This window comes from Deinococcus depolymerans (assembly GCF_039522025.1).
GTDB classification, from domain to species: domain Bacteria; phylum Deinococcota; class Deinococci; order Deinococcales; family Deinococcaceae; genus Deinococcus; species Deinococcus depolymerans.
On sequence record NZ_BAAADB010000030.1, the window covers coordinates 56336 to 112255 of the forward strand.

The following is a 55920-nucleotide window of genomic DNA, read 5'->3' on the forward strand; positions in this document are numbered from 1 at the left end:
GCGGCGGCCCATCTTCAGGCCGTTCGGGCGCGTGCGGTCGTGTTCACCCAGGAAGCGGGTGATCAGGGTGGGGGTCCAGCCGCGCTCCTTGAGGTCCTGGGTGGCCAGGAAGCCCGGCGGGTTGGAGGGGGCCGCTTCCCGGCCCTCGCGGGCGGGGGGGCTCATGGTCGGGGCGTCCACTCGCGGCGCAGCAGGTCCAGTTTCACGCTGTCGAAACGCCGGCCGCCCACCAGCCGCGCCTCGCGGATGCGGCCGGCCTCGCGGAACCCCAGGCGGTGGGCGGCGCGGAGCATGCGTTCGTTGCCGCTCCAGGTGCTGAAGGTCAGGACGTGCGCGTCGGTCTCGTTCAGCGTCGCCTCGACCCACAGGGCCAGGGCGCGGCTGCCGACGCCCCGCCCCCAGTGTTGCGGGTCGAAGATGATCACGCCCAGGTCCCACACGTCACTGGCGTCCTCGGCGCGGTTGAGCATGCCGATGCACGCGCCGCCCAGGTCCACGACCCGCTCGTTCGGGGTGGGCGGCGCCGTTTCCAGGTGGCGGACGTAGGTGCCCAGCGAGGCGGTCGTGTCGGCCGGGTTCAGGTACGGGGCGTCCCACTGACGCCACTGCGCCGTGGGGTCCGTGAACCAGCGGCGCAGGACGGGCAGGTCGCGGGGTCGGCGGCCCCGCAGGGTCACGGCCGCCGCGTCCGGCCCGCCGGGAGGGGCCGTGGGGGAGGGTCGAGGCTCGGTCACGCCGGGTATCCTGCCACGTTCCGGCCGGCCCACACCGTCAGCGGATGGACCATGTGCGCCGGCCCCCGGCCCTGAACGCTCAGGTGAGGCCCAGGCGGGTCAGCAGCGGCGGCAGCAGCACGCTCAGGCCCACGATCAGCGCCCCGGCGCTGCCGAGCAGCACGGCCGCCGCCGCCGCGTCCTTCGCCACGCCGGCCAGCGCGTGCCACTCGGGGCTCACGAGGTCCACCACGGCTTCCAGCGCCGTGTTCAGCAGTTCCAGGCTCAGGACCAGCGCGCAGGCCAGCGCGACCGGCGCGACCGGGGCCCGCAGCCACACGGTCAGGCCCAGGGCGCCCAGGGCCGCCCAGCATTCCAGGCGGAAGTTCGCCTGCGTGCGGTAGGTGCGGGTCACGCCGGTCCAGGCGAAGCGGGCCGAACGCCACCAGCGGCGCGGACTGCGGGCCGACGGACGCCGGGCCGCGCCCGGTTCGGGCGTGCTCACGCGCCGTCAGGCAGCGCCGACTGCGCCGCGCGCCACGCCGCGTGGAACACCTCCCACTCGGGTCCCTGCGCGCCCTCCTCGAACCCCAGCCCTTCCGCGTGCGGGTGGTCGTTCCCGACGAGGTGGGTCAGGCCGTGACTGGCGAGCAGCGCCACCTCACGCGTCAGGGAGTGGCCCCGCGCGTCTGCCTGCCGCTGCGCGGTGTCCAGGCTGATCACGATGTCCCCCAGGTGCGGCGGCACGAACGGATCACCCGGCTCCCAGGTGGGGAAGCTCAGCACGTCCGTCACGGCGTCCTCGCCCCAGTGCTCGCGCTTCAAAGCGCGGATGGTGCGGTCGCCGACCAGCACGACCGTCACCTCGCGGTCCGGCACCTCGAAATGCGCCATGACGGCCTCCAGACTGGCCCGCAGCGCAGGCCGCAGACCGGCGGGCGGGGTTTTACGGACGATCAGGTCAATCACTCCGTAGAGGATAGTGGATGGCAGATGGCAGATGGCAGATGGCAGATGGCAGATGGCGAAAGGCCCGGCTTACCTGCTCGCCGGGCCTCTGCTGCCATCAACCGTCAACCGTCAACCTTCAACTGTCAACGGCGTTGTCCCCGTCGCCCTCGGGGATGCTGGCGAACTCGCCGCGCCGGGCGGCGCGTTTGTCCTGCTCGGCGTTCTCGGCCGTCTCGTACGCCTTGATGATGCGGCCCACCAGCGGGTGCCGGACGACGTCCACCTCGGTGAACTCGTGCCAGGCGATGCCGTCGATGGAACTCAGGACGCGCTTGGCGACCGCCAGACCACTCGTGATGTGGCGCGGCAGGTCGATCTGCGTCACGTCGCCCGTGATCACGACCTTGCTGGAAAAGCCCATGCGGGTCAGGAACATCTTCATCTGCTCGCCCGTGGTGTTCTGCGCCTCGTCCAGGATGATGAACGCGTCGTTCAGGGTGCGGCCGCGCATGAACGCCAGGGGCGCGATCTCGATCACGCCGCTCGTCAGGTACGACTCGAACTTCTCCTGGTCCAGCATGTCCTGCAGCGCGTCGTACAGCGGGCGCAGGTACGGGTCGATCTTGGCCTGCAGGTCGCCGGGCAGGAAGCCGAGTTTCTCGCCCGCCTCGACGGCCGGGCGGGTCAGGATGATCCGCTTGACCCGCTTGGCCTTCAGGGCCTGCACGGCCATGGCGACCGCCATGTACGTCTTGCCGGTCCCGGCCGGTCCCACCCCGAAGGTGATGTCGCTGCGCTCGATGCTCTCCAGGTACAGTTTCTGCCCCGGCGTCTTGGGTTTCAGGCCGCGCGGCAGGCTCAGGCCCGTCACCTGCGTCTCGGCGGCCAGGCTGCGGCCCTCGCCGCTCAGGCGTGCGGAGCGCAGCAGGCTGTCGGGCGTGAGTTCCCCGCCGCCGCGCACCACGTCCAGGGCGTCGCGGACCATCCGCTCGGCGCTCCGCACGTCGGCCTCGTCGCCCGTGATGGTGATGGTCTCGCCGCGCGCGATCAGCTTCGCTTTCGTCAGTTCGCGCATGCGGCGCAGGTTGGCGTCCCCGGCACCCAGCAGGGCGAAGGCCTCACGCTGGTTTTCCAGGGTGACGGCGGCCGTGCTGAGGGGCTGGCCGGATGTCTGGGTGCCGCTGGTCTGGGCGGTCGCGGCCGGAACAGGCTGGCCGGACTCGTTGTTGGGCTGTGTCAAGTGTTCTCCAGTCGCGCGGCGTGGCGCACCCTCCCCCCGGTACGGGCGGGGGAGGGAAGGGGTCGAGGGGTCATCTGGATGCCTCCATTCTGTGCAGGAACGCCGACCCCCGGCGTGTCCCGCAGCACATTCTGCCCCGAACGTGAAGGCCGGGGGCGGGGCCCGGCCCGCAGCCTGCCCCGGTCCCGGCCGGAGCGATGCACTAAACTGACCGGGTGAGTCTGCCGGACGGAACCCCTGCCCCCCGCGCCTTCCTGTTCGCCGATCCGGCCGCGCATTCCCTGTCGCCGCAGATGCACCGCGCGGCCTTCGCGCACGCCGGCCAGCCCGGAACGTACGAGGCGCGGCGCGTCCCGCCGGCCGATCTGGCGGCGGCCATCGCGGGGTTGCGGGCGCCCGGCGTGCTGGGCGCGAACCTGAGCCTGCCGCACAAGGAGGCCGCCCTGCCGCTGCTCGACAGCCTGAGCGGCGCGGCGCGGGCAGTCGGGGCCGTGAACACCGTCGTTCACCGCGACGGCCGGTTGCACGGCGACAACACCGACTCGCCGGGCCTGCGCGACGCCCTGTCCGACGCCGGGTACATCTGGGAGCAGGGGGCCGGGGTGATCGTCCTGGGTGCCGGGGGGGCCGCCCGCGCCGCCGTGCACGCCCTGATCCGCGCCCAGCAGAACGTGACGGTCGTGAACCGCACCCTGGAACGCGCGCAGGCCATCGCCGCCGACTGGCACGACCCGGACGCCGACGTTCAGGTGACGGCCCTGCCCGCCCACGCGGCCCCGTGGGAGTCGGCGGCGCTCGTCGTGAACGCCAGCAGCGCCGGCCTGAACGACCCGGACCAGACGCCGCTGGACGCCGCGTTCCTGACCCGCCTGCCCGCCGGGACGCTCGTGTACGACATGGTCTATAAACCCGCCGAGACCCGCCTGATGCGCGAGGCCCGCGCCGCCGGCCTGAGCGCCCACAACGGCCTGGGCATGCTGGCCCACCAGGCCCGGCTGGCCTTCCACGCCTGGACCGGCGCGGACGTCCCCGTGCGCGTGTTCCTCGACGCGCTGACCCGCGCCGGCGCCCCGGCCGCCGCGCAGGGGCAGGACACTTGATTCCCCGGCGCGTCCTGGGCCAGCGGGCGCCCGTCACGGTCCTGATCCTGGTCGCAGCGCTCGCCCTGGCCGCCGCGCTGGTCATCAACGCCTTCGTGCACGCGCAGCAGCGGAGCCGCTTCGAGCGAGAGGCGACCGTGTACGCGCAGGCCCTGCGTGACCGACTGTCCGTGTACGAGCGGCTGCTGTACACCGTCCGCGCTTCCTGGGAAGCGCAGGGCCCTGCGCGGGACGAGGCGGCCTTCGCGCGCTTCGTGGACGGCATCGACCTCGCGCGCCGCTACCCCGGCGTTCAGGCGGTCGGGTTCGGACAGCGGATCACGCCGGACCGCAGCGCCGCGCTCGAAGCGCAGCTGCGCAGCAGCGTCGGGCGGCCCGTCACGGTGCGCCCGGCGACGACCCGGCAGCCCGAGCGGGTCGTCATCTCGCTGATCGCGCCGCTGAACAGCATGAACGTGGACGCGCTGGGCTTCGACCTGAACAGCGAACCCATCCGCCGCGCCGCCCTGCAGAACGCCCGCCAGCGCGGGAGTGCCCAGGCGACCGCCCTGCTGCGCCTGTTGCAGCGCGGCGACAGTGGCGAGCTGCTGCCCGGCTTCCTGATGACCCTGCCGGTCTGGCGAGACGGGGGCACCGGCGACCTGCTGGGTTACCTGTACCTCGCCGTGCGGGCGGATCAGTTTGTGGAGGACCTGGCGCCCCTGCAGGGCGTCCTGCCCCTGCGCGCCCAGGTGCTGCTGGGAGACGCGCCGCTGCAGCCCGGCGCCCCGGACCTGCAGGGCCTGAGTTTCCGTTACACCACCCGCCTCGACACGGCCGGGCAGCAGTGGACCATGCACTTCGGCGCGGACAGCTCCTTCGCCCGCGACCTGGGCGCCCTGATCCCCCTGCTGGTGGTGCTGCTGGGCCTCGGCACGGCCGGCATGGCCTTCTTGCTGGTCAAGGCGCAGGTGGACGCCCGCACCCGCGCCGAACGCCTGAACGTCTCGCTGGCCGAAGCCCGCGTCCGGCAGGAACAGGCCCGCGCGGAATTCGAGGCGATCTTCCAGTCCATGCAGGACGCCGCCGCCTTCACCGACGACAGCGGCCGCATCCGCATGGTGAACCGCGCCCTGACCGAGCAGTTCCGCGCCGACCCGAACGACCTGAACGGCCGCCTGCTGGGCACCCTGCACCTCGACCGGCGGCTGGACAACCGCCTGACCTTCCAGACGCTGACCACCACCCTGGAACGCCTGGACGGCAGCGTCTTCCAGGGCGAGGCGCAGCGCGGCGAGGTGCGCGGCCAGAGCGGCGAACTGCTGGGCCTGCTGGAGGTCGTGCGGGACGTCACGGACCGCGTGCGGGCCGAGCGGGCCGTGCAGGCCGGGGAACGCCGCTCCCGCGGGGTGCTCGACGCCATCCCGCACATGATCAGCGTGGGCCGTCCGGACGGCACCGTCACCTTCACGAACGGGCAGTTCAGCGCCCGCCTGGGCAGCGCGGGCCTGAGCGGCTTCCTCGACCCGGTCGGCCGGGCCACGTACGGGCAGATGTGGCGCGAGGCGACCGCCGGGGGCGAGGGCGCCCAGTGCGAGGTGCAGCTGCACCTGCCCGGCGGACCGCGCTGGGTGGTCGTGAAGGTCGTGCCGCTGCGCGACGAGCGCGGCGAGATCAGCGAGTGGGTCACGAGCGCCACCGACATTCACGACCGCGTGACCGCCGAGCGGCTCGCGCAGCGCAACGAGGAACGCTACCGCGGCGTGATCGAGGGCATGCCGCAGATCGTGTGGCTGACCGACCCGAAAGGCCAGCCCGTGTACTTCAACCGCCGCTGGAGCGAGTTCGTCGGAGCGGAACACGCCCAGAGCGGCTTCCTGAACCTGCTGCACCCGGAAGACCGCGACGACTACCAGCGCCGCTGGGCCGACGCCCTGCGCTCGGCGCGGCCCTTCGAGTCCGAACATCGCCTGCGCCGCGAGGACGGCCAGTACCGCACCTTCGTCACGCGCGGCCTGCCGGTCCGGGACGCCACGGGCCGCGTGCTGGAATGGGTGGGCACCAGCACCGACGTGGACGATTCCGTGTACGCCGAGAACGCCGCGCGCCTGCTGGCCGACGTGACCGAGCAGCTCACCGCCCGCAGCGCCGACGCCGCCCCGCTGCGCCACGACCGCTACCGCGCCGCGCTGGCCCTGCTGCCCAGCCGTTTCGCGGACAGCGCCGCGCTCTGGAGCGTGCAGCCCACCAGCCTGCTCGCGGTGTCCTCCCCGGCCGCCACCTGGCACGCCGCGGCCTTCCAGGTCGTGGCCGGTCAGGCCATCGAGCGGGTCCTGGCCACCGAGGACCCGGTGTTCATCGACTCGGACCCGGCGCTGCACCGCGTGAACGCCACCGGCGCGCTCTTCTATCCGCTCGTCGGGCGGGACGGGGCGCTCGTGGGCGTGCTGGGCCTGCTGTACCGGCAGGCGCTCACGAACCGCGACCAGGACCTCGCGCAGGACCTCGCGCAGCGCTTCGCCTCCGCGCTCGGCAACGACCTGCTGCAGGAGCGGGTGAATGCCGCGCAGGCGGACCTGCAGGCCCTGAACCAGTCGCTGGAGGACCGCGTGCAGCGCCGCACCCTGGAACTCGAGGCGGCCAACCGGGAACTGGAGGCCTTCAGTTACAGCGTCAGCCACGACCTGCGCACGCCGCTGCGGCACATCGTGGGGTTCGGCGAACTGCTGCACAAGGAAACCGGCGAGCACCTCAGCGGCAAGGGGCAGCGCTACCTGAAGGTCATCACCGACTCGGCCGGGCGCATGAGCCAGCTGATCGACGACCTGCTGGCCTTCTCCCGCATGGGACGCCAGGAACTCAGGCGCGTGCCCGTGAACCTGCGCGCGCTGGCGGAGTCAAGCTGGCGCGGCCTGGAACCCGACCGGGCCGGGCGGCACATCACGCTGCACCTGCCCGACGACCTGCCGACCGTCCCGGCCGACGAGGGACTCCTTGGCCTGGTCTTCACGAACCTGCTGAGTAACGCCATCAAGTACTCGCGCGGCCGCGCCGACGCTGACGTGTGGATCAGCGCCGAACAGCATGAGGACTCGGTGACGGTCACCGTCCGCGACAACGGCGTGGGCTTCGATCCGCGTTACGTGGATAAACTGTTCGGTGTGTTTCAGCGTCTCCACCGCGCCGATGAGTTCGAGGGCATCGGCATAGGCCTCGCCAACGTGCGAAGAATCGTCACGCGTCACGGGGGACAGGTGAGTGCCGACGCCGTTCCCGGCCAGGGCGCCACCTTCACCGTCACGCTGCCCACCACCCCGGAGGACCTGTGACCCACCCCGCCACCCAGGGCGTCCCCGGCGAGGGCGAAGCCCTGCGAATCCTGCACCTGGAAGACAGCGAACTCGACCACGAGCTCGTCACCATGCACGTCGAGACCGACCTGCCCTGGCCGGTCGAGATCACCCGGGTCGAGGACGAACCGGGCTTCCTGGACGCCCTGAGCAGCTCGCCCCCGCACCTGATCCTCAGCGACTTCGCGCTTCCCAGCTACGACGGCCTGAGCGCCTACCGCGCCGCGCACCAGCGCCTGCCGAAGGTGCCGTTCATCATCGTGACCGGCGCGATGGGCGAGGAGACCGCCGTGGACACCCTGCGCGAGGGCGTCACCGACTACATCCTCAAGCAGCGCCTCGAGCGGCTGGCGCCCAGCATCCGCCGCGCCATCGCCGAGGTCGAGTCCCGCATCCGCCGTGAACGCGCCGAGCAGGAAATCCGGCAGCTGAACCTCTCGCTGCAGGCCCGCCTGGAGGAAGTCGAGCGGCTACGCAACACCGCCGAACGCCAGAGCCAGCGCCTGGAAATCCAGGCCAAACAGCTCGAGGAAGCCCTGAACCTCCAGAAGACCTTCCTGGCCGAAACCAGCCACGAACTCCGCACCCCGCTGACCGCCCTGCACGGCTACCTGCGCCGCGCCGAACGCGAGGCCGGGGGCAGCCAGACCCTGCTCGACGCGCAGCGCGTCGCGGAGAACATGACCCGCCTCGTGAACGACCTGCTGCAACTCTCACGCGGCGAACTCGTGCAGAGCATCGAGATGCACTTCATGAACCTCGGGCAGCTGCTACGGCAGGTGGGTCGCGACTACGGCGTGAAAGCCCCGGACGGGGTCTTCGAGATCGTCGGCGACCCCGGCCGCCTGAACCAGGTGTTCATCAACCTCGTCACGAACGCCATCCGCGTGACCGGCAGTCCCGACAAGGTCGCCCTGGAGATCTCCCCACGCCCCGGCGAACTGGAAGTCCGGGTGGTCGACCACGGGCCCGGCGTGCCGGACGCCGTCAAGCCGCGCATCTTCGACAAGTTCTACCGCGGCAAGGAGGCCGGGTCCGCCGGCCTGGGCCTGACCATCGCGCAGCAGGTCGTGACCGCGCACGGCGGCACCATCGACGTGGTCGACACGCCCGGCGGCGGCGCCACCTTCCGCGTGCGCCTGCCGCTGCCCGAGGAGGACGACGAGACCGGCGGGGACCTCGAACCGTCTGTCGATCCGGACGACGCGGCAGATGCCCGGACAGGGAACACTCCGGACGCCCCGGGCGCGCTAGCGTGAGCGGCATGAAGAAGACCCTGAACGTCACCTGGCTCGGAGAACAGCGGTACCTGGGCGTCAGCGAGAGCGGCCACCAGCTGCTGATCGACAACAGCCCCACCAAGGTGGGCGTCTCGCCCATGGAGGCCCTGCTGGGCGCGCTCGCCACCTGCACCGCCTACGACGTGGTCGAGATCATGAAAAAGCGCCGCACGCCGCTGGCCTCGTACCGCATCGAGGTCGAGGGCGAGCGGGCCGACACCGACCCGAAACGCTACACGCACATCACGGTGCGTCACATCGCCAGCGGTGAGGGCGTCACCGACGAGGCGCTCGGCAAGGCCGCGCACCTCAGCCACGAGAAGTACTGCTCGGTCGCCGCGACCCTGAACAGCGAGATCACCGTCGAAACCCGCGTGGAGTGATACGGACTCCGATTGAATGGCTTTGTAAGCCATTCAATCGGAGTCCGTATCAGGGTTGCTGGGCGTCGCTGCCGGCCGCCCTGGCCGCCGCAGCCGCCCGCTGCGCCCGGACCTTGTACACCCGGTGCATCTCCTCGAGTTCCCCGGTGCAGGGTTGCTGCGCGCTGAGCGGCAGGGCGCTGCCCTTCTCGTCCAGGGTCACGCACCAGCGGGCGGCGAACATCTTCTTCACGGCCTTCAGCGCCGGCCCGGAACCCTCGCCGCCGTTCTGGAAGAACGCCACGACCGCGAAGTTCGGACTGGACAGCGGCCCGTACCCCTCGTACCACGCGTGCGTGTACGCGTACCCGCCCCGGCGGCTCAGGCCGTTCTCGGCGGTGCCGGTCTTCCCGCCGGTCCGCACCGGGAACAGCAGCGGGCCGATCTCGTGGCGTGCCGTGCCGGTCGGGATGCTGGTCGTCCAGGTCATGCCTTCCTTGACCAGATCGAAGGCGGCGGTGTTCCCGTTGTGGACCACGTCCACGGCTGGTTTGCGCGGGACTGGCGTGCCGTTCACGGCCTTCAGGACCGTCAGTGGGCGCTTCTGCCCGCCGCTGATGATGGTGGACATCACGGATACCACCTGCGCGGGCGTGACCAGCACGTCTCCCTGACCGATGCTCATGTTCAGGCCGAAGCCCGGGTACCACGGTGCCTGCGGATTGGTGTAGTCGTCGGCGTCGACGAGCAGGCCGGTCTTTTCACCGACCAGTTCCACGCCCGTCTCGCTGTTGTACCCCAGTTCCGTCAGGCGGGACTTGAGCTGCCGCGCGTACGCCACCGGACCGACCCGCGCCGCCGAATCGTAGTACCAGGGGTTGCAGGAGAACGCGATGGCCTTGCGCCCGTCCACCGGCCCCAGGTTGTAGTGCGCCCAGTTGTTGAAGCGCGCCCGCCCGTAGAAGTACGACGGCACGCAACTGGTCGTGAAGTTGCCCCACTTCTCCACGTACATCAGGGTCGTGGCGATCTTGAACACGCTGCCCGGGTTGTATGCCTGCACCACGCGGTTGGTGGTGACGGCGTCCAGCTCGGCCAGTGGCCGGTTCGGGTCGAACGCCCAGTTCTTGGCCTTCGGGTCCGGGCTGGGCACCCGCGAGAACCAGTTCGGGTCGTACGCGGGACTGCTGGCCATGGCCAGCACCTCGTTCGTGCGCGGGTCAATGGCGATCACCGCGCCGCGCGTGTACGGCTCGGCGGGTTTGCCGTACTTCGCGCGGCCCCGGTTCACGTCGGCCAGCCCCTCGCGCAGCGCCCGTTCGGCCGTCCGCTGCAGGGTGGAATCGATGGTCAGGGTCAGGTCCTGGCCCTTCTGTCCGGGCGTGATGATCCGCTCGGTCTGCGGTTTGCCGCCCGCCGTGACCTCCCGGCGTTTCAGGCCGTTCCTGCCCTGCAGGGTCTTCTGCTGGCTGTACTCCAGGCCGCTGCGGCCCACCAGGTCGCCCAGGGTGTAGCCGTCCTCCTCGACCTGTTTCTGGCTGGCTTCCTGCACGTACCCCAGCAGGTGCGCGGCCATCTTGCCCTGCGGGTACACCCGTTCGAGCCGTTCGCGCAGTTCCAGGCTGGGGACCAGCACGGTGTACTCGTAGATCGCGGAGAGCTTCTCCTGCGGAATGTTCCGCGCCAGGACCGTCTCGGCCTCGCGCTGCCGGTCCGGTTCGCGCGGCTGCCCGTCGTCCAGCACGTCCGCCTTGATGCCCGCGAGGTACACGATCTTGTCCCAGGAGGGAATCGCCTGCGCCGGATCGCTGGGATCGCGCCGGCCCGTGTACACCAGGTCCACTGCCAGGCGGTTGGTGGCGAGCAGCACGCCGTCACGCGTGCGGATCTCGCCGCGCAGCGCCGGGATGACCTCATCACGCTGGTAGTTGCTGGCCGAGCGCACCGCGTACTGGTCGTACTGCACGACCTGCAACTGGTACAGCCGGCCCCCCAGTGCCAGCAGTCCCACGCTGAAGGCCAGCGCCGACCACTTCACGCGGGTGGCGCCCTCGTGCGTGGCGCGGGCGCCCCGGCCGCGCGCCCCGGCCCGTCGACGCAGCCGGTCCCGGCGGTCCATGGCCGCTCCGGCGCGGCTCACGCGAGGTGCTCCTCGGGTCCGCTGCGCGACCCGAAGGTCCACGACACCAGCCGGTCCCACAGCGGGTACAGCAGCAGCGTCCCCGCGAAGACCAGCGGGACCGTGGTGCGCAGCAGGTCGGCGGTGATCAGGTCCGCGCGCAGCCAGTAGTTCAGGATCAGGAACGTGAACCACTCGCCCAGCACGGCCATCAGGACCGTCAGCAGCGACTGGAACAGCCCGGAATCTGCCACGTAGCGGCGCACCAGCAGCGTGAACAGCGCCCCTCCCGCCACACCTGCCGCGTGCAGACCCAGCGTGCCGCTGCCCAGCAGGTCCTGGCCCAGGCCCACGCCGTACGCGGCCAGCACCGCCCAGGGAGGCGGGAGGCGCCAGACCAGCGCGGCGCCGGTCAGCAGGAACAGGTCCGGTGCGGGAATCCCGGCAGCGTCCGACAGGCGCGACAGGATTCCCTGCGCGGCGGTCAGCAGGGCCGCGTACACGATCAGTTTCACCCAGCGCAGCGGGCCGCGCGGGGCAGGGTAGATGCTTCTCATACGGTCTCCGGAGCGGGACGGGACGCCCCCGCAGGTGGCGGCCCCCGGCGCCCGCCGCACTCATGGCCGCCGGCACGCGTGGACGGCGGCCGCGTCACAGGCCCTCCAGCAGCGTGACGTCCTCGATCACGCCGACGTCCACGCTGGGTTTCACGATCACGGTGCGGCTGATGTCGTTCGGGCCGAGCGGCATGACCTTCTCGACCGTTCCCACCCGGATCCCGACCGGGAACACCCCGCCCAGACTGTTCGTGACCAGCACGTCCCCCACCCTGATCGGCACGCTGCGCGAGAACTCGGCGCGCAGCCGGTCCGGCGGCACACCCCGCGCCAGGCCCCGTCCGCCGCGGTTGCCCTGCAGCGTGACCCCGACGCTGCTTTCCGGATCGACCAGCGCCACGACCGTCGAGCGGTGCTCGGAGACCTCCGCGATCTGACCGACCAGGCCGCCCGGCACCGTGACCGGCATGCGCAGCCGCACGCCGTCCGCCGAGCCGCGGTTCAGGTCCAGTCGCGCCAGCAGCGGACTGGGGTCCACCGCGATGACCTGCGCGATCCCCAGGGCGTTCGGGGCCTGCGTGGTCGTGATGTTCATCACCTGCCTCAGGCGCGACACCTCGCGCTGCAGCAGTTCGTTCTGCTGGCGCAGCAGGTCGTTCTGCTTCCCGAGGGCTCCCACCTCGCGCGAGAGTTCCCGTTCGTGCACCAGGGTCACGTAGGCCCGGCGGACGTTGTCGGCGGTCACGACCGACGCCCGCGTGATGGGCGCCGTCCACGCCCGCCACGCCGAAGGCGCCACCACCTGAAAGCGGGTGGTGACCATGCTCAGCCCCAGCAGGCCCAGCGTGACCAGCAGGAGTCTGCGGCCCTCGCTCACGCCCCGGCGGCCCCCGCGGCGCTGCCCAGGCTGCCCCAGACCGGCACGCCGCAGCCGCGCAGCAGCCGGATCACGACCGACAGCGGAAAGCCCACCACGTTCGAGTACTCGCCGTCCAGCCGCTCGACCAGCGCCATGCCCAGGCCCTGGACGCCGTACCCGCCGGCCTTGTCCAGGCCCTCGCCCGTCGCGGCGTAATGCGCGATCTCGGCGTCGTCCAGCGTGCGGAAGGTCACGCGGGTGCGGGCCACCTCGACCGATTCGGCCGCGCCGCGCAGGGCCGCCACGCCGGTGTACACGTCGTGCGTGCGGCCCGACAGCCGGCGCAGGAACGCCTCGTTCTCGGCGGCCGTGGCGGGCTTGGCCAGCAGGTCCGCGCCCACCGCGACCACCGTGTCGGCCGCCAGCACCACCGCGTCCGGGTGCGCGCGCGCCACCGAGCGGCCCTTCAGGAGCGCGAGCTCCGCCGCCAGCGCGTGCGGGTCGCTCTGGCTGCTGTCCTCGTCCTCGCCGCTGACGATCACCTCGAAGGTCACGCCCAGGCCGCCCAGCAGCTCACGCCGCCGGGGACTGCCGGACGCCAGCACCACCCGCGGCGCGGTCACTGCCGCGCCGTGTGCACTGCCGGCCACCTAGTACCCCTCGCCGCTCTGTTCGCCTGCCACGAGTGCCACGCCGCCCGACGTGCCCAGGCGCGTCGCGCCGGCCTCGATCATGTCCAGCGCGTCCTGGGCGCTGCGCACGCCGCCCGCCGCCTTGATCTGCGCGCGGCCCGCGATGACCTGCGCCATCAGGCGCACGTCGTCCAGGGTCGCGCCGCCCGTGCCGAAGCCCGTGCTGGTCTTCACGAAGTCCGCGCCGCCCAGCACGGCCGCCTCGGTCGCGCCGCGCTTCTGCTCCTCGTTCAGGTAGCAGGTCTCGATGATCACCTTCAGCACCGAGTCCGGAATGGCGCGGCGCACCGCGCGCACGTCGGCCTGCACGGCGTCCCAGTCGTTCGCCAGGGCCGCGCCGATGTGGATCACCATGTCCACCTCGTCCGCGCCGGCCTCGACGCTCAGGCGGGCCTCCACGGCCTTCTGGTCCGGGCTGACCGCCCCCAGCGGGAAGCCGCACACGGTCGCGACCTTCACGCCGCTGCCTTCCAGCTCGGCCTTCGCCAGCGGGATGAACACCGGGTTGATGCACACGGCGTAGAACGAATGCTCACGGGCCTCGGCGCACAATTTCTGAATATCGCCAGCGGTGGCGGTGGGTTTAAGCAGGGTATGGTCAATGTACGGCGCAAGCTTCACGCCCCTAGCATACGCAGTGAAGGCTAAGAAGATTGAACGCCGTGCGCCGCCCCCGCCTCCCGACAGCGCCGCGCTGCCGCCGGCCGCCCGCTCCGGCGCCGCACACGCTACCCTGTGAACGCCATGACCGAACCCAACACCCCGCCGCAGGTCGGCCAGCCGTTCCCCACCTTCGCCCTGCCCGACGCCCAGGGCCACACCCACACCCTGAGCGACTACGCCGGGAAGTACGTCGTGCTGTACGTGTACCCCAAGGACGACACGCCCGGCTGCACGAAGGAAGCCTGCGACTTCCGGGACAACGCCACCCTGAAGGCGCACGGGGCCGCCATTCTGGGCGTCAGCGCCGACGACGCCGGCAGCCACGCCCGCTTCGCGGAGAAGTACTCGCTGCCCTTCCCGCTCCTGAGTGACGACGGCGCCGCCTTCCTGCGCCAGGTCGGGTCGTACGGCACCAAGAACATGTACGGCAAGGTCACCGAGGGCATCAAACGCCAGACCTTCCTGATCGCCCCGGACGGCACCCTGGTGAAATCCTGGCTGGCCGTGAAGGTCGACGGGCACGCCGACCACGTGGCCGCCGCCATCGAGAAACACCGCGCGCAGGGGGCCGCATGACCACCGACCTGGAAGCCCTGAAAAAGGAGGCCGCCATCCGCGCCGTCGCCCTGGTCGGCAGCGGCATGCGCGTGGGCCTGGGCACCGGCAGCACCGCGAAGTACGCCATCGAGGAGATCGGCCGCCGCCTGGGCAGCGGTGAACTGAGCGGCGTGACCGGCGTCGCCACCAGCGAGGCCAGCGACGCCCTGGCCCGGCAGGTCGGCATTCCCGTCGAGCCGCTCGACCCGCGCCCGCTGGACATCGCCATCGACGGCGCCGACGAGATCGACCCGGCCCTGAACCTGATCAAGGGCCTGGGCGGGGCGCTGCTGCGCGAGAAACTCACCGAGGTGCAGGCCCGGCAGCTCGTGATCATCGCGGACCACACCAAACTCGTGACCCGCATCGGCGAGAAGGCCCCGCTGCCCATCGAGATCGCCCGCTTCGGCTTCCTGAGCACCATCGAACGCCTGCGTGCCGTGCTGCCCGCCGGCCGCCTGCGCCAGAACGGCGCGCAACCCTACGTGACCGACAACGGCAACCTGATCTTCGACGCGCAGATCCCCGAGGGGCACGACATCCACGCGCTGGAACGGCAGCTGAAAGGCACCCTGGGCGTGATCGACACCGGCCTGTTCCTGGGCATGGCACAGGTGGCGTTCGTCGCCGCGCCGGACGGCGTGCAGGAACTCCGCCCCCAGTAACGGCCTACAGGCAGGAGACAGGAAGGGAGGCCCCGGCGACCGAAGTCCGGGGCCTCCCTTCCTGCGATGTGTCCCTGCCGCGAACAGGGGAGAGCCGCGCCCCCCCGACGCCCCGGATCATACGGATTCCGTTTGTTTCGCCAACAATCCGGAACTTCACCGGATTGCCGGCTCCACGTCCGGAACCCGTTTCTCTCCTACTCGCATCCGCTCGGATTGAACGGCTTTGTAAGCCATTCAATCGGAGTCCGTATCAGTCCAGGCGGGCCAGCTGCGCGTCGAACGCCGCCTCCTCGCGGGTGGGCAGGTCACAGGTGCGGTTCACGCACACGAAGCCCAGGCCCCCGCCGGGCCGGGCCTCCAGCACCGGCAGGTCACCGCCCGCTACCGTGAAGGCCAGCGCCGTGAACGGCAGCGCGTGACGGGCCGCGACCGCCTCCAGCGGCGCCCGCTCCGGCGGCGTGCCGATGATGGCGACCTCGGTGTGCGGCGCGTGCAGGAACGCGGCGGCCTGCCACAGCCCCCCGAAGCCGCCGGGGGCGGCCAGCATGTCGTCACGGAAGCTCTGCACGGCACGCCGCGCCGTGTCCTCGGCGCCGGGCAGCGCGAAGTAACGGTCCATCCACAGGGCCAGCAGCGCCCCGGCGGCGTTGTCGCTGATCACGGCGCTGTCGAAGCCCTGCGCCTGCCGGGTCAGCAGCGCCTCGGCCCGGCCGCCGGACGCCATGAACACGCCCGCCTCCGCGTTCCAGAAGTCCCGCTGCACGATCTGCCACAGCTCGCGCGCCCGGTGCAGGTCGGCGGGATCGCCGCCCGCCTGGAACAGCGCGACCAGTCCCAGCGCGTACAGCGCGTGGTCCTCCATCAGGCCCTCCACCCGCGCCTGGGCGCCACTCCAGGTGTGGCGCAGCGTGCCGTCCGGCAGTTGCAGGTGCGTGCGCACGAAGTCGGCGTTGCGGCGCGCGATGTGCAGGTACGCGGGCTCGCGCAGGATGCGGGCCGCGTCCGCGAAGGCCGCCAGCGCCAGCCCATTCCAGGAGGTCAGGACCTTGTCGTCCGTGCCGGGCTGCGTCCGCGCCTGCCGCGCCGCCAGCAGCCGCGCCTTCAGGCCGTCCAGGCGGGCCTGCACCTCCGCCTCCGGCTGGCCCAGTTCGGCCGCCAGGTCCGGCACGGGCGCAGCCACGAACGGCACGGAGCGCCGCCCGAACGAGCGCTGGTGCGGGTCCTCGAAGTTCCCGGGGTCCGTGATGCCCAGGTACCGCGCGATCAGCGCCGCGTCCTCGTGGTCCGGCCCGCCCACCAGCGCGGCCTGCACCTCGGCGGGCGTCCAGGTGAAGGTCAGGCCCTCCACGCCGCCGTCCGGGGTGGGCGTGTCGGCGTCCTGCGCGCTGTAGAACCCGCCGTCCGGTGACAGCATCTCGCGGCGCAGGTACGCCAGCGTGCCGCGCGCCGCCCGCGCGAACGTCCCGTCGCCGCTCACCTGATACGCGCGCAGCAGCGTGCGCGTCAGCTGCGCGTTGTCGTACAGCATCTTCTCGAAGTGCGGCACCCGCCACGCATCATCCACGCTGTAGCGGTGAAAGCCGCCGCCCAGCTGATCGTGCAGGCCGCCCGCCAGCATCCGCCGCAGCGTGTGCAGCGCCATCAGTCGCCCGTCCGGGCGGGTCAGCAGGAAATCCAGCGTGGTCGGCGCCGGGAATTTCGGCGCCCCGCCGAAGCCCCCCCGGTCCGCGTCGAAGGTGCGGCGCAGGTTCGCCACTCCCCGCTCCAGCAACTCCGGCCCGAACGATCCCACGGACGGGCGGGGCTGGGCGGCCTCGCGCACGTGCGCGGTCAGCGCCTGCGCGTTCCCCAGCAGCTTGTCGCGTTCCTCACGCCAGGCGCGTTCCACGCTGCCCATGACCCGCATGAAACTCGGCAGGCCGTGCCCGTCCTGCGGCGGGAAGTACGTCCCGGCGTAGAACGGTTCGCCCGACGCGGTCAGGAACACCGTCATGGGCCACCCACCCTGCCCGGTCAGCGCCTGCGTGGCCGCCATGTACACCGCGTCCACGTCCGGGCGTTCCTCGCGGTCCACCTTCACGTTCACGAAGTGCCGGTTCATGAACGCCGCCGTCGCCTCGTCCTCGAAACTCTCGTGCGCCATCACGTGACACCAGTGGCAGGTCGAGTACCCCACCGACAGCAGCACCGGCACCCCGCGCCGCGCCGCCTCCGCGAACGCCTCCTCGCCCCACGGCCACCAGTCCACCGGGTTGCCGGCATGCTGAGCGAGGTACGGACTGCTTTCCCGGGCAAGTCGGTTCATGCCCCCACCCTAGAGCACCGGCCCCGGCCCGCACCGCAACCGGCGGACGACCCGCCGGGCAGGGCCGGAAACGGCGACCCGGCGGCGGAACAACATGAATGCCGCGCCGCGTAGACCTCAGCCGTCACAGGCGGCACACTGGGGCGCATGGCCCAGCCCCCCAGCGCGACCCTCCCCGACCCTGACCGGTTCCAGACCCCCATCCGGATTCGCGCCGGGTTCCGCCTGACCTTCGACGTGCCGTACCCCACCCCCATGCTGTTCGTCGTGCAGCCCAGCGACCGCCTGCAGCCCACCGGCACCCGCCAGCGCATCCTCGACCAGCGGTCCCTCGGTGCCACTGGCCTGCACACCTACACCGACACGCACGGCAACACCGTCTGGCGCGCCCTGGCGCCCGCCGGGACCTTCACGGTCGGGCACGACCTGATCGCCCGCATCACCCGCCACGCCGACCCCATCCTGCCGGCCCTGCCGAAAACGCCGGTCGAGGCCCTGCCGGACGACACCATCACGTACCTGCTGCCCAGCCGCTACGTGGACAGCGACCTGATCAGCGACGACGCCTGGGCACGTTTCGGGCACATCCAGGGCGGCTGGGCGACCGTGCAGGCCATCTGCGACCACCTGCACAGCGAATGCGTGTACGGCGCCGGCAGCACCAGCAGCACCACCGCCAGTCAGGCGCTCGGCAGCGGCCGCGCCGTGTGCCGGGACTTCGCGCACATGGGCGTCGCGTACTGCCGCGCCCTGAACATCCCCGCCCGCTACGTCTGCGGGTATCTGCCCGACATCGACATCAAGCCCGACCCGGTCCCCATGGACTTCCACGCGTGGTTCGAGGCGTTCCTGGACGGCCAGTGGCGCACCTTCGACGCGCGGCACAACCGCCCACGCGCGGGCCGCGTGGTGATCGCGCAGGGCCGCGACGCCTCGGACGTGGCCTTCACCACCACCTTCGGCAACGCCCGCCTGACCAGCATGACCGTCTGGGCCGACGAGGCCCCGGACAGCATGACCCTGGACGACCCGCCCAACCCGCGCGTGTTCTGAACCCTGGCCGCCGACCGGACCGCAGGGGGGCCGCCCACTGGTAAACTCCCAGGTTATGGACCTCAAGGCTCAACTCAAACAGGCGGTCGAGACGGCCGCCGCTGCCCTCGGCGCGCCGCTCGACGTGGCGATCCAGGAGACACCCGCCACCAAACCCGGCGATTACGGCACGCCCGCCGCGTTCCAGATCGCCAAGGCGATCGGCGGCAACCCCGCGCAGGTCGCGCAGCAGCTCGCGCAGACGGTCGTGCTGCCCGCCGGGATCAGCCGCGTGGAGGCCGCCGGGCCGTTCCTGAACTTCTTCGTGGACGTGGGCGCCTTCGTGCGCGGCGTGGTCGAGCAGCCCTTCGCCATGCCCGCCCTGGGCGGCAAGGTCGTGATCGAGCACACCAGCGTCAACCCGAACAAGGAACTGCACGTGGGGCACCTGCGCAACGTGGTGCTGGGCGACTCCATGGCCCGCATCTTCCGCGCGGCCGGCCACACGGTCGAGGTGCAGAATTACATCGACGACACCGGCCGTCAGGCCGCCGAGAGCCTGTTCGCCGCCGCGCACTACGGCCTGACCTGGGACGGCATCCAGAAGTACGACCACTGGATGGGCGAAGGCTACGTGCGCCTGAACGCCGACCCCGCCAAGGCCGAACTGGAAAGCGGCATCACGGCCATCATGCACCGCCTGGAAGCCGGTGAGCTGCGCGGCGAGGTCGAGAAGATCGTCCACGCGCACCTCCAGACCTGCTTCCGCCTGGGCGCCCGCTACGACCTGCTCGCCTGGGAGTCCGACGTGGTCGGCAGCGGCTTCCTCGGGCACGGCCTGAACATCCTGGAGGGCAGCCCCTACACCAGCCACCCCACCGAGGGCAAGTTCGCCGGGGCGTTCGTGATGGACGTCTCCGCCTTCATGCCCAACCTGGAGGAATCGAACGTCGTGCTGCGCCGCAGCGACGGCACCGCCATGTACGTCGCCAAGGACGTGGGCTACCAGTTCTGGAAGTTCGGGCTGTTCGAGGGCATGAAATTCAAGCCCTTCACCACCGACCCCGAGGGAAACACCATCTGGACCAGCGCCCCCGACGGCCAGCCCGACACGGAAGGCCGCTTCGGGCACGCGCAGGAAGTCATCAACGTGATCGACTCCCGCCAGGAACACCCGCAGAAGATCGTCAAGGCGTCCCTGGGCGTGGCGGGCGAGACCGAGAAGGAAGCCCGCTCCATTCACCTGTCGTACGCCTTCGTGACCCTCGAAGGGCAGACCATCAGCGGCCGCAAGGGCGTGACCGTCAGCGCCGACGCCGCCATGGACGAGGCGCAGACCCGCGCCCTGGCGGCCCTCGCGGAACTCAACCCGGCCCTCGCCGCCCGCGACGACGCCGCCGAGATCGCCCGCCGCATCGGCATCGGCGCCATCCGCTTCGCGATGCTGAAGGCCGAACCCACCCGCAAGATCGACTTCCGCTGGGAGCAGGCCCTCGCCCTGAACGGCGACACCGCCCCCTACGTGCAGTACGCCGCCGTCCGCGCCGCGAACATCCTGCGCAAGGGCGCCGAGGCCGGATACGCCACCGACGGCACCGGCGCCGCCTGGGACGCCCTGCCCGACATCGACCTCGCGCTCGCCAAGACGGTCGCGAAACTCCCGGAAATCGTCGCGCAGAGTGTCCGCGCGCACTCCCCGCACGTGGTCGCGCAGTACGCGCTGGACCTCGCCACCGCCTTCAACGCCTGGTACAACGCCAGGGACAAGCAGGGCAAGCCCGCCACGAACGTCCTCGCCAGCCCCGAGGGCCTGCGTGAAGCCCGCCTCGCCCTGGTCGCCCGCCTGCGCGTGGCCTTCGAGGAAACCCTGGCCCTGATCGGCATCGAGATTCCCGCCGCGATGTGATCCGGACTCCGGTTGAACGGCCTGCAAAAGCCGTTCAATCCGAGCGGACTCGGGCGGGATGGTTTTCAGGGACCACGCCACCCTGCAGAGATGAGCTGGGCGGCCCCGCGCAGAACCGGGGCCGCCCAGCTGCTTTCAGGCCGGGTTCATACGGACTCCGATTGAATGGGCTGCAAAGCCCGCTGGGTCCGAGCGAAGCGAGTGGGAGCTGGGCGGGTTCCGGACGTGGAGTCGGCAATCCGGTGAAGTTCCGGATTGTAGGCGAAACAAACGGCAGTCCGTATCAGTTCACGCGGACGCTGTTGGCGAGATTGCGCACGATCGCCTCGTTGCGGCTGTAGTCCTTGACGTTCCCGGCGATGGTCATGACCAGCATGCGGCCGCCGACGCTGGTGACCATCAGTTCGCGGCGCAGCTCGTCGCCCTGGCTGGGGGTGGTGAACACGAACTGCGCCCACGGAGAGCCGCCGAGCGTGACGAGGCTGGCCTTGAGGCTCTTGACGTTCGGCACCTGGGCGCGGATCACGCCGGGGAACTGTTCGACGAGTTTGGAGACCTCGTTCGCGGCGAGCTTGCTGGCGCGCCACTCGAAGGCGACGCTGACCTTGCGGTCCTCGGTGAGGAACACCGCGTCGGGGCGGCCGGCGGCGCTGGGGAAGGCGCTGCGGATGCCGGCGGCGCTGAGGGTCAGCAGTTTCGCGTTGGGTTCGACGGTCACGGGGACGTTGCCGAGCTTCACGGGCACGGCGACTGCGGCGCCGGCGGTGAGCAGGCTGGCGGCGAGCGTCAGGGTCAGGGAGCGGGGCTTCATGTCGTTGTCACCCTACGCGGTCCCCCACTGGACCTCATGAACTGAACATGAGGAACGTGCGGGTGGCGTCACCTGCCGGTCAGGCCAGGTCGGCGGGCGCACGGCCGTCACGTCCGCTCCAGGCCGGCCAGCAGGAACTGCGCGGCGCGCCCGCCGATCATCATGCTCGTGGCGTTGGTGTTCGCGTGAATGATGCGCGGCATGACGCTCGCGTCCCCCACCCACAGGCCCCGCGTGCCGTGCACAGCCAGCGTCCGGCTGACCACCGCGCCGTCACCGTCGCCCAGCGCGGCCGTCCCGACCGGGTGGTACAGCGTGGCGCACTCCTGCTGCACGTGGCGGCGCAGGCCCGCGTCGGTGCGCACGCCCTCGCCGGGCAGGACCTCCGCGCCGCGCAGGCCCGACAGGGGAGAGGCGGCCGCCACCTCGCGCGCCTGCCGCACCCCCGCGAGCAGGCTCTGCATGTCCCGCTCGTCCGACAGGTACGCCGGGTCGATCACCGGCGCGGCCAGCGGATCGGCGGACGCCAGCGTGATCCGCCCGCGGCTGTGCGGGTCGACCAGGACCGGCCCGACCGAGAAGTGATTGCCGGGTTCGGTCGTGTCTCCGTGATTCCGGAAGTACGCCGGGCCGAAATGAAACTGGATGTCCGGGTCGTCCGTGCGCGGGTCCAGGCCGGGCCGCGCGTGCGAGAAGGCGCTCGCCTCGGCCACGTTGCTGCTCAGGGGACCGCTGCGGTTCCAGAGGTAGCGGGCCAGCGCCTCGGCCTGTGGCACGCGGTCCAGCGAGGTCAGGCGCGAGCGGGTGATGACCGGCACCGCCAGGTGATCCTGCAGGCCGCCACCCACGCCGGGCAGGTTCACGTGCGTCTCGAGGCCGTGCCGGTCCAGTTCGGCGCGCGGCCCGACGCCCGAGAGCATCAGCAGGTGCGGGGTCTGCACCGCGCCCGCCGCGAGCAGGACCGCGCCCGCCGGGGCGTCCAGCGTGCGCCCCTGCCAGCGCAGCCGCACGCCCGCCGCGCGCCGCGTGCCGCCGCTGCCCGACCACAGGATGCGCAGCGCGTGGGCGCCGGTCAGCACCGTCAGGTTCGGGTGGTTCAGGACGGGTTTCAGGAACGCCCGGAACGCGCTGTACCGTTCGCCGCGCAGGTGGTTGCTCTCCAGCAGCGCCGCGCCCTCCAGCACTCCGTCGTTGAAGGAACTGACCAGGGGCACGCCCAGCCCCAGCGCCGCCGAGCGCACGAACGCCTCGCTCAGCGCGTGCGACCCGGCCCGCGCGCCCGCCGGCATGGGGCCGTCCGTGCCGCGCGCCGCCGACGCCTCGCCCCGGTAGGATTCCTGCGCCCGGAATTCCGGCAGCACGTCCTCCCAGGTCCAGCCCTCGCCCCAGCTGTCGAAATCCCGCCTGGAACCGCGAATCCAGATGGTCGCGTTGATGGCGCTGCTGCCGCCCAGCACCTTCCCGCGCGGCCAGTAGAACGCCCGGCCGCCCGCGTGCGCCTGCGGGGTGGTCGTCAGGTTCCAGTCCACGGCGCTGCGGAACAGTTTCGGGAACGCGCCCGGCGCGCGGATCAGCGGGTTGGTGTCCGGCCCGCCCGCCTCCAGCAGCAGCACCCGCGCTCCCGCGTCCAGCAGCCGCCGCGCCGCGACGCACCCGCCCGACCCGGCCCCCACAATGACGACATCCGCGCGCCCGCGCGACTCCAGCGAATTCGGTTTCATTTGCACCGAGTATAGACCCGCCCCCGACCCGCGCCGCCCGCCGCCCGCTACACTCCCCTGCATGAGTGGCCTGACGTTCCCCACCGGCTTCACCGCCGCCGCCATGGCGGCCGGTATCAAACCCAGCGGCAAGACCGACCTGAGCGGCGTGACCAGCCGCCGCGACTGCACCTGGGCCTTCGCGGGCACCCGCAGCACCACCGCCGCCGCGTGCGTCACCCGCAACCGCGACCTGTACGCGCACGGAGCCCCCGTCCGCGCCCTGCTGGTCAACGCCGGAAACGCGAACGCCGCCACCGGCACGCGTGGCGCCAACGACAACGCCGACATGGCCGACGCCTTCGGCAGTGTGCTGAACGTGCAACCCCAGGCAGTCCTGACCGCCAGCACCGGCATCATCGGGCACCTGCTGCCCATGGATAAGGTCCTGAGCGGCATCGAGCACCTGCCGGACGAACTCGGCAGCGCCGCCGACCCCTTCGCCGCCGCGATCATGACCACCGACACGCACCCCAAGACCGCCAGCGTCACCCTCAGCAGCGGCGCGCGTATCGTCGGCACCGCCAAGGGCAGCGGCATGATCCACCCGGACATGGCCACCATGTTCGCCTTCGCCTTCACCGACGCAGCCATCGACCAGACGGCGCTGCGTGAGGCGTTCCCCGCCATCGTGAACCGCACCTTCAACGCCGTCACCGTCGACGGCGACACCAGCACCAACGACATGGCCGTCGTCCTGTGCAACGGCGAGGCCGGCCCCGCCGACCTGACCGAATTCCTGACCGCCCTGGAAGGCGTCATGCGCGACCTCGCCCGCCAGATCGCCGCCGACGGCGAGGGCGCCACCAAACTCCTGACCGTGCAGGTCAGCGGCGCCCGCACCGAGGCCGAGGCCCTCGCCGCCGCCCGCACCTGCTGCGTCAGCCCCCTGCTGAAAAGCGCCGTGCACGGCAACGATCCCAACTGGGGCCGCGTGATCATGGCGGTGGGCCGCAGCGGCGCCGGCGTGAACATCGAGAAACTGCGCGTCAGCGTGCAGGGCCACCCCGTCTTCGGCGGCAAACCGCTCCCGTACGACGACGCGCAGGTCAGCGCCAGCATGAAAGCCGAGGAGGTCGTCTTCACCATCGACCTCGGCGTCGGCGACGCCCACGGCGAGGCCTGGGGCTGCGACCTCAGCGCCGAATACGTCAGCATCAACGCCGACTACACGACCTGAACGGAAGGCGTTCACGGTTTCTTACCCGTCACGCGGCCGGCACGGCCGCGCGGCGTAGGGTGCAGGCATGTCAGGTTCCGCTGCTCCCCTCGTCCGTGGCTCGGCGCTGGCGCGTCCGCTGGATTTCTCGTACCCGTCGAACCGCGTCGCGGCGGCCGGGAGTGCCGGGGCGGCGCTGCTGGCCCTGGCGCTCGGGCGCCCCTGGGCGCAGGCGGCAGGCGTGGGAGGAGCGGCGTTCCTGGCGTGGGCGACCGCGCGGGAACTCGACCCGGACCACCCGGTCACGGCGAACGCGGCGCTGCCGGTCGCGGCGGCCGTGGCCCTGCTGGGCGGCGCGGGTAACCCCCTGGCGGGACTGGCAGTCCTGAGCGGGCTACGCCTGATCGCAGGCACCACCGGCGAACCCGCCACGCCGGGCGATCACGCGGGCCTGCTGCTGCAGAGCCTGCTGGCCGGAGCGTCGGGTGAGCGGGCGGCGGCGCTGCTGGTCGGGGCCGCGCCGCTCCTCACGCCGGAGGCGCACAGCACCCTCCCGGCCGCCGGGGCGCTGATGCCCACCCTGCACCGACCGCCGGGGTTCTCGTGGGGGTCGGCGCTGCTGGCCGTGGCCGTCCTGCCGCTGGCCCGCACCCTGACCATGCCAGAGGAAGTCACCAGCGTCTGCGACCGCGCCTCCCGGCCCGTACGCGCCGCCGAGGTGCAACTGGCCCGCCACGCGGCCGTCATCACGTTGGGCGCCGGCCTGCTGACCCGCCGCACGCGGGGACTCGTGCCGCTGGCCGCCGCGTTGCTGACCGTCGCGGCGCGGCGCGCGGGCCAGCAGCCCTGACCCGGACGGCCGTCTGTTCCGTTCATCACCCGGCACGGCACCGGTTGGTGAACTGCACGCCCGGAATCCTCCGTACTCCCAGGTGCCTCTCTCCAAGTCGCATCTGCCTGGAGTGATACGGACTCCGATTGAATGGGCTGCAAAGACCATTCAATCCGAGCGGATGCGAGTGGGAGCTGGGCGGGTTCCGGACGTGGAGTTGGCAACCCGGTGCTGTTCCGGGTTGTTAACGAAACAAACGGAACCCGTATGAACGGTCTTTCTGACCCCCTCAATCGGAGTCCGTATGAGCAGCGCACCTTGATCCGATCTTCATGTGGCCCGCGACGTTCACGAAACGGTCAGCGTTCTGACACCCTGTCCCGGCCGTCCACTCCTACGCTGAACGCATGACCGGACTTCCCAGGCAAGTCACGCTGCTGCTCGTCACGATCCTCACGCTCGTGATGAACTACCTCAGCAACGCCCTCCCGCTCTTCGGCAACTCCAACAAGGAGGTCAGCGACGCCCTCCCGAACGCCTTCACGCCCGCCGGACTCACGTTCGCCGTGTGGGGCCCCATCTTCCTGGGCCTGCTGGTCTTCGCCGTGTACCAGGCGCTGCCCGCCCAGCGCGGCCCCCGCCATGACCGGCTGTTCTGGCCATTCCTGCTGGCCAACCTGCTGAACGTCTCGTGGCTGCTGGCCTTCCAGAGCCTCAACTTCGGCCCCAGCGTGATCATCATGCTGGCCCTGCTCGCCAGCCTCGTGTGGCTGTACCTCACGGTGCGCGGCCTGCCGCCCCGGGGTGCGGAACGCTGGACGCTCGCGCTGCCCACCTCGCTGTACCTGGGCTGGATCAGCGTCGCCACCATCGCCAACATCACGGCGTTCCTCGTGAGCGTTGGCGTGACGGGCGGCGCGCTGGGCCTCAGCGCCCCGGTCTGGTCCGCGCTGCTCGTCGTGATCGCCGCGGCCATCGGGGTGTTCTTCCTGGCGCGTTTCCATGATTACGCCTTCGCGGCCGTGCTGCTGTGGGCCTTCTACGGCGTGTACGTCGCCCGCCCGGACGCCGGCACCGTCGCCACGGGCGTCGCGGTGGCGGCCGTGACCGTTGTCCTCGGCGCACTCCTGAGCCTGCGCGGACGCCGACCCCTGATGTGACCCGGGCAGGGGGTGGGGGGGCGCGCCGGTTTCCGGTCCGCCCCCCACCTCCTGCCGGCGCAGCCGGTAGACTGCGCGTCAATGCCTGCGTCCGACACGCCCCTCGCCCTGATCGGCTACCCTGCTCCGGCCGCCCGCGCCCTGCGGGACCTGGGCCTGATCGCCGTGAACGTCCCCACCGACGACCCGCGCGCCGTGATGGACGCCTGCCGCACCCTGCACTTCACGGGCGCACTTGTCCACGACGACCAGCAGACCCACCTGCTGGACGCGGTCACGCCCGACACCACCGCCCGGCGCGTGGGCCGGGTGGACGCCGTGTCGTTCGCCGGGACCCTGCACGGCACCTTCACGCTGAGCGACGCCCTGACCGACACGCTCGAAGCCAGCGGGTACGCCACGCGCGGCGCGAGCGCCCTGATGATCGGCCTGGACGCCCATGATCTCGCGCTGGCGCTGCCACTGGCCCGGCTGGGATTCACCGAGATCGGCGTGGCAGCCGAGAGCCTCCCGGAAGCGGAAGCCGCCGCCCGCAACCTGCCCGCCGGCCTGCGCAGCTACCCGCTCAGCCGCCGCGACCCCAGCTGCCTCGCCTACGCGGAACGCGCCGACCTGATCGTCCTGACCGCCGGGCCCCTGCCGGGCAGCCTGGTACAGCCCTACCACACCCTGATCGACCTGACCGGCCGCGCCGACGCCCGCAGCAGCGGCGCCAGCACCGTCGACCTGAGCCGCCTGCCGCTCATCCGTCTCGCGCGGCAGCTCGCCCACGCCACCGGGCAGCGCTTCCACCCGGACGAACTCGAACCCGTCCTGCCGGCCCTCGGAGCCTGATACGGACTCCGATTGAATGGGCTGCAAGGCCCGCTGGGTCCGAGCGAAGCGAGTGGGAGCTGGGCGGGTTCCGGACGTGGAGTCGGCAATCCGGTGTGCAGGCGAAACAAACGGAATCCGTATGATACGGACTGCCGTCTGTTTCGTTCGCAGATCGGTGGTGTTCCGATCTGTGAACGCCACGCCCGGAGGGGCGTTTCTCTGCTGCTTGCTCTGCGGCGCTGCGCTGCGAGTCCGTATCAGACGCTCAGTTGCACGATCAGGCGTTCCAGGGCGACGCTGGCGTCCAGGCCGCGTTTCATGGCGAGGTCGGCGGCCAGGATGCGTTCCAGGTGCGTGCGGATCCTGGCTTCGTTGAGGCGGCGGGCGACTTCCAGCGCCTTCTTGGCGGGGTAGGGTTTCACGCCGAGTTTCTGCGCGGCGACCGCCTCGGTCACGCGGCCGTCCTGCTGTTGCAGGGCGACGCAACGGGCGACGAGGCTGTACTGCCAGACGACGGCGCCCATCATCTTGAAGGGGTCCTCGCCGGAGGCCAGCAGGCGGCGCAGTTGCGTGACGGCCTCGCCGGGGCGGCCGGCGGTGGCGGCGCCCAGCATGGCGAAACTGTCGCCCGGCGGTTCGCGGCCCACGACGCGCTGCACGGTCTCGCGGGTGAACGGGCCGTCCAGCAGCGCGAGTTTGTTCAGCTCCCCGGCGATGCCCGCGAGGTCCGCGCCGAACACCTCGGCGAGGTAGGCGCTGGCGTCCCGGTCGAGGTTGAGTTTCTGTTTCTTGCAGCGCTGCACGACCCAGCCGGTCACGTCGCCGGGTTTGCTGGGCGCGGGTGACGGGATCACCTCGCCGCGCGCCTCGTACACCTTCAGGCGCGTGGCGGGCGGCGATTCGTCCAGCACCGCCACCGTGACGGCAGCCGAGGCGAGCAGTTCCAGCAGGGCCTTGTCGGGTTTCACGCCCTCGAGGTCCACGATCAGGCCCCCGTCCCCGAACAGGCCCGGTGACAGGTGGGGGCGCAGCGTGTCGGGCGTCACGTCCTCGCCGGCCAGGCGGGGCAGGTCGCGGGCGTTCATGCCGCGCCCGGCCAGCGTGTCGCGCAGGGTCTCGTCGGCCAGGAACCGGTTGCCGGTGAAGGCCAGCAGCGTCAAGCGCTGGCCTCCAGCCCACTGGTCGCGGGCAGCGGCAGGTCCGGCAGGCCCAGTTCCAGCCGCGCGGCGCGCAGCTGTCCGGCCATCTCGGCGGCGCTCAGGGGCCGCTGGGAGCGGTCGCGGGACAGTGCCGAGCGCATCAGCGGGTGCAGGGGCTCCGGGCCGGGCAGGGCCTCGCGCCGCTCGCGGATGCCGGCCAGCCACCCCAGGGCGTCCTCGTACGGTGGGTGTCCGGCCAGGCAGTCGAACAGCAGCACGCCCACCGAGTACAGGTCGCTGCGGGGGTCGCCGCGCACTCCGAGGAACTGCTCGGGCGCCATGAAGTGCGGCGTGCCCATGCGGGTGCCGCTGTGAATGTCGAGCGGCAGGGACCGCGAGTGGCTCATGCCGAAGTCGATCACGCGGACGCTGTGCCACTCCGGCTGGCCGCCTTGCAGCATCACGTTCTCGGGTTTCAGGTCGTGGTGCGTGACACCCACCGAGTGCAGGTACGTCACGGCGTTCAGGACGCCGCACGCCACCTCGGTCGCCTCGGCTTCGCCCAGCGGGCCGCGTTCCAGCCGTTCACGCAGCGTGCCGCCCTCCACGAACTCGAAGATCAGCTGCGTGGGTGTCAGGGCCAGCAGGGACGCCACGAGCGGGTGGTGCAGGCTGGCGGCGACCCGGCCCTCATGCTGGAAGCGGGCCAGCGAGTCCGGGTCGTCCGCGACGAGGGTCTTCACGAACACGCGCCGGCCGTTCCAGAGGGCCGATTCGCTGTACACGCCGGGCTGCTCGGCCAGCGGCGCCCGGTCCGTCAGGGATTGAGTGGTGGGGAATTCCTGCATCAAGCTCACTGGCGTAAAGTCTTTCACACTCGTCCGGGTGTATGCAGGGGGGAGGCACACTTTGAACCGGCGGTCACTTCCCGCGCGGCGTTGCCCCCCTGCCGGACGCGCGGGTTCAATGGCCGGGCCGGGCGGACGGCAGACTGGGAATCTCGGGCGTGGCGGGCGGACTTTCGAGCGTGTCGAGCCGCTCGAAGAACTTCACGAGTCGCTGCGCGACGGCGGGGGTAAAGCGGTTGCCGCCCAGGTGCGGGCCGGTCACGGGCAGGAACTCGCTCACGCCGGGCAGCGCGTGCGCCAGCAGGCGGTCACTGTTCAGGCTGGCCTTCACGGTCGTGTCGTCCAGACTGCTCACCACGAACAGCGGCAGGGGAGCGCCGCGCAGCGCGGCGGGCAGGGGGTTCAGGCCCGGTTCGGGCCGCGTGGCGCTGCGGTACGCCGCCTCGATCTCCGAGCGGCGGGACAGGGCCGACCCCCACGCGACCTCCAGATCCGTCCAGGCGTCGATCAGCGCCACTCCCTGCACCGGGTACGGCGCGCCGGGCAGGGCGCTGCGCAGGGCCATCAGGCCCCCCATGCTCAGGCCCAGCGCGTAGGTGTGGCCGTTCCAGTGGAAGCGGCGCGTGGCGGTCGCGTGCGCCACGCCCAGGTGCCCCAGGCCGGCCGGACTGCCCCAGCTGTCCGGGCCACCGTCACTGCCGAGCAGCACCGCAAAATTCGCGCGCAGCAGCGCCTGGATCAGCACCTGCACCTGCGGACTGTCCCGCAGCCGCTCGGCGTCCTGCCCGCGCGGGTGCGACACGACGACCACACTGCATGCACGCGCCGCGCACCCGGCCGGCGCCTGCAGCAGCGAGGGCCGCACGCCCCCCAGGGACACCCACTCGCCCGGACGGACCCATTCGGGCGTCCCGCCCGGACGGCCCGCCGCGGCGCCCGTGGAACCGGGTGCCGCGGCCGCCGGGCGGGCCGGCGCGGCCTGCGCCGCGGCAGGATGGGCGGCCAGCCCGGCACTCAGGGTCAGCAGCGCCGCGCGGAACGAGCGGGAGAGCAGCGAACCGGGCCGCGCGGCACACGGAGGCAGATACGCCGGAACAGGGAAAGGCACCTTCACGGAGCGGCACTGTAGCGCGCCCGGCGGACGGCAACCTGACGGAGACGCCCTCCGATTGACTGGGGTGCCAGGACCGGTCACGGATGCGACCCGCCGGGCGGGGCCGGTCAGCGGCCGAACAGCAGGGTGCTCAGGCGGGTGTTCAGCAGGGCGCGTCCCAGCAGGGCCGGCAGCAGCAGGGCCAGCAGCGCGTAGCCACCGGACATCAGCACGACCGCAGCGGCGGTGCCGCCGGGCGGATGCCAGCGCTCCAGCGCCTGCAGCAGCGCCGGGTGCAGCAGGTACACCTGCAGGCTCACGCTGCCCAGGGTCGCCAGGACCTGCTGCGCCCGGGGGGCCGTGCGCTGCACGCGGTGCGCGAGGCCCAGCAGGGTCAGGGCCATCAGGCTGGTGTACACCCAGCTCAGACCGCTGTACAGCAGCGGCGTGACCGGCTCTCCCCGCACGTACGCCAGGGCCGCCGGCAGGTACAGCAGGTACGTGGCGCCCAGCAGCGGCAGCAGGACCGGCCGCCGGCGCCGCCACCAGGCGGGGAATTCGTCCAGGCGGGCGCCGACCGCCGCGCCCAGCGTGACGGGCAGCAGGTACCACAGGACCGTGCTGGCGGGGAACGGCAGGCGCAGCAGTTCGCGGTTCAGCAGGTACAGTCCCAGCTGGATGCCCAGGCCGACCAGCAGCGCCGCCGTGATGCTGGGCCGCCGCCGCGCCAGCGGCAGCAGCAGCGGCAGGATCAGGTAGACCTCCAGCGCGACCAGCAGGAAGTACAGGTGGTAACTGGCCTTTCCGTACGCCAGGTAGGACCACCAGCGGGCCGGGTCGGTCAGGGTTTCCGGTGCGCGCTGGCCGGTCCACACGTACCACAGCATGTACAGGGCGCTCCACAGCAGGTACGGCCAGCCGCCGCGGGTCAGGCGGCGCCAGAAGTACCGGCGAGGCTCGAAGTGACGCAGCAGGCTGCGGGTCAGGACCACGGCCGACAGGAACACGAACGCCGGAACCGCGAAGTGCAGGGTGCGGTTCAGGATCATGACCGCCTCGTGCGACAGCGAGCCGGGCGTCAGGTGGCGCAGGGTCATGCCGGTGGTGTGGTGCAGCACGACCTCCGTGATGGTCAGCCCGCGGAACACGTCGATCATCGTCAGCGGCGTGCGGGCCGCGCGGGTGGTTCCGGTCCCGGCCGGGGACGCCGGACTGGCCGGCGGAACAGGGGTGGCAGGATCGGACATCAGCGTCCCACCGTAGCGCACGTGCCGCGCGGCCGGATGTGCGCCGGCGCGGTCATCTGGACCGGGAGGGGCGGGTCAGGAGCGGCCCCGCACTTCGAAGCCCTCGCTGCTCAGGATGCCGGCGGCGCGCTGCACGTCCTCGGGCGATTCCAGGCCCAGGCGGATCGCGCCGCCCTCCTCGCGGATGGCGAGGACCTCGATGTCCTTGATGTTCACGCCCGCCGCGCCGAGTGTCTGCGTGACCGCCCCGAGCTGGTTGGGTCGGTCCGGGACGGCGACGACCAGGTCGTGCCGTTGCGGCAGCAGGCTGCGCTTGACGATCGGCAGGCTGTCGCGGGTGCGTTTGCCTTCCAGCGCGGCGGCCAGCAGTTCTTCCGGTTCGTCCAGGTCGGCTTCCAGGCGTTCGAGTTGCCGGCGGAAGCGGGCCAGGGCTTCCCGCAGCGCCTCGCGGTTCTCGACGACCATGTCGCGGCTCATGCGCGGGTCACCGCTCGCCACGCGCGTCAGGTCCCGGAACCCGCCGGCGGCCAGCAGGCTCAGCCGTTCGTCGCGCGCCACCATGTGCGTCATGGCGAGGCTCGCCAGGTACGGCAGGTGGCTGATCGTCGCGACCAGCGCGTCGTGCGCGTCGGGGGGCATCACGACCGGCGCGCCGCCCAGCCCCTCGACCAGTGTCCGGGCGCGGCTCAGGGCGGTCAGGGGCGTGTGGTCGGTGGGGGTCAGGACCCACACGGCGTTCTCCAGCAGGGCCGCGCGGGCGTGCGTCACGCCGCCCCGTTCGCTGCCCGCCATGGGGTGCCCTGCCACGAAGTGCCGGACGCCCAGGCGTTCCATCTCGGCGGCGATGCCGCCCTTGACGCTGCCCACGTCCGTCACGAGGGCCTGCGGGTTCAGGAACGGCGCGAGGTCGCGGGCCAGCGGCGCGAGCGCCCGCATGGGCGCGGCCAGCACCACCAGGTCCGCCGCGCGCAGCCACTCGCCCGGGGCGGTCTGGATCTCGTCCACGACGCCCAGGGCCAGCGCCTCGCGCAGGACGTCGGGGCTGGCGTCCAGGCCGATCACACGCCGCGCCAGCAGGCGCTGCCGTAAGCCCAGCGCCACGCTTCCCCCGATCAGGCCGACGCCCGCCACGACCGCCGTATCGAACAGGGCAGGAGACGTGGGGGGCGTGCCGGAGGAATCTCGGGTCATAAAGGCGAGGCTAGCACGGGCCCGGGTGTCCTCCTGGCCGGGCGTCTGAACACGTGAGGGCCGCGCAGGAGGCAAGCCGGGAGCGGGAAGGGCGACCCGGGAAGGACCGGGGCGGGGCAGGCCCGCCCCGACCACGCTCCACAGTGCCGGCGCCCCCTGCTAGAGTCCGCTGGTGCCTGGACCTGAAGTGCTGCTGTACGGCCTCCCGCTCGCCTTTCTGGCCGGTTTCATCGATGCGGTCGCGGGGGGCGGCGGGACGATCACGCTGCCCACCCTGTTCCTGATGGGGCTCAGTCCGGCGCAGGTGGTCGCCACGAACAAGCTGCTGGCGATCTTCGGGTCGGGGAGCGCCACCGTGCAGTACTGGCGCAGGGGGCACGTGGAGCGCGCCCTGGTGCTGCGCCTGATTCCGCTGGCGCTGACCGGCAGCGCCGTGGGCGCGTTCCTGGTGCAGTTCGTGAACCCCGACGCCTTCCGCACGCTGATCGGCGTGGTGATCCTGGGCGTCGGCGCGCTGGTGCTCGCCAACAAGCGGTTCGGTCTGGAGGACCATTACCCCGGCCTGACGGGCCGGACGCTGGCCCTCACGCTGCCCGGCGCGCTGATCATCGGCGCGTACGACGGTTTCCTGGGGCCGGGCACCGGGACGTTCCTGATGTTCCTGTTCGCGCTGGCGGGCTTCAACCTCGTGCGGTCGAGCGGGAACGCCCGGACCATCAACTTCGCCACGAACCTGGGCGCGTTCCTGTTCTTCCTGATCGGCGGGCAGATGGTCTGGTGGATCGGCCTGCCGATGGGGGTGGCCAACGCGCTGGGCGCCACGCTGGGCGCACGAATGGCGATGCTGCGCGGCAGCGCCTTCGTGAAGTGGATGTACGGCCTGATCGTGCTGCTGGTCGCCGCGCGCCTGTTCCTGATCCGCTGAGCGAAGCGGCAACCGTGCCGCCGCTTCCCGTCGGCCGGGCCGGCGCGCGGCATCATGGACCCATGACGAATCCCAGTGGAGCGCAGCAGGCCATTCTCGCCGGCGGTTGTTTCTGGTGCACCGAGGCGGTCCTGAAGGACGTGCGCGGCGTGCAGAAGATCGAGAGCGGCTACATCGGCGGGCACACCCCCAACCCCGATTACCGCAGCGTGTGCAGCGGCACCACCGGGCACGCCGAGGCGGTCCGCGTGACCTTCGACCCGGCGCAGGTGGACTTCCGGGACCTGCTGGGCCTGTTCTTCGCCACGCACGATCCCACCAGCCTCAACCGCCAGGGGGCCGATACCGGCACGCAGTACCGCAGCGCGGTCTTCCCCCTGACGCCCGAGCAGGACGCGCAGACCCGCGCGGTGATCGCGGACCTGGACGCGCAGGGCGTGTTCGGGCGGCCCATCGTGACCAGCATCGAACCGGCCACCGAGTTCCACGTGGCCGAGGACTACCACCAGGACTACTACGCGAACAACCCGCGCCAGCCGTACTGCGTGGCGGTCATCGCCCCGAAGGTCGCGAAACTCCGCACCCACTACGCCGACCGCCTGAAAGGCTGAGCGGCGCGCGGCCCCGCGCCCGCTTCAGGGCGTCCCGGCCGCCTGGAGTTTCGCGAGGCGTCGCTGCAGGTCGGCGCGGCTGCGTTCGGCCAGCGGGTGGGTCAGCAGGGCGACGAGGGCGTGCGCCGTGACCGGCTGACCCCGGTACGTGCCGTGCAGGTCCAGTTCGAACAGCTCGCCGATGCTCGGCGCGTCCGGCCCGGCGGGCGTGAGGGTCACGGGGTCACCCGCCTGCACCGGCCCGGGCGTCAGGACGCGGGCGTACAGGCCGGGCCGGCCCGCCTGAGCGAAGCGGCGGGTGAAGCCGGGGTCGCCCAGGTGCGCGGCCAGCGTGGCGCAGGGAATGCGCGGCGCGCTGACCTCCAGCGTCACGCCGCCCGGCCCGCCGATCTGCAGGCGGTCCCCGACCCGCCAGTCGGCGCTGGGGGGACCGCTGAGGGTCAGGTTCTCGCCGAACAGTCCGGGCCGGACCGCCAGACCCTGCTGCGTCCACCAGTCGTAGTCGCTGCTGGTGTACAGGTACGCCGCCTGTCCCGGGCCGCCGTGATGCCGGGTGTTCAGCACCTGGTCTCCCTCCAGGCCCAGCGGTCCGGCCTGCACGGGACCGCTGACCGGGTGCTTGTCGATGCCGCTGCGGGTGCTGCGCGTCCCGACCTGCAGGGGCCGGGCCTGTCCGACGTTCACGCTCTGGATCAAGGTCATGCGCGCAGGCTACGGCATGCCGGGCGGGCGTGACCTTCGCCCTCGTTTCCCGCGGTGGGGTGTGATGGAATGCGGACCGTGAGTTCGAAGCGTCCTTCCCCGTCCCCTGCGCCGGCTGGCCCGCCGCCCGCTGGGGTTTCTCCCTTCGATCCGGCGCTGGCGCCGGCGGGCCGCGTCCCGACCCTGGCGGTCCTGACCGGGTTGCTGATGACCAGTTCCCTGCCGTTCGTGGCGTCCCTGGTGCAGGGGCGCGCGCAGAACGTCGGGCAGGGCGTCCTGTCGATGTGCCTGACGGTGTTCCTGCTGGGGATGGTGTGGCGGGGCAGCGTCCTGGCGTGGCGGCTGACCGTGGGGTTCTCGTTCGTGGCGGGCCTGCTGGTGTTCATCGTGGGCATGCTGACCGGCACGGCCGCCTGGCAGGGATGGGTGGTCAGCGCGGCGGGGCTGGTGTACCTGATCCTGGGAACGGCGCTGGTCGGCACGGCGTCCATCCGGGCGTTCTTGGACAGCCGCTGGGAGGCCCGCAGCGCCGCGCGGCGGGCCAGGAGGCGTGGGTGAGCGGACGGCGGTTCACGGTGGTCGGCACGAACAACGCCTTTACCTGCGGCTTCTGCGGCGCGCAGGTGCAGCCGCTGCGCAACGGCAGTGTGCGCAACCACTGCCCGGAGTGCCTGCACAGCCGGCATGTGGACGTGCTGCCCGGTGACCGTGCCTGCACCTGTCACGGGGACATGGTGCCGGTTGCGGTCGAGCAGAGTGGCAAGAAGGGCTGGGTCATCACTCACCGCTGCTCGGCCTGCGGTTTCGAGGGCCGCAACCGCGCCGCCCTGGACGACCCGGAACAACCGGACCGCTGGGACGCACTGATTGCCGTGAGCGCCCGCCGCCGCGACTGATACGGATTCCGTCTGTTTCGTTCACAGATCGGAACAGCACCGATCTGTCAACTCCACGTCCGGAACCCGCCCAGCTCCTCCTCTGCGGAGCAGCTCTCCGGGTCGCATCCGCTCGGATTGAATGGTCTTTGCAGCCCATTCAATCGGGGTCCGGATCATACGGATTCCGGGCTGTTTCGTTGACACTCCGGTGCCTTGGGGAGCCGCCGCCGGTCAGTGGGGGGGAAGGGGCGCCCGCACGATGGTCAGCATGTAGCGGCCGAGTGCCTGGATCGCCTCGTAGAAACGGCCGAATTCGACGGGCTTGACCACGTAGCTGGCCGCGAAGGCCTGGTAGGAGCGCAGAATGTCCTCCTCGGCCTGGCTGGTGGTCAGCATGATCACGGGAATGGTCATCAGGTCCGGGTCGCGCTTGATTTCCTGCAGGAATTCCAGGCCGTTCATGCGCGGCATGTTGATGTCGAGCAGGATCACGTCCGGGCGGGGCAGGCCGTCGGCGGCGCGCAGCATCTCGAGTCCCTCCACGCCGTCCCGGGCGACGTGCAGGTTGTTCAGCACGCCGGCGTCCGCGAAGGCCTCGCGGGTCAGGACGATGTCGGCCTCGCTGTCCTCGACCAGCAGGATCTCGATGGGGACGGGCGTCAGGGAGGGTGGAGTGTGGACTGTCTGCATGGTGGTTTCCTTGGGGGACGGCCGGGGCGGCTTGTCGTCGCTGTCCTGTCAAGTGTGACAGTGGCGGGTGTGACGTGGACCCGGGGGGACTTTACGCAGCCGCCATGCGGTCTTGAGCTTCCCTTGATCATGAATGACCCACCGGTCAGTTAAGGAGTGTGCAACCGGGAGGCGCCGGTGCGCTAGCCTCCGGGCATGACCGAACCGACCCTGCTGCAACTGTCCCTGCTGGGCGGCGCGTCGTTCCGGGCGGCCGACGGCCTGCTGGCCGGCCTGACCTGGGCGGAGGCGAACGCCCCGCACGCCGGCCTGCCGCACACCCTGGCCGACGTGATCTGGCACCTGAGCGTCACGCAGCGCGCCAGCCTGAACATCGCGTCCGGCCGCGCGGACGGCTGGCCCGAGGGCCTGAACGTCTGGCCGGAGCGCCCCCTGACCGAGGCCGGGTTCCTGGAGGCGCTCGCCGAACTGCGGGCCGGACTGGCCGAGGCGCAGGCCCTGGCCCGCGACCCCAGCAGCCGCGCCCGCGACGTGCTGACCGACCTGGCCGTGCACAGCGCGTACCACTGGGGTCAGGTGGCCCTGCTGCGCCGCCTGAGCGGCACGCTGCCCCCGGCCGGGGCCGGCGCGTGAGCGTGTTCGTGGGCTCGCTGAACCCCGGCAAGGTCCAGCCGGTCCGCGAGGTCTTCACGGCGCTGGCCGCCGACCTGGGCCTGCCCGCGACCCCGACCGTGCAGGGCGTGGAGGTGCCCAGCGGCGTGCCGGACCAGCCCATCGGCGTGCCAGAGACGGCGCGGGGCGCCGCCAACCGCGCCGCGGCCGCCCTCGCGCAGCCCGGCGCCCTGTGGGGCGTGGGGCTGGAGGGCGGCGTGCGCCTGGATGAGGGGGGGAGAGGCTGGCTGTTCGGCGTGGTGGCCGTGGCGCACGTGTCGGGCGTGAACGCGGGCCGCACGGCGGAGCTGCCGGTCCCGCCCGCCATCCTGCCCGGCGTGCTGGCCGGTCAGGAACTCGGGACGTTGATGGACAGCCTGCTCGGCACCCGTGACCTCAAGCGCGGTGTGGGCACGGTCGGGGCACTCAGCGGCGGTCTCGTGACCCGCCCGGACGTGTGGCGGCAGGCGCTGGCGCTGACCCTCGCGCCGTTCCTGCAGCCGCACCTGTACCCGTGATCAGGGCTGTTCCCGCCCGGGTAAACGCCCCTCCCGGCACACACCTAACGAACGTCTGTTAGGCTCTGGCGCATGTCCTGGAACCACACCCGCCAGATCGGCCAAGCGCAGGTCCACTCCCTGACCGACGGACAGTTCCGCCTCGACGGGGGCGCCATGTTCGGCAGCGTCCCCAGGGTCCTGTGGGAACGCGCCGCGCCCGCCGACGACCTCAACCGCATCCGCCTGCGCATCAACCCGCTGCTGATCCAGCTGGGCGGCGAGAACATCCTCGTCGAGACCGGCTTCTGGGACCAGGGCGGCGAGAAGTTCGAGGGCATGTACGCCCTCGACCGCGACGAGACCGTCTTCCGGGGCCTGGACCGCCTGGGCCTGACCCCGGGCGACATTCACCTCGTCATCAACACGCACCTGCACTTCGATCACGCCGGGCGGAACGTCACCCTGCTGGGCGACCCGACCTTCCCGAACGCCCGGTACGTGGTGCAGAAGCAGGAACTCCACGACGCCCGGCACACCCACGAACGCAGCCGCGCCAGCTACATTCCCGCGTACATCGACCCCATCCGTGACGCCGGGCTGTTCGACGTCGTGGACGGCGAGCACGAACTGCGCCCCGGCCTGAGCGTCCTGCCGCTGCCCGGCCACAACCTCGGGCAGCAGGGCGTGGTGCTGCGCAGCGAGGGCCAGACGCTGGTGTACGTCGCGGACCTGATCCCAACGCTGGCGCACGCGCCCACGCCGTACATCATGGGCTACGACCTGTACCCGGTCACCACCCTGGAGACCCGCAAGGCCCACCTGGGCGCGTGGTTCGAGCAGCAGGCGACCATCTGCACCCCCCACGACCCGGACGCGCCCTTCGCCCGCCTGCACGAGAACCCCAAGGGGGGCTTCACCCTGCAAGCGGACAGCTGAAGGCAGGCAGCAGAAGGCCCGCCCCGATATTCCGGGCGGGCCGTTCGCTGCAAGCCTGGGAAGCAGGTCGGTGGTCCGATACGGATTCCGTTTGTTTCGTTAACAGATCGGAACACCACTGATCTGTCAACTCCACGTTCAGAACCCGTTTCTCTCCTGCTCTGCGGGGCAGCTCGACGAGTCGCTCCGCTCGGATTGAATGGCCTTTGCAGCCCATTCAATCCGAGTCCGTATGACCCTCCCCGCTTCCCCCTCCCCGCTTACGCCGGGTGCAGTCCCGCGAATTCCAGCCCGGTCGTCTCGGGCCAGTCCAGGGCGATGTTCAGGCTCTGGATGGCGTGCCCGGCGGTGCCTTTCACCAGGTTGTCGATGGCGGACATCAGGACGACGCGGCCGGTGTCCTGGTCCATCTCGAAGCCGATGTCGCAGTAGTTGGTGCCGTCGAGCAGCATGGGGTCCGGGTAGCGGTGAATCCCCCTGGCGACCTTCACGATGCGGATGAAGGGCTCCTGGGCGTACACCTCGCGGTAGGCGCTCCAGACGTCACGGTCGCTGTACCCGTCGGGAATCCAGGCCTGCGCGGTCGTCAGGATGCCGCGCACGCGCGGGGTGCTGATGGCCGTCAGGTGCAGCGGGAAGTGGCCGGGCAACTCCTGCCGCGCCTCGGCGGTGTGGCGGTGCCCGACGGGTTTGTACACCCGCAGGCTCCCGGCGCGTTCCGGGTGGTGAGAGGAGTCGCTGGCGCTGGCCCCGGCGGCGCTGCTGCCGACCAGTCCGGTGGCGATGATGTCCTTGGGGAGCAGCACGCCCAGTTTCAGCAGCGGGTACAGCGCCAGGATGACGCTGGTGGCGAAGCACCCGGCGCAGGCGATGCGGGTCGCGCCGCGCAGGTCCTCGCGGTGCAGTTCCGGGTTGCCGTACACCCAGTCTCCCAGGGTGTCGGGCGCGGGGTGGGCCTCGCCGTAGGTGGCGCGGTACACCTCAGGGTCTTTCAGGCGGAAGTCGGCCGAGAGGTCCACGATGACCTTGCCCTTGGCCTCGAATTCCGCGATGCGGTGGGCGGCGTGGCCGTGCGGGAGGGCCAGCACGATGATATCGGCCTCGTCCAGTTCGGCTCCCCGGCGGAACTTGAGGTTGGTGCGGCCGCGCAGGTTGGGGTGAACCATGCTGACCATGGCCCCGGCGTTGCGTTCGCTGGTGACCTGCGTGACGTTCAGGTGGGGGTGGTTCAGGGCGAGGCGCAGGAATTCCCCGCCGGCGTAGCCGCTTCCGCCGACAATGGCGACGGTCTTCTGGTCGTGCATGCTCATCGACTGGCAGCATACCCCGCCCCGCCCCGGCCTGTCGAGTGACACGTCTGACGGCTCTTGGTGTATCAAATGAAAACCGCCCCCGGAGTGACCCGGAGGCAGCGTTCAGGCAGGAATGCTCAGGCCTTCGCGGCCTGCGCCCCCGCCTTGCGGCGACGGTTCCACTCCTCGAAGTACACCACCAGCGGCGCCACGATGTAGATGCTCGAGTACGTCCCGATGATGATCCCCACCAGCAGTACCAGGCTGAAATCACGCAGCACCGGGCCACCGAACACCAGCAGGCTGATCAGCGGCAGCATGGTGCTCACCGACGTCATCACCGTCCGCGACAGCGTCTGGTTGATGCTGGCATTCACGATCTCGCGGTACGGCCGCCCACGCATCTCCCGGATGTTCTCGCGGATACGGTCCGACACGATGATCGAATCGTTCAGCGAGTACCCGATCAGGGTCAGCAGCGCCGCCACGGACGCGATGGTGAACTCCAGCCCCAGCAGCGAGTACAGGCCCATCACGATCGCCACGTCATGCAGCACGGCCAGGATGCTGCCCAGTCCCATGATGAAGTCAAAGCGGAAGCCCACGTACACCAGGATCAGGGCCATCCCCAGCAGCACCGCCTTCACGGTCTTGTCGGTCAGCTCCTTCCCGACCGCCGGCCCCACCGTCTCGGTCGACTGCACCTCACCCTGCGGCAGCTTCGTGATGGCGGCGCTCAGGCGCTGCGTCTCGGCCACCGTCAGTTCCGGCACCTTGATGGTGTACGTCGCGCCGCTCATGCCCGGAACCACGTCCCGCTGAATGCTGGCGCTCTGCTCCGTCACCTTCGCCACGCCCGCACCCGCCACGGCCGAACGCACGGCCTCGGTATCGGTGGCGGCCGAGGTCTTGATGGCCAGGGTGGTGCCGCTCGTGAAGTCCACGCCGTAGTTCAGCGGGCGGGTCGCCAGCACCACGCCACCGGCAATCGCGAGCAGGACGCTGAGCGTCGTGATGATCGGCGCCGGCCGGATGAAGTCGATCTTCGTGTCCTTGATCCACTGCGGGGCGCTCATGTTCGGCCGACGCTGCGCGAGCCACTCCATGAACCACTTCGCGAACACCAGGTTCGAGAACGTCGCCGCGATCACGCCGATCATCAGCGTCACCGCGAAGCCCTTCACGGGACCGGTCGAGTAGTTGTACAGCGCCAGCGCCGACAGCAGGTGCGAGGCGTTCACGTCCAGAATCGCGGCCATGGAGTGCTGATAGCCCGCCCCGATGGCGTTCTTGATGCCCTTCCCGCGGTACAGCTCCTCCTTGATGCGCTCGAAGGAGATCACATTCCCGTCCACGGCCGCGCCGATCGTCAGCACCAGACCCGCGATGCCCGGCAGCGTCAGCGTGGACCCGAAGCCGGCCAGCATGCCCAGGATCACGACGCTGGAGAACAGCAGGCCCAGCGCACCCACCAGCCCGAACCAGAGGCCGTAGTACGCGAAGAGCATCACGAACACCAGCGCGATCCCCACCACGGCCGCAATGGCGCCGCTGCGGATCGCGTCGGCCCCCAGCGTCGGCCCGATGGAGCGCTGCGCCTCGGTCTTGATCTTGATGGGCAGCGCCCCGGACTTCAGCACCAGCGCGAGCTGGCCAGCTTCCTCGGCGTCGAAGTTCCCGCTGATCTGCACGTCCCGGAACAGGCGCTGCTGGATGGTCGCCACGCTCTGAATCTGGTCGTCCAGGACCACGGCCATCAGCTTGCCCACGTTCTTACCCGTGAACTCCCCGAAGGTGGTGGCACCCTTGTCGGTGTTCTGGAAGGTGACGATCCAGCGCCCCGACTGGGGATCGGTGGCCGCCTGGGCATTCTGGATGACCTCACCGGTCGCCTCCACCGGCCCGAGCTGCGCCAGGGTGTAGCCGCCCGAACGGGGTTTCTCGGCCGCCAGTTTGGGATCGGGCTGCTGGTTGGGCTGCACGATACGGAACTCCAGGCGTGCGGTCTGCTGGATGATTTCCAGCGCCCGCTGCTGCACGGCCGGAGTCGCGCCGGGAATCTCGACGACGACGCGCTTGCCGCCGGCGACCGTCACGGTCGGTTCGGCCACACCCAGCGCGTTGATACGGTTCTCGATGACCGTCTTCACGCGGTCCAGGTCATCCTTGGTCGCCTTGCCGGACTCCGGGGCGAGTTCCACGCGCAGGCCACCCTTGAGGTCCAGGCCCAGCGTCATGAACTGGAACTTGTCGTTCCAGACGCTCCAGAGATTGTTCTGGTGCTCCCAGGGACGCCAGATGAACGCCAGGGACGCCAGCAGCGTCAGCAGCAGCAGCAGCCCGGTCCAGAGGTTGGGTTTCGACGCCGTGGGTGCGGCGCGGCGCGGCGGCGGACGCCGGCCGTTCTTGTTGCGATTATTACCGTAGGTCACAGGAACAACTCCAGAAGAAAGAGAGAGAGAGAGGAGGAAAGGGCCCGTCCAGCTTCCCCGCAACGCGGGAGCCACTGAAGACCGGGCGGTCTGCCGGAGAAGGGGCGGGACAGAACCGGCCCCTTCCCGGCTGGCCGGGAGCGGTCCCTCAACCCCCGTCCGACTGCCGCCTGCCCAGCACGCTCAGGACCGGGCGGCGCAGTGGCGGCGACCAGCGCACAGACGGCGACTCAAGGCGGACCCGCAGGCCCGGCACCCGGAACGGCGCGGGCGGCGGTGAGGCCGGGAACGGCACCGGCACCGGCGCACCCGGCGCGGGCCGTAATTCCGGCAGGACCGGCGTGACCCGCCCCGACGACACCCGCCCGCCCACGTCCGGGGCCGGCGCAGGCGTCGAGAAGCCCACGGCCAGCAGCGACAGGAACGTCAGCACCCCGGGCCACGCGCTCAGGCGGGCCAGCCACGCGGGCGGGAGGGACAGCAGACGGATCAAAGCGACCCAGCATAGCAGAACCCCGCCCCACCCCCGGGCACCCGGGTCACCGGCCGGCACCGCGCCTGTTAGCCGCCCCTTAACACCGGTCCTGCACACTGCCGGCGTGGCTGAACTCCGGAGCTCAGTCCACAGCGGCACGCAATGTTCAACGCCTGGCCCCCGGCCGCCCGCACCGCGTCATGAACGGTCCGGCTCCCGCCGCCACGGGCCACCCATCCCACCACCACGGAGCGTCCCCATGCGAACCCCACTGAAGACCCGCCTGCCCCTGATCGCCCTGGCCACCCTGCCCCTGACGGTCGGCCTCGTGTTCGCCCAGCAGGGCGGCGCGGGCACCAGCGCCAGCAATACCACCGCTGCCCCGCAGCGCGTGAAACCCGCCCAGCCCGGCCAGACCCAGAACGGACCGGCGCAGAACAGCCAGACCCAGGGCCAGCAGGACCGCGCCGCCCGCAGCGGCACCAACTACGCCGACACCTTCATCAAGAACCTCGCCGCGCAGCTGAACACCACCCCCGAGAAACTCAGGGCGGCCGCCGTGAAGGCCGGCACGACCACCATCGACGCCGCCGTGAAGGCCGGAGACATCCCCGCCGACCGCGCCGCCGACATGAAAGCGCGCCTCGCCGAGAACCCCTTCGGCTTCGGCGGCGGACGCGGCCACGGCATGCGCGGCGACCACGGCCCCCGCGACGGTCAGCGCGGCCCACGCGGTCAGCAGCCCGGCGCCCCGGCGGGCAGCGCGGACCAGGGCGGCACGTACCAAGGCGGCACGGACCAGGGCGGGGCGGCCGCCAGCGACACCACCAGCGGCACCTGAACCCCACACCCTGCCCCCCCCAGAAGCCCCCCGTCCCCGTGGCGGGGGGTTGGTCATGTGAGGCGCCCACGCCGTCAGCGGGCAGGCACAATCGGCAGGGTGACTGCCTTCACGTCCCTGCCCGAGACGCCGCCCGGACTGGGCCTCCGCTGGCTGGCATGCTGGGTGCTGCTGACCCTGCTCGGCTGGTACGGCGTGACCCTGATGCCCCTGGCCCGCCCCCTGGCCGCAGAGACCGGCCCGCCCCTGACCGGAGAGCCGCCCAGCGCCTTCATCCTGTTCGGCCTGAACGCGGGACTGGCCCTGAGCGTCGCGTTCGCCTGGGGCCGCGCCGAGGGTGACCGGGGCTGGACGGCCCGCGCCGCTGGCCGTGGCGATCCTGTGGCCGCACCTGCCGAACCTCTGGCGGGCCCTGCGGAACGAACCCACCCGGCCGCTGCCCGCCCCGCCTGGACTGCCCGGCTCCCGCCCGCTGCGGGCACTCGCGCGGGTGGTGGTTCTGGGGTACGTCACCTGTGCGCCCCTCCTGACCACCCTGGACTCCGTGCAGAAGTGGTCCCCCCGTCCCGTTCCCCACGATCTTGCGGGCGTGTACCGCGTCACGGCCGACTCCCGCCCCGCCCCGGACATCGCGGACGACTGCCGCTGGCGCACCCTGGCCCTGAACGCCCACCGCACCAGCCTCGCTCCGCTGTACCGCACCGAGCGGATGAACTGCCCGGATGACCCCGCCACAGGTGCCGGACGCTACGAGGTCAGCGGTCAGACCCTCACGCTGACCCAGGCGGGCGGCTCCCCGCAACGTCTGCGCTGGGCGCGTCAGGGCGTGCAACTCACCCTGACCGGCCAGGAGAACGGCGCTCCCTTCACCGTCATCCTGGAACCCATACCTGCCCGCGACACCCGCCTGCGGGACGACCACTGGCGACTGTTCGTCACGCCCGCCGCGAACGAGTGACCGCCGCCACGAAAAAGCCGGAACCCCACGCGGAGGTTCCGGCTTTCACGGTGAAGCTTAGTTCTGCTCGACTTCCACCATCTCGCTGGCTTCGATGATGTCGCCTTCCATCACGTCGTTCCAGTCGAGGTTGATGCCGCACTCGAAACCGGTCCTGACTTCGCGCACATCGTCCTTGAAGCGCTTGAGGCCCACGATGGTGCCCTCGTAGACGACCTGCTTGCCGCGCGTGACCTTGGCCTTGGCGTTGCGCTTGAAGAGACCGTCGGTGACATACGAACCGGCAATGGTGCCGCTCTTGGGGTGCTTGATCAGCATCCGCACCTCGGCGCGACCCAGGTACTGCTCCTCGAACACGGGTTCGACGTTGCCCTTGATCAGGCGGTCGACCTCGTCGATGAGCTCGTAGATGATCCGGAAGGACTTGATATCCACGCCCTTGGTGTCCGCGACCTTCTTCACGCCGCCCGACGCGGTGACGCTGAAGCACAGGATGGTCGCCTCGGCGGTGCTGGCCAGCAGCACGTCACCCTCGGTGGGCGCGCCGATGCCGGCGAGCATCACGTTGATCTTGACGTCGTCGCTTTCCTTGCGGGCCAGGATGCCCTGGATCGCCTCGACGCTGCCCTGCGTGTCGGCGCGCAGGATCAGGTTCACGGTGCGGACGCTGCCGAGCGGCCCCATCATCTCTTCGAGGGTCAGGCGGCGCTGCACGCGGGCGTTCTCGGCGTCGCGGCGGTCACTGGCGCGCGCGGCGACGATCTCGCGGGCGGCGTGCTCGTTCTTGGCGCTCTGGACCTTCTCGCCGCTGCTGGGCACCTCGCTGAAGCCCAGGACCTGCACGGGCGTGCTGGGTCCGGCTTCCTTGATGCGGTTGCCGTTGCTGTCGGTCATGGCCTTGATCTTGCCGTAGTTCTCACCGACAACCAGGAAGTCGCTGACGTGCAGCGTGCCTTCCTGCACCATGACGGTGGCCAGCACGCCCGCCTGCTTGTCGACCTTGCCCTCGATGATCACGCCGCCGAAGGTGCCCTTGGGGTCGGCGCGCAGGTCCTCGAGTTCGGCGGTCAGGCTGATGTACTCCAGCAGGTCCTCGACGCCCTCGCCGGTCTTGGCGGAGACGGGCACGACCACGAGGTCGCCGCCGTACTCTTCGGGCACGAGGTTCAGCTGGGTCAGGTCGGTCTTCACGCGGTCCGGGTCGGCCTGCGGCAGATCGACCTTGTTGATGGCGATCAGCATGGGGACGTTCGCGGCCTGCGCGTGCGCGATGGCCTCGCGGGTCTGCGGCATCAGGCTGTCGTCGGCGGCAATCACGATGATCGCGATGTCCGCGACGTTCGCGCCACGCGCGCGGATGGTCGTGAAGGCCTCGTGGCCGGGCGTGTCGATGAACACGATCTTGCCCTTGCTGGTCTGCGCCTCGAAGGCCCCGACGTGCTGGGTGATGCCCCCGGCTTCCTTGGCGGCGACCTTGGTCTTGCGGATGTAGTCCAGCAGGCTGGTCTTGCCGTGGTCGACGTGACCCATGATCGTCACGACGGGCGCGCGGTGCGGGATCTCGCTCGCGGCGCTCTCGGCGGGGGCGCTGGCCGTGGCGGGCGTTTCGGGGGTGACGGTTTCGGCGGCCGTTTCCGGTGCGGCGGCCTTCGCCTCGGCGGGGGCGCCCGAGGCGGCTTCCTCGGCGAGCAGCTGCTTGATCAGCTCGACGGTGTCTTCCTCAATGGTGCTGCTGACGCTCTTGTAGGAGACGCCGAGACCGTCGAGCAGTTCCAGCATTTTGGCGTTATCGACGCCAAGGTCCTTGGCGAGGGTATAGATTCGAACTTTCGACATGCTCACCTCCGGTGAGACCCGTCACGGACCCGTGCGGGTGCGTGCGGGGTTGATTCTGGTGCGGCCGGTACAGCGCCGCTGAGATCAGGTCGGTCGGATGCGCCCCGTCCGGTCAGGAGGGCCGCGATGGCCGGTGCCTGCGCGCCGAACGCGCGGCGGAGTCGCCCCTGCTGCCAGCAGTCCGGGGAGTCGGCGCACACGTACGCGCCGCGCCCCACGCGCGCTCCGGGCCGCAGCGCCCATCCCGCGGCTGTCCGCGTCAGGCGCGTGAATTCCGACTGGGGACGCCGGCGGCGGCACGCGACACAGGTCCGTTCCGGCGTGTGCCGGTCCGGGCTGCGGGGAGCGGGGGAGACCGTCAACTCTTACTCCTGAACGTCGTCCGGGCTGGCGGTCGCGACCGACTTGCTGTCCTTGAACAGCGCGTCGAATGCGGACTGGGCGTTGCCGCTGTCGCGGCCTTCCTGCTCGTCGGCCAGCGCCTGCTGCATCGCGGCGTCCAGGTCGCTGATGGCCGCCGTCTCGCGCAGGTCGATCTTGAACCCGGTCAGCTTGGCGGCCAGGCGCACGTTCTGCCCGCCCTTACCGATGGCCAGGGACAGCTGGTCGGGCGTGACGGTCACGGTCGCCTCGCGGCGGTCGGGTTGCACCTCGATCAGGCCCACCTTGGCGGGCGAGAGCGCGTTGCGGATGAAGTCGCGGGTGTTGGCGTCCCAGAGGATCACGTCCACGCGCTCGCGGCCCAGCTCGCCCGTCACGGCCTGGATGCGGTTCCCGCGGTGACCGATGCACGCGCCGATGGGGTCCACGTTGCTGTTATGGGAGAACACCGCGACCTTGGAGCGCTGACCGGCCTCGCGGCTGATCGCCTTGACCTCCACGATGCCGTTGGCGACCTCGGGAATCTCCTGCTTGAGCAGGTAGTCCAGCAGACGCTCGTCGGCGCGGCTGGCCAGGATGGTCGGGCCCTTGGGGGTCTTGCGGACTTCCTTCAGGTAGATCTTCACGCGGTTGCCCGGCGTGAGTTTCTCGCCCGGAATCTGCTCGCGGGGCGGCAGGATCGCCTCGCCGGCACCGAGTTCCACGAACCAGTTGCCCTTGTTGTCGCTGCGGACCACCTGCGCGGTCAGCACCTGACCCTCGCGGTCCTTGTACTCGTTGAAGACCACGTTGCGTTCCGTTTCGCGCATCTTCTGCGTCAGGGTCTGCTTGGCGGCCTGCAGCGCGATGCGGCTGAACTTCTCGCGGTCGACGGGGAACTCCATCTCCATGCCGACTTCCACGCCGGGATCGAGTTCCAGCGCGTCGGCCAGCGAGATCTGCAGGTGCTCGTCCTCGACCTTCTCCACGACCTCGCGCACCACGAGCACTTCCAGTTCACCGCTCTGCGGGTCCAGGTGGACCTCGATGCGCTTGTCGGGCTCGACGTTGCGGGTGTAGGCCTGCGCGAGCGACTGCTCGAACGCCTCGATCAGCTGCATCTCGTTGATGTTGCGGGCCTGCGCCACTTCTCGCAGGGCGTCGGCAAAGTTGAATTCTGGCTGGGTCATCTCACTCTTCCTTGTTGGGGGGCAAAACGGGGCGTCCCGCGCGGCGGGCCCGGCCCGACTTAACGGTGACGGTCCGGGAACTCCGCGAGGTTCGCCTGGAATTCCCCGGCGCGCAGGGTCACGCGCTCACCGGCCACGTCGAAACTCACGAGGTCACCGTCGACCGCGGCAATGGGCGCCGTGAAGGCGTGTCCCTCGCCGCGCACGCGGGCCTTGAGGCCCAGCATCCGCTCGAAGTGCCGGGCGCGCGTCAGGGGACGCTTGGCGCCGGGCGATTCGAATTCCAGGCGGTACTCGCCGGTGATGGGGTCCACCCGGTCGAATTCCGCCTCGGCGGCGCGGCTGGCTTTCGTCAGGTCCTCCACCGTGACGGGTTGCTCGTCCAGCCGGTCGATGCGGACCAGCACGATCGGCTGCCCGCCCAGGTTCTGCACCTGCACTTCCAGCACCTCGAACCCCAGCGGAGTAAGGGCCGACTGCGCGATCTGCTCAAGTTGATTGTTGCTTCCGTTGTTATTCATATTGTGTCGGCTGTGAATCCAGCCTGAAAACCACCCCCTCCACGAAAAAAGGTGGGTTGCCACCCACCCCTCGTTCGAGGAATTACGCTCCCAGTATACCCGAAACGCCGCCTCCCGCGCGCCGCCGCTCACAATGCCCCCTGCCCCGGCCGCGCCGCCCCCTTGCAAGCCTGACCCCACGCCCCTTAAGATGTCAGGCCGCAGCGGGCGGTTAGCTCAGCGGTAGAGCGCTCGCCTTACACGCGATTGGTCGGGGGTTCAAATCCCTCACCGCCCACCACGCACAGCGTCCCCGGATGAAAGGTCCGGGGACGCTGCTTTCGGCTGGGGCAGGGGAGCGGGCCGCGGGGACGAGGAAGCGGGGAGTCGGCCATGGGTGATGGACTTGAGTGTGATGGGCTTGACGGGCTCACGCACGCCGCGCACACGCTGTTCCACTCACCACGCGTTTCGTTCACACCCCGCCAGCGCACCGGGTTGCCAACGCCACGCCCGACCGTCCTCTGTGCGCCCACTCTGCGGGACCGCTCTCCGAGTCCGTATCATACAGACTGCCGTTTGTTTCGCCGACAATCCGGAACTTCACCGGATTGCCAGCTCCACGTCCGGAACCCGATTTGCTCCTTCTCTGCGGAGAAGCTCTCCGAGTCGCATCCGCTCGGATCGAACGGGCTTTGCAGCCCCTTCAATCGGAGTCCGTATCACTCCATTTCCAGCAGCATCCGGTGTGCCAGCCCCCGCCCGGACGCGATCTGCCACGCGGCGCGGGCGTTGCCCTGCGAGACGGCCGACATGAACCGGGAGTCGGCCCCCAGGGTGGTCAGCAGCCAGAAATCCCCCCAGACTTCCAGGCCCCAGCTCTGGCGCATGGCGCGGGAGGCCGCGACCCACACGGGTTCAGACAGGTGCTCCAGCGGCGCGATGAAGTGCAGTTCGCCGTCGGTGCCGGGGGTGCGGGCAACCTCGCGGCGGTACTCGGCCTGCTCGCGGCGCGTCATGCGTTCCAGGGTGCCGCTCTCGCAGTACGTGGCGGGAAAGGCGCTGAAGGTGTCACGGCAGCGGGTGGGGCGCGCGTCGTACTGGCTGCACCCGCCGGTCTCGCGGTTCAGGATCGGGCAGTAGCCGACCTCGTCGCGGTGGCGCTGCACGTACTGCTCGTCGCTGCGGGCGGTGCGGGCGTTGGCGACGGCGGCGCGGGCGTGCGCCTCGACCGCGCGGGCCTGCTCGGGGGTCAGGGCGGCCGTCATGATCAGCGCCTCGGCCAGACTGACGCGGATGGGCATGTTGCAGCACGCGAAACAGCCGGCGCCGCAGAACACGCGGCCACCCTGCTGCTGGTAGCGGCCCAGCCAGCGTTCGGCCTGCTGGGCATAACGGGCGTAACCGGCCCGGACAGGATCGGTCACGGCGGCGTGGGGGGAGGGGCGTGCCTGGGTCATGAGGCGCAGCGTAGCGCGGGTATACTACGGGCAACGTGTTCCGACGCCCCCGTACCCAGCCCCCGGCCCCAGGCACTCCTGACCCGCGCAAGACCGGGATTTCGGTGCCGGGAGAGCCGCTGGACGCCACGCGCGTCCTGTCGGACCTGCTGTCCCGACCCTCGCAGGAGGGCATCCTGGAAGGCGCGCTGTCGTACGCCGCGACCCTGCTGGGCGGCGCCGTGCAGGGGTACGCGGTCGTGCGGCGCGGCCAGGACCGCGTGGCGGCCGTGTTCGGCTACCCGAAGGAGCTGCTGGGCGCGGCGCTCAGCGGTCCCTGGTCGGCCCTGCGGCCACGCGTGCTGGCCGACGGTTCCCGCGAACTGTACGAGCAGAACGGCCCGGAGGTCACGGCCCTGCTCGACAGCTGCGGCCTGCGGGACGTGACGGTGTCGCTGGTCGTGCCGCTCAGCGACCGGGGCCGGAACCTGGGCGCGCTGGTCCTCGACCGCACCGGCCCGGAAGGCGTGACGCCCGGCGCGCAGGAGGCCGTCACGAAATGGGCGGCGGCCGTCGCGCCGCTGCTGGGCGTGCTGGAGGGCCGCGAGGAATGGCGGCAGGCGGCGCGGCAGCTGACCGCCGCCCTGGTCGAGGCGGTCGAGAGCCGCGAGTTCGATTCGCTGGGGCACGCGCAGTCGGTGGCGGACATCAGCATGAAGCTCGGGCGCATGGTGGGCCTGGCCGGGCGGGAACTGGACGAACTGTGGTTCGCGGCGACCCTGCACGACCTCGGCAAGCTGCACGGCGAGCCTGGGCACGCGCTGGTCGGCGCGAACTTCCTGCATGGCGTGCCGCACCTCGCCGAGGCGCAGAAGGCCATCCGCCACCACCACGAGCGCTGGGACGGGCAGGGCGAACCGGACAAACTGGCCGGCGAGGACATTCCCCTGTACGCCCGCATCCTGGCCGTCGCGAACGCGTTCGTGCGCATGGGCGACGTGGACCGCCTGAAACCGCACGCCGGCAAGGCCCTGGACGCCCGACTGGTCGGCCTGCTGGAGAAACTGCCGAAGTGAGCCGCGTGCCGTCTGTTCCGTTGACCGCCCGGGACCGCGCGGGGGAGCCCGCGACACACGACGGGACCGGCCGGAGCGCCCGTTGACCCTGAGGTCCGCCCCGCACGGAGACGCGCCGTCGCCCCGCTTCCCGGTGCTCGAGGCGCGCTTCGGGCCGCTGCGTCCCCTGGACGCCGGCATGCAGAGCCGCGTGTACGCCACGGCGGACGGCGTGATCGTGAAGGTCTACCGCAACCAGCAGGGCGACCACCGCACCGAGGCCGACAACCTGCGCCGCGCCGGGCTGGGCGACTGGGTGATCGACGCGCTGGAAGCAGACGGCATCGAGGCGCTCGTCATGCGGCAGTTCCCGGGCCGCCCGCTGCGTCCGGCCGACGTGACCCGCGCCGCCGGCCCGCTGCGCGCCGTGCTGGGCGCCCTGCACCGTGAGCAGCGCGGCGTGGTGGACCTGCGCCGCGTCCGCGAGCGTCTGCAGCGCTTCCGCAGCGCCCTGGCCGCCTACCCGCTCGAGGACCTGTTCGACGCGGTCGAGCTTCCCCTCGAACGCGGCCTGCTGGACCGCCCCGCCTCGTTCTGCCACCTGGACCTCTGGCACGACAACATCCTGATCACGGATCAGGCCGGGCCGGACCAGCGGCTGCTGGTGATCGACTGGACGAAATCCGGCTGGGACGACCCGCTGCGGGACCTCGCGCTGCTCAAGACCGGCACGCTGGACCTGCTTGCGCCGGACGAGAGCCTGCGGCTCGCGCTGGAGTTCCTGCCAGACCACGCGCCCATCACGCTCACCCGCTACCGCGCGTACCTGGCACTGACCACCCTGCACGACCTGTACTGGCTGCTGATGAACGAACCCTACGAATTCGACGGTCAGCGCGCCGAGAAACTGCCGCGCGCCCGGCACGTGCTGGCGCGGCTGCCGGCCCTGCCGTGACCCTGCGGCGGCAGGACCGTCCGGCGTCGGTCGCCTCCGGGCAGGCCCGAGCCGGTATCGTGGGGGGCATGGTTACTGTCGTTACCCACCCCCTGGTCCAGCACAAACTCTCGGTCATGCGTGACGTCCACACCGGCGTGAAGGAATTCCGCGAACTGGCCGGCGAACTCAGCCTGCTGCTCGCCTACGAGGCCATGCGCGACCTCGAGACCGTGCAGGAGACCGTGCAGACGCCCATCACCCAGGCCGAATTCCCGATGCTGAGCGGCAAGAAACTGGCCCTGGTCGCCATCCTCCGCGCCGGGCTGATCATGACCGACGCGATCGTGCAGCTCGTCCCGGCCGCCAAGGTCGGGCACATCGGCCTGTACCGCGACCCGGAATCCCTGCTGCCGGTCGCGTACTACAACAAGCTGCCCACCGACATCGCCGAGCGGCGCGTGTTCCTGACCGACCCGATGCTCGCCACGGGCGGCAGCGCCGTCGCCGCCATCGAACGCCTGAAGGAGGCCGGCGCGACCAGCATCAAGCTGATGTGCATCCTCGCCGCGCCGGAAGGCATCGCCCTGATCGAACGCGAGCACCCGGACGTCGAGATGGTCGTCGCGGCCGTCGACTCGCACCTGAACGACCACGGGTACATCGTTCCCGGTCTGGGAGACGCCGGCGACCGCATCTACGGCACGAAGTGACCGGCCGGCCGCCCCCGCCCGCCCCGCCCCGGCCGGCATGTCCTCCTTTGGTGTGACCTGACCCACCCGCCCAGCCTTTACACTTGGGGCCGTTTATGGATTCTTTGCAGGCTCTTGCCGCCCAACTGGGCATCTCCGACCTGACCGGACGCGGCTTCATCAGCGTGCTGGTCACCTTCTTCACCGCCTGGCTGTTCACGTGGGTGTTCATTCCGCGCCTGCGGGTGTTCGCCATTCAGGTCGGCTGGGCCGACCAGCCCAACGAGCGGCGCCTGAACAAGGAGCCGCTGCCGAACGCCGGGGGGCTGGCCATCTACGGCGGGTTCCTGGTGAGCATCATCGTGGCGTGGGCGCTGCGGCCCATCGCAGTGGACATCGTGAACATCCAGGTGCTGGCCATCCTGCTGGGCGCGTCCATGCTGGTGCTCGTCGGGTTCATCGACGATCAGTACGGCCTGTCACCGCTGTCGCGGCTGCTGGTGCAGACCCTGGCGGCCGTACTGCTGCTGGTGAACGACCTGCGCATCGACATCAACGCCATTCCGTTCCTGCCGGTCCTGCCCGAACCGCTGAACATGATCCTCTCGACCCTCATGACGGTCGTGTGGGTCGTGGCCCTCACGAACGCCGTGAACCTGCTCGACGGGGTGGACGGCGTGGTGGGCGGCGTGGCCTTCGTCGCGAGCTTCGTGCTGCTCGCGACCGCCTCGCAGTTCACGGACCGCGCGGCGGCCGTGGTGCTGCTGGCCGGCCTGTCCGGCGCGGCGCTGGGATACCTGCGGCACAATTTCAACCCCAGCCGCATCATCATGGGCGACGCCGGCAGCACCCTGTTCGGGTTCACGCTGGCCGCCGTGAGCCTGCTCGGCACCCTGAAATTCAGCGCGGGGGCCAGTCTGCTCGTGCCGCTGATCGTGCTGGCCCTCCCACTGCTGGACACCACCCAGGTCGTGATCGGCCGGCTGGCGCGCGGCATCCGCAACCCGCTGGGCCACCCGGACAAGACCCACATTCACCACCGGGTGCTGGCCCGCACCTCCAGCGCCCGCCGGACCGCCGTGATCCTGTGGCTGGTCGCGCTGGCCTGCGGGGCGCTGGGCATGAGCCTGCAGGGCGTGCGGCCCCCGGCGATCCTGGGCACCGTCCTGAGCGCCGCCGCCTGCCTGTTCTTCGTGGCGTACCGCCGCATCCGCGCCGGTCACCTCGAGCAGGCCGAACGTGACGCGGCCGACGCGGCCGGAACCCTTCACCCTACCCCGACCACGGGCCCGGACGCGGCCCGGGAGGACCTGAACCCATGACCACACCTGCCGTGACCCACCTCACCGGCCGCGCGGACCCCGCAGAGCGGACGGTCGTCCTGGCCTTCGGAACCCGGCCCGAGGCGACGAAGATGGCCCCGGTCTACCGGGCGCTTCAGGCCACGCCGGGCCTGCGGCCCCTGATCCTGTCCACCGGGCAGCAGCGGCAGATGCTGGACGCCGCCCTGAACGTGTTCTCGCTGACCCCAGACCGCGACCTGAACGTCATGACCGACCGGCAGACCCTGGCGGACCTGACCGCCCGCATCGTCCCGCAGGCCGGGCGGACCCTGCGCGAGATGGGCGCCGACATGGTCCTCGTACACGGGGACACCAGCACCAGCTTCTGCGTGGCCCTCAGCGCCTTCTACGAAGGCATCCCGGTCGGGCACGTCGAGGCCGGACTGCGCAGCGGCGACCTGCGCGAACCCTTCCCCGAGGAAGCCAACCGCCGCCTGACCGGCGTGCTGAGCACCCTGGACTTCGCGCCCACGCCCGGCAGCCGCGAGAACCTGCGCCGCGAGGGCAAGGGTGACCACGGCCTGTTCGTGACCGGCCAGACCGCCGTGGACGCCGTGCGCGAGGTCGCGGGCCGCGTCCCGCTGCGCTCCGAGTGGCAGGCGCGCGTGGACGCCGGCCAGCCGCTCGTGACCGTCACCATGCACCGCCGCGAGAACCAGCCCATGATGCGCGAGATGGCCCAGGCCCTGGCCCGCGTGGCCCGGGCGCACCCGGACCATCACTTCATCTACCCCGTGCACCTGTCGCCCGCCGTGCAGGAAGCCGTGCGGCCCGCGCTGGGGCACCTGCCGAACTTCGAACTGACCGAACCGCTCGACTACAGCGACATGGCCCCCCTGATGGCCGCCTCGCGCCTGCTCGCCACCGACAGCGGCGGCCTGCAGGAGGAAGGCGCGGCGCTCGGCGTGCCGGTCGCGGTGCTGCGCAACGTCACGGAACGCCCGGAGGGCGTGGAGGCCGGCGTGCTGAAACTCGCCGGGAACGATCCGGCGCAGCTCGAAGCCGTCCTGAACGACCTGCTGGACAGCGAGCCCACCCTGGCTGCCATGCGCGCAGCCCGCAACCCCTACGGGGATGGGCAGGCCGCGCGGCGCATCGCGCAGGCCGTCGCCTGGCACTTCGGGCTTCAGGACCGCCCGGCCGACTGGGAATAGAACCGCTCTCTGACCGGAGGCAGCGGGGAAAGAGGATTCCCCGCTGCCTCCGGTCCCGCTGCCGGGCGTTCCAGCGCCCCGTCCCGCCCGCCTTCGGCAGAGGCGCGTTCTGCCCGATGCCTTATGCTGATCGCCTGTGACTCCTGAAGGCAACCCACCCGCCGCGCACGCCACGCCGCACCTCGCGGTGGTGCTCAACCCGAATGCCGGGAACGGCCTGGCACTGCACGCCTGGCCGCGACTGGAACGTGAACTGCAGGCCCGGCACCTGAGCCACGAACTGATCCGCGAGGCCAGCGGCGGGGCGGCGCTGGCCCGGCTGCGGGCGCTGCCGGCGGGAACGGCGGTCATGGCGGTCGGCGGGGACGGCACGGTCGGGGCGCTGCTCCCCGCGCTGGTCGGAACGGGGCGGCCCCTGGCAGTCGTGCCGCTGGGCACCGGGAATGATTTCGCGGGCCTGCTGGGCCTGCGGCCCGGCGCATTCGCCGAGGCGCTGGACCGCCTGAACTACCAGCCGCGCGCCGTGGACGCCCTGCGCGTCACCATCCGTCAGGGGGACGGGGCGGGCCGCACCCACCTGCTGCTCAACGGCCTGGGCATGGGCTTCGACTCGGACGTCACCGCGAACATGGACCGCGCGCCCGCCCGGCTGCGCGGTTTCGCGCGCTACGCCTGGTCGGCCGTCGCCACCATCCGGCAGCTGAAGCTCACGCACGTGACCGTCACTGCCGACGGCCGGACCCTGTACGCCGGGCCGAGCGGCATCGTGGCGGTCATGAACGGTACCCGCTACGGCGGCGGGTTCATGATCAGCCCGGACAGCGACCTGCGCGACGGTCGCGTGAACGTCGTCGCGGGCGCCGACATGAACCGCCGGCAACTCACGGACCTGATGCTCCGTGTCCTGCGGGGCCGGCACCTGAAGCACCCACGCGTCCACACCTGCGCCGCGCAGCAGGTCACGGTCCGCTGGGACGCCCCGGTGCGGGTGCACCTCGACGGCGACCTGCACGGCCGCGTGACCGAACTGCACGTCGAAACCCTGCCCGGCGCCGTGCAACTCCTGAACGCCTGATACGGACTCCGATTGAATGGGC

At 71.0% G+C, this 55920-nt stretch carries 55 protein-coding genes and 1 tRNA gene (1 of these 56 running past the window's edge); 28 read left to right on the top strand and 28 right to left on the bottom strand.

Annotated elements, in window-relative coordinates; translation table 11 throughout:
- The 5 genes from ABDZ66_RS14855 to ABDZ66_RS14875 all read right to left on the bottom strand — a co-directional run.
- Positions 1-165, bottom strand: the 5' end (the start) of a protein-coding gene (locus tag ABDZ66_RS14855; RefSeq protein WP_343760493.1) for a hypothetical protein. 471 nt of this gene lie to the left of the window's left edge; the window shows 165 of its 636 coding nt (coding positions 1-165); it begins with the start codon at positions 163-165; the stop codon falls past the left edge of the window.
- Positions 162-734, bottom strand: coding sequence for a GNAT family N-acetyltransferase (locus ABDZ66_RS14860; RefSeq protein ID WP_343760495.1), 573 nt, complete (start codon positions 732-734; stop codon positions 162-164). Before ABDZ66_RS14860 ends, ABDZ66_RS14855 begins: the two co-directional genes overlap by 4 nt.
- A gap of 79 nt (positions 735-813) precedes the next feature.
- Positions 814-1218, bottom strand: coding sequence for a diacylglycerol kinase (locus ABDZ66_RS14865; protein ID WP_343760497.1), 405 nt, complete (start codon positions 1216-1218; stop codon positions 814-816).
- Positions 1215-1682, bottom strand: a complete 468-nt coding sequence (gene ybeY, locus ABDZ66_RS14870; RefSeq protein WP_343760499.1) for an rRNA maturation RNase YbeY — start codon at positions 1680-1682, stop codon at positions 1215-1217. Before ybeY ends, ABDZ66_RS14865 begins: the two co-directional genes overlap by 4 nt.
- Positions 1683-1800: 118 nt before the next feature.
- The gene (locus ABDZ66_RS14875) at positions 1801-2799 is read right to left on the bottom strand and encodes a PhoH family protein (RefSeq protein WP_343761056.1); all 999 of its coding nucleotides are present in this window, start codon (positions 2797-2799) and stop codon (positions 1801-1803) included.
- Positions 2800-3197: 398 nt separating this feature from the next.
- Here ABDZ66_RS14875 and aroE point away from each other — a divergent pair, with 398 nt between their 5' ends.
- The 4 genes from aroE to ABDZ66_RS14895 are packed head-to-tail and all read left to right on the top strand — an operon-like array spanning position 3198 to position 8996.
- Entirely contained in the window at positions 3198-4004 is an 807-nt protein-coding gene (aroE, locus tag ABDZ66_RS14880; protein ID WP_425544444.1) for a shikimate dehydrogenase, read from the top strand.
- Positions 4001-7312 carry a CHASE domain-containing protein gene (locus tag ABDZ66_RS14885; RefSeq protein ID WP_343760503.1) on the top strand — a complete coding sequence of 1104 codons (3312 nt, stop codon included), beginning with the start codon at positions 4001-4003 and terminating at the stop codon, positions 7310-7312. Before aroE ends, ABDZ66_RS14885 begins: the two co-directional genes overlap by 4 nt.
- Entirely contained in the window at positions 7309-8592 is a 1284-nt protein-coding gene (locus ABDZ66_RS14890; protein WP_343760505.1) for a sensor histidine kinase, read from the top strand. Before ABDZ66_RS14885 ends, ABDZ66_RS14890 begins: the two co-directional genes overlap by 4 nt.
- A gap of 5 nt (positions 8593-8597) precedes the next feature.
- Positions 8598-8996 (top strand): OsmC family protein, encoded by a 399-nt coding sequence (locus ABDZ66_RS14895; RefSeq protein WP_088247514.1) that lies wholly within the window; start codon positions 8598-8600, stop codon positions 8994-8996.
- Between the two features lie 49 nt (positions 8997-9045).
- Here ABDZ66_RS14895 and ABDZ66_RS14900 read toward each other — a convergent pair whose 3' ends face one another.
- From ABDZ66_RS14900 to deoC, 5 genes are all read right to left on the bottom strand, one after another.
- On the bottom strand, positions 9046-11115 hold the full coding sequence (locus ABDZ66_RS14900) for a penicillin-binding transpeptidase domain-containing protein (RefSeq protein ID WP_343760510.1): 2070 nt from the start codon (positions 11113-11115) through the stop codon (positions 9046-9048).
- Positions 11112-11651 carry a rod shape-determining protein MreD gene (mreD, locus tag ABDZ66_RS14905; RefSeq protein ID WP_343760512.1) on the bottom strand — a complete coding sequence of 180 codons (540 nt, stop codon included), beginning with the start codon at positions 11649-11651 and terminating at the stop codon, positions 11112-11114. Before mreD ends, ABDZ66_RS14900 begins: the two co-directional genes overlap by 4 nt.
- A 94-nt stretch (positions 11652-11745) precedes the next feature.
- Positions 11746-12528, bottom strand: a complete 783-nt coding sequence (mreC, locus tag ABDZ66_RS14910; RefSeq protein ID WP_343760516.1) for a rod shape-determining protein MreC — start codon at positions 12526-12528, stop codon at positions 11746-11748.
- Positions 12525-13133 (bottom strand): Maf family nucleotide pyrophosphatase, encoded by a 609-nt coding sequence (locus ABDZ66_RS14915; RefSeq protein WP_343760519.1) that lies wholly within the window; start codon positions 13131-13133, stop codon positions 12525-12527. The genes mreC and ABDZ66_RS14915 overlap by 4 nt, the downstream gene beginning before the upstream one ends.
- 27 nt (positions 13134-13160) lie before the next feature.
- Positions 13161-13823, bottom strand: a complete 663-nt coding sequence (gene deoC / locus ABDZ66_RS14920) for a deoxyribose-phosphate aldolase (protein WP_078303876.1) — start codon at positions 13821-13823, stop codon at positions 13161-13163.
- A 123-nt stretch (positions 13824-13946) separates the two neighbouring features.
- Between deoC and prxQ the strand changes: the two genes are divergently transcribed.
- The gene (gene prxQ, locus ABDZ66_RS14925) at positions 13947-14441 is read left to right on the top strand and encodes a thioredoxin-dependent peroxiredoxin PrxQ (RefSeq protein ID WP_343760526.1); all 495 of its coding nucleotides are present in this window, start codon (positions 13947-13949) and stop codon (positions 14439-14441) included.
- Entirely contained in the window at positions 14438-15127 is a 690-nt protein-coding gene (rpiA, locus tag ABDZ66_RS14930) for a ribose 5-phosphate isomerase A (RefSeq protein ID WP_343760530.1), read from the top strand. The genes prxQ and rpiA overlap by 4 nt, the downstream gene beginning before the upstream one ends.
- Positions 15128-15380: 253 nt before the next feature.
- Here rpiA and ABDZ66_RS14935 read toward each other — a convergent pair whose 3' ends face one another.
- A complete protein-coding gene (locus ABDZ66_RS14935; protein ID WP_343760533.1) occupies positions 15381-17435 on the bottom strand; it encodes a thioredoxin domain-containing protein in 2055 nt (684 codons plus the stop codon).
- A gap of 147 nt (positions 17436-17582) precedes the next feature.
- Here ABDZ66_RS14935 and ABDZ66_RS14940 point away from each other — a divergent pair, with 147 nt between their 5' ends.
- A complete protein-coding gene (locus tag ABDZ66_RS14940) occupies positions 17583-18488 on the top strand; it encodes a transglutaminase-like domain-containing protein (RefSeq protein ID WP_343760545.1) in 906 nt (301 codons plus the stop codon).
- A 55-nt stretch (positions 18489-18543) separates the two neighbouring features.
- The gene (locus ABDZ66_RS14945; RefSeq protein ID WP_343760552.1) at positions 18544-20373 is read left to right on the top strand and encodes an arginine--tRNA ligase; all 1830 of its coding nucleotides are present in this window, start codon (positions 18544-18546) and stop codon (positions 20371-20373) included.
- A gap of 283 nt (positions 20374-20656) precedes the next feature.
- Here ABDZ66_RS14945 and ABDZ66_RS14950 read toward each other — a convergent pair whose 3' ends face one another.
- Complete coding sequence (locus ABDZ66_RS14950) at positions 20657-21184, bottom strand: hypothetical protein (RefSeq protein ID WP_343760556.1); 528 nt, start codon at positions 21182-21184, stop codon at positions 20657-20659.
- Between the two features lie 107 nt (positions 21185-21291).
- Positions 21292-22905, bottom strand: a complete 1614-nt coding sequence (locus ABDZ66_RS14955; RefSeq protein WP_343760560.1) for a GMC family oxidoreductase — start codon at positions 22903-22905, stop codon at positions 21292-21294.
- Between the two features lie 61 nt (positions 22906-22966).
- On the opposite strand from ABDZ66_RS14955, the gene argJ reads away from it, so the two are divergent.
- The 4 genes from argJ to ABDZ66_RS14975 all read left to right on the top strand — a co-directional run bounded on the left by argJ (position 22967) and on the right by ABDZ66_RS14975 (position 26929).
- A complete protein-coding gene (gene argJ / locus ABDZ66_RS14960) occupies positions 22967-24124 on the top strand; it encodes a bifunctional glutamate N-acetyltransferase/amino-acid acetyltransferase ArgJ (protein ID WP_343760565.1) in 1158 nt (385 codons plus the stop codon).
- A 67-nt stretch (positions 24125-24191) separates the two neighbouring features.
- The gene (locus ABDZ66_RS14965) at positions 24192-24953 is read left to right on the top strand and encodes a hypothetical protein (RefSeq protein ID WP_343760569.1); all 762 of its coding nucleotides are present in this window, start codon (positions 24192-24194) and stop codon (positions 24951-24953) included.
- Positions 24954-25342: 389 nt separating this feature from the next.
- Entirely contained in the window at positions 25343-26095 is a 753-nt protein-coding gene (locus ABDZ66_RS14970) for a tryptophan-rich sensory protein (RefSeq protein WP_343760573.1), read from the top strand.
- A gap of 81 nt (positions 26096-26176) precedes the next feature.
- Positions 26177-26929, top strand: a complete 753-nt coding sequence (locus ABDZ66_RS14975; protein ID WP_343760576.1) for a shikimate dehydrogenase — start codon at positions 26177-26179, stop codon at positions 26927-26929.
- A gap of 239 nt (positions 26930-27168) precedes the next feature.
- Here the strand turns inward: ABDZ66_RS14975 and holA are convergent, their stop codons facing one another.
- From holA to ABDZ66_RS15000, 5 genes are all read right to left on the bottom strand, one after another.
- A complete protein-coding gene (holA, locus tag ABDZ66_RS14980) occupies positions 27169-28071 on the bottom strand; it encodes a DNA polymerase III subunit delta (RefSeq protein ID WP_343760580.1) in 903 nt (300 codons plus the stop codon).
- Positions 28068-28898 carry a serine/threonine-protein kinase gene (locus tag ABDZ66_RS14985; protein WP_343760583.1) on the bottom strand — a complete coding sequence of 277 codons (831 nt, stop codon included), beginning with the start codon at positions 28896-28898 and terminating at the stop codon, positions 28068-28070. The genes holA and ABDZ66_RS14985 overlap by 4 nt, the downstream gene beginning before the upstream one ends.
- Positions 28899-29013: 115 nt before the next feature.
- Complete coding sequence (locus ABDZ66_RS14990) at positions 29014-30012, bottom strand: alpha/beta hydrolase family protein (RefSeq protein ID WP_343760587.1); 999 nt, start codon at positions 30010-30012, stop codon at positions 29014-29016.
- Between the two features lie 107 nt (positions 30013-30119).
- A complete protein-coding gene (locus tag ABDZ66_RS14995; protein WP_343760590.1) occupies positions 30120-31238 on the bottom strand; it encodes an acyltransferase in 1119 nt (372 codons plus the stop codon).
- A gap of 75 nt (positions 31239-31313) precedes the next feature.
- Positions 31314-32429, bottom strand: a complete 1116-nt coding sequence (locus ABDZ66_RS15000; protein WP_343760593.1) for a prephenate dehydrogenase/arogenate dehydrogenase family protein — start codon at positions 32427-32429, stop codon at positions 31314-31316.
- Between the two features lie 172 nt (positions 32430-32601).
- Here ABDZ66_RS15000 and ABDZ66_RS15005 point away from each other — a divergent pair, with 172 nt between their 5' ends.
- Positions 32602-33354 carry a TSUP family transporter gene (locus ABDZ66_RS15005; RefSeq protein WP_343760597.1) on the top strand — a complete coding sequence of 251 codons (753 nt, stop codon included), beginning with the start codon at positions 32602-32604 and terminating at the stop codon, positions 33352-33354.
- Positions 33355-33416: 62 nt separating this feature from the next.
- Positions 33417-33965 (top strand): peptide-methionine (S)-S-oxide reductase MsrA, encoded by a 549-nt coding sequence (msrA, locus tag ABDZ66_RS15010; protein WP_343760600.1) that lies wholly within the window; start codon positions 33417-33419, stop codon positions 33963-33965.
- Between the two features lie 24 nt (positions 33966-33989).
- Here the strand turns inward: msrA and ABDZ66_RS15015 are convergent, their stop codons facing one another.
- Entirely contained in the window at positions 33990-34667 is a 678-nt protein-coding gene (locus ABDZ66_RS15015) for an MOSC domain-containing protein (protein ID WP_343760603.1), read from the bottom strand.
- 69 nt (positions 34668-34736) lie between these two features.
- Between ABDZ66_RS15015 and ABDZ66_RS15020 the strand changes: the two genes are divergently transcribed.
- Positions 34737-35225, top strand: coding sequence for a hypothetical protein (locus ABDZ66_RS15020; RefSeq protein ID WP_425544440.1), 489 nt, complete (start codon positions 34737-34739; stop codon positions 35223-35225).
- Positions 35222-35563: an RNHCP domain-containing protein gene (locus ABDZ66_RS15025; protein WP_343760607.1), complete on the top strand. Its 342-nt coding sequence runs from the start codon at positions 35222-35224 to the stop codon at positions 35561-35563. The genes ABDZ66_RS15020 and ABDZ66_RS15025 overlap by 4 nt, the downstream gene beginning before the upstream one ends.
- A gap of 213 nt (positions 35564-35776) precedes the next feature.
- Here the strand turns inward: ABDZ66_RS15025 and ABDZ66_RS15030 are convergent, their stop codons facing one another.
- Positions 35777-36235: a response regulator gene (locus ABDZ66_RS15030; protein ID WP_343760609.1), complete on the bottom strand. Its 459-nt coding sequence runs from the start codon at positions 36233-36235 to the stop codon at positions 35777-35779.
- A 195-nt stretch (positions 36236-36430) separates the two neighbouring features.
- Here ABDZ66_RS15030 and ABDZ66_RS15035 point away from each other — a divergent pair, with 195 nt between their 5' ends.
- From ABDZ66_RS15035 to ABDZ66_RS15045, 3 genes are all read left to right on the top strand, one after another.
- Positions 36431-36868 (top strand): DinB family protein, encoded by a 438-nt coding sequence (locus ABDZ66_RS15035; protein WP_343760611.1) that lies wholly within the window; start codon positions 36431-36433, stop codon positions 36866-36868.
- Positions 36865-37404 (top strand): DUF84 family protein, encoded by a 540-nt coding sequence (locus ABDZ66_RS15040; RefSeq protein ID WP_343760613.1) that lies wholly within the window; start codon positions 36865-36867, stop codon positions 37402-37404. Before ABDZ66_RS15035 ends, ABDZ66_RS15040 begins: the two co-directional genes overlap by 4 nt.
- A gap of 72 nt (positions 37405-37476) precedes the next feature.
- Entirely contained in the window at positions 37477-38322 is an 846-nt protein-coding gene (locus tag ABDZ66_RS15045) for an MBL fold metallo-hydrolase (RefSeq protein ID WP_343760616.1), read from the top strand.
- A gap of 260 nt (positions 38323-38582) precedes the next feature.
- On the opposite strand, the gene argC is transcribed toward ABDZ66_RS15045, so the two are convergent.
- From argC to ABDZ66_RS15060, 3 genes are all read right to left on the bottom strand, one after another.
- Positions 38583-39626, bottom strand: coding sequence for an N-acetyl-gamma-glutamyl-phosphate reductase (gene argC, locus ABDZ66_RS15050; protein ID WP_425544445.1), 1044 nt, complete (start codon positions 39624-39626; stop codon positions 38583-38585).
- A gap of 125 nt (positions 39627-39751) precedes the next feature.
- A complete protein-coding gene (gene secD / locus ABDZ66_RS15055) occupies positions 39752-42046 on the bottom strand; it encodes a protein translocase subunit SecD (RefSeq protein WP_343760622.1) in 2295 nt (764 codons plus the stop codon).
- A gap of 148 nt (positions 42047-42194) precedes the next feature.
- On the bottom strand, positions 42195-42539 hold the full coding sequence (locus ABDZ66_RS15060; RefSeq protein ID WP_343760625.1) for a hypothetical protein: 345 nt from the start codon (positions 42537-42539) through the stop codon (positions 42195-42197).
- A gap of 241 nt (positions 42540-42780) precedes the next feature.
- Here ABDZ66_RS15060 and ABDZ66_RS15065 point away from each other — a divergent pair, with 241 nt between their 5' ends.
- Both ABDZ66_RS15065 and ABDZ66_RS15070 read left to right on the top strand, forming a co-directional pair.
- Positions 42781-43362, top strand: coding sequence for a hypothetical protein (locus tag ABDZ66_RS15065; protein ID WP_343760627.1), 582 nt, complete (start codon positions 42781-42783; stop codon positions 43360-43362).
- Positions 43363-43699: 337 nt separating this feature from the next.
- On the top strand, positions 43700-44320 hold the full coding sequence (locus ABDZ66_RS15070) for a hypothetical protein (RefSeq protein WP_343760629.1): 621 nt from the start codon (positions 43700-43702) through the stop codon (positions 44318-44320).
- A gap of 57 nt (positions 44321-44377) precedes the next feature.
- Here ABDZ66_RS15070 and infB read toward each other — a convergent pair whose 3' ends face one another.
- Genes infB through rimP form a run of 4 tightly spaced genes read right to left on the bottom strand, consistent with a single transcriptional unit; the run spans position 44378 to position 48227 of the window.
- Complete coding sequence (gene infB / locus ABDZ66_RS15075; protein WP_343760631.1) at positions 44378-46156, bottom strand: translation initiation factor IF-2; 1779 nt, start codon at positions 46154-46156, stop codon at positions 44378-44380.
- A gap of 2 nt (positions 46157-46158) precedes the next feature.
- Positions 46159-46518, bottom strand: a complete 360-nt coding sequence (locus ABDZ66_RS15080; RefSeq protein WP_343760635.1) for a YlxR family protein — start codon at positions 46516-46518, stop codon at positions 46159-46161.
- A gap of 3 nt (positions 46519-46521) precedes the next feature.
- Positions 46522-47706 (bottom strand): transcription termination factor NusA, encoded by a 1185-nt coding sequence (gene nusA, locus ABDZ66_RS15085; RefSeq protein WP_343760637.1) that lies wholly within the window; start codon positions 47704-47706, stop codon positions 46522-46524.
- A gap of 59 nt (positions 47707-47765) precedes the next feature.
- A complete protein-coding gene (rimP, locus tag ABDZ66_RS15090) occupies positions 47766-48227 on the bottom strand; it encodes a ribosome maturation factor RimP (RefSeq protein ID WP_343760639.1) in 462 nt (153 codons plus the stop codon).
- Positions 48228-48432: 205 nt separating this feature from the next.
- Between rimP and ABDZ66_RS15095 the strand changes: the two genes are divergently transcribed.
- Positions 48433-48507 (top strand) — tRNA-Val (locus ABDZ66_RS15095).
- 421 nt (positions 48508-48928) lie between these two features.
- Here ABDZ66_RS15095 and ABDZ66_RS15100 read toward each other — a convergent pair.
- Complete coding sequence (locus ABDZ66_RS15100; protein WP_343760641.1) at positions 48929-49666, bottom strand: YkgJ family cysteine cluster protein; 738 nt, start codon at positions 49664-49666, stop codon at positions 48929-48931.
- A gap of 35 nt (positions 49667-49701) precedes the next feature.
- Between ABDZ66_RS15100 and ABDZ66_RS15105 the strand changes: the two genes are divergently transcribed.
- The 6 genes from ABDZ66_RS15105 (at position 49702) to ABDZ66_RS15130 (ending at position 55898) form a co-directional block, all read left to right on the top strand.
- Complete coding sequence (locus ABDZ66_RS15105; RefSeq protein ID WP_343760643.1) at positions 49702-50721, top strand: HD domain-containing phosphohydrolase; 1020 nt, start codon at positions 49702-49704, stop codon at positions 50719-50721.
- Between the two features lie 82 nt (positions 50722-50803).
- Complete coding sequence (locus tag ABDZ66_RS15110; protein ID WP_343760645.1) at positions 50804-51655, top strand: phosphotransferase; 852 nt, start codon at positions 50804-50806, stop codon at positions 51653-51655.
- 68 nt (positions 51656-51723) lie between these two features.
- Positions 51724-52347, top strand: coding sequence for a uracil phosphoribosyltransferase (gene upp, locus ABDZ66_RS15115; RefSeq protein WP_078305035.1), 624 nt, complete (start codon positions 51724-51726; stop codon positions 52345-52347).
- A gap of 95 nt (positions 52348-52442) precedes the next feature.
- Positions 52443-53648 carry an MraY family glycosyltransferase gene (locus ABDZ66_RS15120; RefSeq protein WP_343760648.1) on the top strand — a complete coding sequence of 402 codons (1206 nt, stop codon included), beginning with the start codon at positions 52443-52445 and terminating at the stop codon, positions 53646-53648.
- Positions 53645-54823 carry a non-hydrolyzing UDP-N-acetylglucosamine 2-epimerase gene (wecB, locus tag ABDZ66_RS15125; protein WP_343760650.1) on the top strand — a complete coding sequence of 393 codons (1179 nt, stop codon included), beginning with the start codon at positions 53645-53647 and terminating at the stop codon, positions 54821-54823. Before ABDZ66_RS15120 ends, wecB begins: the two co-directional genes overlap by 4 nt.
- 136 nt (positions 54824-54959) lie before the next feature.
- Entirely contained in the window at positions 54960-55898 is a 939-nt protein-coding gene (locus tag ABDZ66_RS15130) for a diacylglycerol/lipid kinase family protein (protein WP_343760652.1), read from the top strand.
- Positions 55899-55920: the final 22 nt, after the last annotated feature.

Coding starts and splice junctions, on each gene's coding strand:
- ABDZ66_RS15045 (WP_343760616.1), top strand. CDS start 37,477: ATGTCCTGGAACCACACCCGCCAGATCGGCCAAGCGCAGGTCCACTCC.
- mreD (WP_343760512.1), bottom strand. CDS start 11,651: ATGAGAAGCATCTACCCTGCCCCGCGCGGCCCGCTGCGCTGGGTGAAA.
- ABDZ66_RS15020 (WP_425544440.1), top strand. CDS start 34,737: ATGCGGACCGTGAGTTCGAAGCGTCCTTCCCCGTCCCCTGCGCCGGCT.
- argJ (WP_343760565.1), top strand. CDS start 22,967: ATGAGTGGCCTGACGTTCCCCACCGGCTTCACCGCCGCCGCCATGGCG.
- ABDZ66_RS14895 (WP_088247514.1), top strand. CDS start 8,598: ATGAAGAAGACCCTGAACGTCACCTGGCTCGGAGAACAGCGGTACCTG.
- nusA (WP_343760637.1), bottom strand. CDS start 47,706: ATGACCCAGCCAGAATTCAACTTTGCCGACGCCCTGCGAGAAGTGGCG.
- ABDZ66_RS15015 (WP_343760603.1), bottom strand. CDS start 34,667: ATGACCTTGATCCAGAGCGTGAACGTCGGACAGGCCCGGCCCCTGCAG.
- ABDZ66_RS14945 (WP_343760552.1), top strand. CDS start 18,544: ATGGACCTCAAGGCTCAACTCAAACAGGCGGTCGAGACGGCCGCCGCT.
- ABDZ66_RS14955 (WP_343760560.1), bottom strand. CDS start 22,905: ATGAAACCGAATTCGCTGGAGTCGCGCGGGCGCGCGGATGTCGTCATT.
- ABDZ66_RS15030 (WP_343760609.1), bottom strand. CDS start 36,235: ATGCAGACAGTCCACACTCCACCCTCCCTGACGCCCGTCCCCATCGAG.
- ABDZ66_RS15120 (WP_343760648.1), top strand. CDS start 52,443: ATGGATTCTTTGCAGGCTCTTGCCGCCCAACTGGGCATCTCCGACCTG.
- rimP (WP_343760639.1), bottom strand. CDS start 48,227: ATGAATAACAACGGAAGCAACAATCAACTTGAGCAGATCGCGCAGTCG.
- prxQ (WP_343760526.1), top strand. CDS start 13,947: ATGACCGAACCCAACACCCCGCCGCAGGTCGGCCAGCCGTTCCCCACC.
- upp (WP_078305035.1), top strand. CDS start 51,724: ATGGTTACTGTCGTTACCCACCCCCTGGTCCAGCACAAACTCTCGGTC.
- argC (WP_425544445.1), bottom strand. CDS start 39,626: ATGCACGACCAGAAGACCGTCGCCATTGTCGGCGGAAGCGGCTACGCC.
- ABDZ66_RS15035 (WP_343760611.1), top strand. CDS start 36,431: ATGACCGAACCGACCCTGCTGCAACTGTCCCTGCTGGGCGGCGCGTCG.
- ABDZ66_RS15100 (WP_343760641.1), bottom strand. CDS start 49,666: ATGACCCAGGCACGCCCCTCCCCCCACGCCGCCGTGACCGATCCTGTC.
- ABDZ66_RS14940 (WP_343760545.1), top strand. CDS start 17,583: ATGGCCCAGCCCCCCAGCGCGACCCTCCCCGACCCTGACCGGTTCCAG.
- ABDZ66_RS14965 (WP_343760569.1), top strand. CDS start 24,192: ATGTCAGGTTCCGCTGCTCCCCTCGTCCGTGGCTCGGCGCTGGCGCGT.
- msrA (WP_343760600.1), top strand. CDS start 33,417: ATGACGAATCCCAGTGGAGCGCAGCAGGCCATTCTCGCCGGCGGTTGT.
- ABDZ66_RS14935 (WP_343760533.1), bottom strand. CDS start 17,435: ATGAACCGACTTGCCCGGGAAAGCAGTCCGTACCTCGCTCAGCATGCC.
- ABDZ66_RS14970 (WP_343760573.1), top strand. CDS start 25,343: ATGACCGGACTTCCCAGGCAAGTCACGCTGCTGCTCGTCACGATCCTC.
- ABDZ66_RS15000 (WP_343760593.1), bottom strand. CDS start 32,429: ATGACCCGAGATTCCTCCGGCACGCCCCCCACGTCTCCTGCCCTGTTC.
- aroE (WP_425544444.1), top strand. CDS start 3,198: ATGCACCGCGCGGCCTTCGCGCACGCCGGCCAGCCCGGAACGTACGAG.
- ABDZ66_RS14950 (WP_343760556.1), bottom strand. CDS start 21,184: ATGAAGCCCCGCTCCCTGACCCTGACGCTCGCCGCCAGCCTGCTCACC.
- ABDZ66_RS14975 (WP_343760576.1), top strand. CDS start 26,177: ATGCCTGCGTCCGACACGCCCCTCGCCCTGATCGGCTACCCTGCTCCG.
- wecB (WP_343760650.1), top strand. CDS start 53,645: ATGACCACACCTGCCGTGACCCACCTCACCGGCCGCGCGGACCCCGCA.
- infB (WP_343760631.1), bottom strand. CDS start 46,156: ATGTCGAAAGTTCGAATCTATACCCTCGCCAAGGACCTTGGCGTCGAT.
- ABDZ66_RS14985 (WP_343760583.1), bottom strand. CDS start 28,898: ATGCAGGAATTCCCCACCACTCAATCCCTGACGGACCGGGCGCCGCTG.
- rpiA (WP_343760530.1), top strand. CDS start 14,438: ATGACCACCGACCTGGAAGCCCTGAAAAAGGAGGCCGCCATCCGCGCC.
- ABDZ66_RS14995 (WP_343760590.1), bottom strand. CDS start 31,238: ATGTCCGATCCTGCCACCCCTGTTCCGCCGGCCAGTCCGGCGTCCCCG.
- ABDZ66_RS15065 (WP_343760627.1), top strand. CDS start 42,781: ATGCGAACCCCACTGAAGACCCGCCTGCCCCTGATCGCCCTGGCCACC.